Below are 56,346 nucleotides of genomic sequence, written 5' to 3' on the forward strand. Positions count from 1 at the left end.
ACCCGATGACGGTGTACTTCCCGCTGGTGGTCCATGGCGCGATGCTGGTCGAACCGACCGAGACCGAAAGCAAGCGCAGCCTTGACCAGTTCATCGGCGCGATGCGTTCGCTGGCCGAACGGGCGCGGGCAGGGGACGAGACGCTGAAGTCCGCACCGCACCTTGCGCCGCGACGGCGACTGGATGAAACGCTGGCGGCGCGCAAGCCCAAGCTGGTGTGGAAAACCTGAAACGAGAAAGCCCCCGCGCCGGTTGCGACGCGGGGGCTTTTCCCTTGGGCTGGAACCCGGACGTTACTTTCCGTTGATGGCATCCTCGGTCGACTGGCTCGCCGACTGGAGATCCTTGCCCGCACCCTTGACGGTGTTGCAGGCCGAAGCCGAAAGCACCAGACCGCCCAGCGCGGCGGCAAAAAGCATCTTGCGAACCATCGCGTTTGCTCCTTTAATCGGATAATTAACAGGCGATGGATCGGGGCGCTTGAGGGAGCGGTCCGGTCCGTCGCTGCTTGTTCCGTTGGTTAGACGGGGCAAGAACGATTGCAGCCCGCGCGGGTTCCGATGACGGGTACGGAGAGGATGAGCCGATGCGTGAAACCGCAGATTTCCTGACGTTCGACGAGCATTTCAAGCACTGGGCCAGCGACCGCCCGGATGCCGTGGCGATGGAGCAGGGCGATCGCCTGACTACTTACGCCGAACTGGAGGTCATCTCGCGCCGGATCGCTGCGTTCCTCGAATCGAAGGGCGTGAAGAAGGGCGACCGCATCGCCTGGATCGGCAAGAACGATGACCTGTACTTCCAGCTGCTGCTGAGCGCGGGCCGCATCGGCGTGGTGATGGCGCCGATCGGGTGGCGCCTCGCTCCGCTGGAAATGATCTACATCCTCAACGACACCGGCACGAAGCTGGCGGTGCTGGGCGAGGAGTTTGTTGGGCTTGCCGATCAGCTGAAGGAAAAGTGCCCGGCGCTCGAGCATGTTCTGGGCGAATCCGAAGCGCGCGCCGCGATCATGGCGACGCCGCCGGCCGACGAGATCGTGCCGGCCGGCCCCGAGGATGCGTTCCTGCAGCTTTATACCTCCGGCACGACCGGCAATCCCAAGGGCGCTGTGCTGTGCCAGCGCAACATGTTCGGGCTGCGCAAGGCGAGCCTGGAAGCAGGGCTGCCCTGGGCCGAATGGGACAAGGACGAGGCGATCCTGGTCTGCATGCCCTGCGCCCACATCGGCGGGACGGGCCTTGGCACGATGGCGTTCAGCGCCGGCGTGCGCGGCATCATCCACGCCGAATTCACGGCCGAAGGCGCGCTGACGGCAATCGGGCAGGGGATCACCCGCTTCTTCATCGTTCCCGCCGCGCTGCAGATGCTGATCCAGCACCCGCTGGCCGCTCAGACCGATTTCAGCAAGCTCAAGTACGTGATGTACGGCGCGGCTCCGATCCCGCTCGAACTGCTGCGCGAAGCGTGCCAGACGATCCCCAACGCCGGTTTCATGCAGTGCTACGGCATGACCGAGACGACCGGCACGGTGGTTTCGCTGGTGCCCGACGATCACGACCTGAACGGCAGCCCCAAGATGCGTTCGGCGGGGCGGGCCAATCCCGGCGTCGAAGTGCGCATCGTCGATCCGGATGGCAACGAAGTGCCGCGCGGGACGGTGGGCGAGATCGAAACGCGGTCGGCCAACAACATGCTCGGCTACTGGAACCTGCCCGAAGCGACCGCCAAGACGCTGTCCGAGGACGGCTGGGTGCGCACGGGCGATGCCGCCTACATGGATGAAGAAGGCTACATCTACATCCAGGACCGCATCAAGGACATGATCATCTCGGGCGGCGAGAACGTCTATCCGGCGCAGGTCGAAAGCGCGATCTATGGTCACCCGGACGTTGCGGAAGTGGCGGTGATCGGCGTTCCCGATCCCAAGTGGGGCGAAGCGGTCAAGGCCGTCTGCGCGCCGAAGCCCGGGCACACCATCGATCCTGCCAGCGTGATCGAATGGACGCGCGAGCGGCTCGCCGGGTTCAAGGTGCCCAAGTCGGTCGACATCATCGACGCGCTGCCGCGCAACCCTTCGGGCAAGATCCTGCGACGCAACCTGCGCGAGCCGTATTGGGAAGGCATGGATCGCCGCGTGAACTGATCGCCGTGCCCGCCCTGGCGCGCGCCAGCGCCGAGGGCGGGGCTCATGCGTTGAGCAGGGCGGCGCGTTCCTTGGACAGGGCATGTTCGCGCCAAGCGATGATCAGGCCCGCGGCACAGATCAGCGGCGCGCCGGTCCAGGTCGTGGCGGGGGGCAGGTTGCCGAAGAACACCGCGCCCCACAGCGTTGCCCAGCCGAATTGCGAGTAATCCATCACGATCACGCTCGACACGGCGCCTAGGCGCAGTGCGGCGGTCATCAGGATCTGCGCGAAGAGGCCGGAAACGCCAATCCCGGCGAGCATGGCCCATTGAACCGCATCGTGGTGCACGCCGGTGCGCAGCAGGAACAGCGCGAGCACCGGCGCGCTCATCGCCGAGAACCAGAACACCACGGTCAGCGGCTCCTCCGTCCGCCCCAGATCGCGCAGCTGGATCGAGACGAGCGCGACGAAGAAGGCCGCGCCGATGCCGACGGCAAGGCCGAACAGGGGCAGATGGCCGCGGTCAGGCCCGGCAATGACGATCACGCCGGTCAGCCCGAGCGCGACGGCGGTCCAGCGCCATGGGCCGACATGCTCCTTGAGCATCACAGCCGACAGGATCACGGCGAAGATTGGCGCGGTGAAGCCGAGCACGGTGGATTCGGCCAGCGGCAGGATCTGCACCACGCCCAGCGTCATGAACATGCCGGTCGTGCCGATCGCCGCGCGGCGGGCGTGAATCCAGGGGCGCTTGGTTGCCAGGCGGCCGAGCTGGCCTTTCCCGGCAAGCCAGATCGCGAGGAGCAGCGCCGGTATCGCCTGCCGCCAGAACATCGTTTCGGGCAGGGATACGCCGCGCTCCCCGGTCATCTTGACGAGAAGCAGCATCACCGAGAGCATCAGCATGGCTGCCAGGCGCAGCGCAAGCGCGAGCATCGGGCGTTGGGCAACGGGCATGGGGGCAGGCCTTAGGCCCCGCGCGACCGTGCGCAAGGCCCTAATGCAGCGGTGTCAGAGGCAGGCTTCGAGATAAGCCTGGTCGAACCCGAACTGCCGCGCCTTTTCCAGCGTATAGGGGCGCAGGCCCGACGGGCGGAATTCGCCGATGATCTTACCGTCGTCGGTTTCGTCGAGGTATTCGAACTTGAACAGTTCCTGCGTCACGATCACATCGCCTTCCATCCCGATCACCTCGGTGATGTTGGTGGTGCGGCGCGAACCGTCGCGCAGGCGCTTGACCTGCACGATCAGGTCGACCGATTCCGCGATCTGGCGGCTGATGGCTTCCTTGGGGATCTTGATGTCGCCCATCAGGATCATGTTTTCCATACGGCCCAGGCATTCACGCGGGCTGTTGGCGTGGAGCGTACACATCGAGCCATCGTGGCCGGTGTTCATTGCGGCAAGCAGGTCGAAGCACTCCGCGCCACGAATTTCGCCCAGGATGATACGGTCAGGACGCATACGCAGCGCGTTCTTCACGAGGTCGCCAATGGTGATCGCACCTTGGCCTTCAAGGTTCGGCGGGCGGGTTTCGAGCGGCAGCCAGTGCGGCTGCTGCAAGCGAAGTTCGGCGGCGTCTTCGATGGTCAGCACGCGCTCGCCCGGATCGATCATCTTCGACAGGGCGTTGAGCATCGTGGTCTTGCCCGAACCGGTACCTCCCGAGATGACGATGTTCATGCGGCACGCACCGGCGATTTTCAGCGCCGTCGCCATCTTGTCGCTCATAGAACCAAAATCACGCAGCATGTCGATCGTGATCGGCTTTTCGGAGAACTTACGAATGGAGATGGCGGTGCCGCGAAGCGAGAGCGGCGGCACGATCACGTTGACGCGGCTGCCGTCCTTGAGGCGGGCGTCGGCCAGCGGCGTGGTCTGGTCGACGCGGCGGCCGACCTGGTTGACGATGCGCTGCGCAATCTGGAACAGGTGGCTTTCGTCGCGGAAGCGGATCGGCGCGAGTTGGAGCTTGCCCTTCTTTTCGATGTAGGTCTGCTCGGGCCCGTTGACCATGATATCCGACACGTCGGGGTCGTTCAGCAGCTCTTCGAGCGGACCGAAGCCGAGCAGTTCGTCGATCAGCACCTTTTCCAGCGCGAACTGTTCGCGCCGGTTGAGGGTGACCTTCAGCTCGGCCAGCACTTCCATGATGATCGGGCGGAATTCTTCCGACAGTTCTTCCTTGGTGAGCGTGGCGGCGGCTTCGGGATCGACGCGTTCGAGCAGGCGCGGCAGCACCTGTTCCTTGATCTTGTGGACCGAGGCTTCGAAGCCTTCGGCCTGGTACTGGTTGTCGACGACCGCGTTGGCGCGATCGGCGAGGCGCGTCATCGCGTCGGCCTTGAGCGCGGCGGCGCTCATCGGCTGGTCGGCGAAATCCATCGGCGGAAGGGGCGGGAACTGATCGCCGCCGCCAAGGGGCACCTGCTGGGGCGCCGGCGTCTGCAGGCTTTGCGGCGACGAGGCCGTTTCACCACCCTTCATCGGGCGTGCGACGCCGAAGGCGGGACGCCCCGCTGCGGAGCCGCCGATGCCAGGCTTGCGACCAAATGCGCTCATCAGAACCGTTTCCCGTACCCTTTGACCGACATGCCAGCCCTTTGGTCAGCAGTCGGTATCGTGACATGGTGAATACGCTGGAAAGGTTCAGGATTCCCTAACCGGGATGGATTCGATGGCAACGAGCGAGCAAAACGGACGAGGCGCGGCGGGCGGGGCGCAGAGTTGCTGGCTTTGCACGCGACCGCTGGGCCGCACGGTGGAATGGCACCACCCGGTGCCCAAGTCCCGCGGCGGGAAGATGACCGCACCGGTTCACCCGATTTGCCATCGCACGCTGCATGCAACGTTTACCAATGCCGAACTCGCGCGGTTCGGCGATGACGCGCTGGCGCTGAGGGGAAGGGTGGAGCTCCAGCCTTTCCTGCGCTGGATCGCCTCCAAGCCCCCCGATTTTCATGCGCCGACGGCGCGGCGGAAGTGAGGTCAGGTCGCTTCGCGAATGCGCAGGGTTGCGAGTGCTGCGGCAAGCATGACCAGTGCGGCGACCAGCATTGTCCAGACCGGCTCGGTCGGGAAGAAGCTGCGGATGACTTCACCCATCACCGTCGCAACCAGCAGCTGCGGCAGCACGATGAAGAAGTTGAACACCCCGATGTAGATGCCGAACTTGCGCGGCGGCAGCACGCTGGTGAGGATGACGTAGGGCATGCCGAGGATCGAGGCCCAGGCAAGTCCCACCAACGCCATCGGTACGAGCAGCAGCGTCTTGTCGCGGATCACAAGCATCAGCGCAAAAGCTACGGCGCCTGCGGTCAGGCAGACCATGTGCGTTTTCACGTTGCCGATGCGTCGGGCCATCACTGGCAGCAGGAACGCGGCAAGCGCGGCAACGCCGTTGTAGAAGGCGAACATCACGCCAACCCAGTCCGCGCCCGCGTTGTATGCGGCGCTGGTGGTGTCGGTCGAATGGAACACATACTGCGTGACCACCGGCGTGGTGTAGATCCACAGCACGAACAGCGCGGTCCATGTGAAGAATTGCGCCAGCGCCAGCTGCTTCATCTGCGCCGGCATCTGGGCCAGGTCGCTCATGATATGGGCGACCGCCCCGGTGGAGCGACGCGCGCGGGAGATTACCTGAGCGAGGCCGAACGCGACCATCCCGCCACCCAGCACGAGCAGCTGCTTGTCGAGCCCAGCGGCGATCACCAACGCCAGCAGGGCGACGCCGGCCACCGCCCAAAGCGCACCGCGTGCCGGATAGACCAGCGGTTCGGCGGCATGGTCCGCATCGGCCGCACGGCCCTCGAAGGCGGCCATCTGGTCAGGGCTGTATTCGCGGGTGGTGAACGCTGTCCACGCCACGGCGAGCACGATCGATGCCGCGCCGAGCAGGAAGCTCGCACGGACTGACGGCGGGATCACCCCTTCAGGCGCAGTATTGGCAATGCCCATCGCGGTGAAGAGTGCTGGAGCGAGGCTGCCGATGACCGCGCCCGCCCCGATGAAACAGGTCTGGATTGCGAACCCTTTTGCGCGCTGTTCGGGCGGCGTCATGTCTCCGACAAATGCGCGAAAAGGTTCCATCGATACGTTGAGCGAGGCATCGAGAAGCCAGAGGAATGCAGCAGCCAGCAGCAGCGCTCCTGCATAGGGCAGGCCGACGAGCGCAAGCCCGGCCAGCAGCGCGCCCGCCATGAAATAGGGCCGGCGCCGTCCGAACCGGCCCCAGGTCCGGTCCGAGAAGTGGCCGATCAGCGGCTGGACCAAGAGGCCGGTGACCGGGCCCGCGATCCACAGGAACGCAAGGTCGTCAACATTGCTGCCCAGCGACTGGAAGATGCGGCTGACGTTGGCGTTCTGCAGGCCGAACGCGATCTGGATGCCGAAGAAGCCGAAGCTGATGTTCCACAGCCCCGCAAAGCTCTGGCGCGGCTTGGCGGTAGGAACGATGGCGCTGGCGGTGGTCATGGCGTCTCCCGGCCGGACATCGCGCGCAGCAAGCGCGGCGTGCCCGTTTTCTGACGCGGGGATTGCACGATCAGGACCGGGCGGCAATCGCATTGCATACGAATACCATTCCGATGCATGGCGGAAATCCGCGGATTTTGGAAAGGATTCAGCCCCCGCTGCTGGCGCGAACGACTAGGCGGGTGGGCAAGACCGCAGGCGGCGGCGGACGGTCCTCGATCTGCGCCAGGACGGTTTCGACCAGCGCTTCGCCGGCGTGGCGCATGTCCTGCATCACGGTGGTGAGCGGGGGGCTGGTGTGGCTGGCTGCGGGCAGATCGTCGAAACCAACCAGCGCGACGTCGCCCGGCACCGAAAGGCCCGCTTCGCCCAGCGCGCGCAAGGCGCCGATCGCGATCAGATCGCTCGCCGCAAAGATCGCATCGAACGGTTTTCCGCGCGCGATCAGCTTTTTGGCCGCTTCGTAGCCCAGCTCCTCGGACGAGATGACATCGACGGCCAGTTGCGGGTCCGGCTTGACCCCCGCGGTCTGCATCGCGCGCAAAAGGCCGGCGTAGCGCTGTTCGAATTCGGGATAGTGCGAATCCGCCTGGCCGAGGAAAGCGATGGCGCGGCGGCCACGCGCGAGCAGGTGTTCGCCCACCAGCCGGCCGGCCCCGAAGTTGTCGCTGCCGATGGTTGCGCCGATCGTCGCCTGGTCGACCGACCCCCAGCGTACGAAATGCGTACCGCTGCGCATCAGTTGACGCAGGCGCGCTTCGTAAAGCGTGTAGTCGCCGTAGCCGAGCAGGATCAGGCCGTCGGCGCGGTGGCTTTCCTGGTATTTCTTGTGCCAGTCGTCATCGAGTTTCTGGAACGAGATCAGCAGATCGAGCCCGCGCGCGGCGCAATGGCGGGTGATCGAGCCGAGCATCGACAGGAAGAACGGATTGATGTTCGATTCATCGGGCGTCGGGTCTTCGAAGAACAGCAACGCCAAGGTGTTCGATCGCTGCGAGCGCAACGAGGACGCGTTCTTGTCGACGGTGTAGTTGAGCTGGCGCGCGATCGCCTCGATCTTCTGGCGCGTGGCGAGGCTGACCGCCTTGCTGCCGCGCAGGGCACGGCTGACCGTGGGCTGGGAGACGCCCGCAAGGTATGCGATGTCGAAGCTTGTCGGCTTGTTAGACGGACGGCGCCCCATCTGCGTCTCTCCCCTTATGGATCAAAAGATTAGACCTCCGTTTCGGACCTTGCAACGTTGATCGGCAGCAAACCATTGCTCGATGGTATACGTATGCCATGTTCGCGGCGCGAGCCTGCAGGCGTAGTTGGCATTTCGGAGAGGATGCGAACCTGAAACGCTGCGGCACGATGGCCGCATCCCCTTCGCTATGGCGCCATGCGCCGACAGGGTTCAGGCCGGCGGAGTCCGGTTGGGGGAGTAGACCAGCACCATGAATAAGCACGCAATTACTGCAGGTCGCATCGGCGGATCGCTGCTTGCACTCAGCGTCGCGCTCGTCGCCGCGCCGGCTTTCGCGCAGGCCGCACCGCAGGCCGACGCGGCCGCACCGGCCGATGACGGCGCCATCGTCGTCACCGGCATCCGCGCCTCGCTCAACGCGGCGGCCGCGATCAAGCGCACCAGCCCCGCCATCGTCGAAGCGGTGTCCGCCGAAGACATCGGCAAGCTGCCCGACGTGTCGATCGCCGACTCGCTGGCGCGTCTGCCCGGCGTCACCTCGCAGCGTCTCGAAGGTCGCGACCAGCGCCTGTCGATCCGCGGCCTCGGTCCCGATTTCTCGACCACGCTGCTCAACGGGCGCGAACAGGTCACCGTCGGCGACAATCGCGGCGTCGAATACGACCAGTATCCGAGCGAGTTCTTCAAGAACGTCGTCGTCCACAAGGCCGCCGATCCTTCGCTGATCGCCGCTGGCATCGCCGGCACCGTCGATCTTCGCATGCTGCGCCCGTTGGCACAGCAGGACCGCATCGTCGCGCTGCAGCTGCGCGGCCAGATGAACGGCATCAAGAAGCTGAACCCCGATGGAAGCCGCTATGGCTACCGCGCCTCGGCGGCCTATGTCGACAAGTTCGCCGACGACACCTTCGGCATCGCCATCGGCGTTTCGGCGACCGACGCCCCTTCGCAGAACGAGCGCTACAACGCTTGGGGCTTCCCCAACTCGACCGCGACCGGCGGTGCGCTGCTGCTTGGCGGTGCGAAGCCTTACGTGCAGACCAACAAGCTGCAGCGCTATGGCGCGGTGGCGACGCTGGAATATCAGCCGAGCGACAACTTCCACTCGACGCTCGACGTGCTGTACTCGAAGTTCAAGGAAACGCAGCGCCTGCGCGGCATCGAATTCCCGATCGCGCCGGACTGGGGTTCGGGTGCGACCGTGCAGCCGGGCTACACCGTCGACAATGGCCTCGTCACCGACGCCACGATCACGGGCGTCCACGCGGTTCAGCGCAACGATTACAACAAGCGTGATGCCGACAACTTCTCGGTGGGCTGGAACAACGTCATCGGGATCGGTGAAAAGACCCACCTGACCGTGGATGCCAGCTACAGCCACGCCAAGCGCACCGACTTCCTGCTCGAAACCTACACCGGCACCGGCTACGGCGCGACCGGCGCTTCGGACACGCTGCACATTTCGGCGAACAAGAACGGTACGTTCGACATCGTCCCGACGCTGAACTACGCCGATTCCTCGCTGTTCGGCATCACCGATCCGCGTGGCTGGGGCTACAACGGCACCACGGCCGTGGTCCAGGCCGGCTTCCTCAACCGCCCGAGCTTCAAGGACGACCTGTTCGCCCTTCGCGCCAGCCTCGATGGCGAATTCGAAGGCAGCAGCGTGATCAGCGGCTGGGAAGTCGGCGCGAACTACAGCCGTCGCAAGAAGACCTCGGCGTTCAAGTCGTACTTCCTGTGCCCGACAGGCGCCGGCACCGACTGCACCGTTGCCAGCGGCACGACCCAGTTCGCCGCGATCCCGCAGCAGGCCATCGTCGGCTCGGTTCCGCTGGGTTACCTCGGCGTGCCGTCGATGCTCGCGCTCGATCCGCTGTACCTGTACAACAACAGCCTGCAGGGCGTTTACGATAACCGCCCGGTCTCGCTGGTTCGCGACAACTCGGTCACCGAGAAGGTCTGGACCGGCTATGCCATGATCAAGCTTGACGGTGATGTCGGCGGCAAGAAGGTGACCGGCGGCTTCGGCGTCCAGGTCGTCCACACCGACCAGAGCTCGGACGGCTCGATCTCGAACTTCTCGAATGGCGTGGTCACGGTGATCCCGGCTTCGGGCGGCGACAAGTACTGGCGCGTCCTGCCCAGCGCGAACCTGGCGGTGGAAGTGGCCGACGCCAGCTACCTCAAGCTCGCGACCTCGCTGACCATGGTGCGCCCGCGTCTCGACCAGGAGCGCGTGAATCAGGAATTCGGGATCGATCCGTCGAAGCTCGGGTCGACCGACCCGGCCAACAGCGTGTTCAGCTCGAACGGCGGCAACTCGCGCCTGCGCCCGTACAAGTCGTTCAACGTCGATGCCTCGCTCGAGCATTACTTCCCGAAGGGCGGCTACGTCTCGCTGGCAGGCTACTACAAGCGTCTGACCGACTACGTCGATCCGAGCGCCAGCTTCGTCTATGACTTCGCTGCTGCTGCTTCGTCGCTTTCGCCGGCACAGCAGGCCGCGCTCGGCACGACGCTGGGTCTGGTCAAGGCGCCGAACAACGGCGGCAAGGGCAACATCAAGGGCTTCGAAGCAACGCTGTCGCTGCCCTTCTCGCTGCTGACCCCGTCGCTGGATGGCTTCGGCTTCTTCGGTTCGGGATCGTACACCAGCAGCAAGATCACGCTTGCCAGCAACCCAGGCAACCCGATCACCCTGCCGGGTCTGTCGGACTGGGTCGCCAACGCTTCGGTCTACTACGAAAAGAACGGTTTCCAGGTCCGCGCCTCGTACCGTTACCGTTCGAAGTTCCTCGCCGAAGTCGCCGGTCTTTCGGCCAACCCGACCTACCGCACGGCAAAGGCGGAAGGCATTCTCGATGCCCAGATCGGGTATGAGTTCCAGGAAGGCTCGCCGCTCGCCGGCCTGTCGATCCTGGTGCAGGCGAAGAACCTGACCGACCGTCCGTTCATCACCTACCAGAACGACGATCCGCGCCAGGTTATCGACTACCAGCGCTATGGACGCGACTACTACATCGGCCTCAGCTACAAGTTCTGAGGATCGGGTCGCACGGCCGGGCGGGGGTGTGTCCGCACACCGCCGCCCGGCCACACCCAGCGAAGTTCCGGGGAGATTTGCCGTGGCCGAAGTTCAGCCCGTTGAAGTAGTCATCGTCGGCGGCGGGACCGCCGGATGGATGACGGCGGCGGCTTTCGGCCATTTCCTCGACGAAGGAAGCACCGGGCAAGGGTACAAGATCCGCCTTGTCGAATCCGAAACCATCGGGACGATCGGTGTCGGCGAGGCGACCATCCCGCAGATCCGGATGTTCAACCAGGCGCTCGGGATCGACGAGAACGCCTTCATCCGGGCAACGCAGGCTACCTTCAAGCTCGGCATTGAATTCGCCGGCTGGAAAAAGCCGGGTCACAGCTACATGCACGCGTTCGGCGACGTTGGCCGCGCCGTGGGCCTTTGCGCCTTTCACCACGTCTGGTCGCGCGGGGTCCGCCTGGGCCTAGCCGGGCCGACGCACGATTACTGCCTCAACGATATCGTGGCGAAGCAGGACCGGATGCACCGGGGCAGGGCGCTGACCGCGCCGACGGTGCCGGAAATGCCGCACGCCTTCCACTTCGATGCCGGCCTTTATGCCCGCTTCCTGCGCGATTTTGCCGAAGCGCGTGGCGTGCAGCGCATCGAGGGCATGATCGACGAAGTTCTGCGCGATGGCGAAAGCGGCGACGTCACGGCGTTGCGGCTCGCTTCGGGGGAAACGGTTTCGGGCGATCTGTTCATCGATTGCTCGGGCATGCGCGCGCTGCTGATCGGCCAGGCGCTCGGTTCGCCCTACGAGGACTGGAGCCACTGGCTGCCGTGCGACCGGGCGCTAGCCGTGCCCAGCGCGCGGGTAGAGCATTTCACGCCTTACACCCGTTCCACGGCGCACGATGCGGGCTGGCAATGGCGCATTCCGCTACAGCACCGCACCGGCAACGGCCGGGTCTATTGCAGCGCATTCATCAGCGACGACGCGGCGGCAGAAAGCCTGCTCGCGCACCTCGATGCGCCGGCGCTCGACGATCCGCGCCCGATCCGTTTCGTCACGGGCCGTAGGCGCGAGGTCTGGAAGAACAACGTGATTGCCGTGGGGCTGTCGAGCGGTTTCCTCGAACCGTTGGAATCGACCTCGATCCACCTGATCCAGTCGGCGATTTCGCGCATTCTCAAATTCATGCCGGGCAAGGTCACCGCCCAGGCCGAGCGCGATGAATACAATCGCCAGTTCGCTTTCGAGATGGAACGCATCCGCGACTTCATCGTGCTCCACTATACCTTGAACGAGCGCGACGAGCCGTTCTGGCGCGCCTGCCGCGAGATGGAATTGCCCGGCACGCTGGCCGATCGCATCGCGTTGTTCCGCGAAGGCGGGCACATCTTCCGCGATGCCGACGAACTGTTCAGCGAAGTCGCCTGGTTTCAGGTGATGGCGGGGCAGGGGATCGTGCCCGCGCGCAGCCACGGCATGGCCGAGGCGCTCGATGTCAATGACCTGAAGGCCTGGCTCGACACGATCAACGCGCTCTACCAGCGCGAGGCGAGCCGCTATCCAAGCCATGCCGACTATATCGCCCGCAACTGCGCGGCACCTGCCATGACGATGGCTGCGGCATGAAGCGTCTGTTTTCCCTCGCGCTCCCGGTCATCCTTGCGGCGGCTCCTCCCTCCGCTCAGGCGCAAGGCTACCGGGAGCGCACCCCGGCGGGCGAGACCGTCTACTTCGTGCTGCCAGACCGGTTCGAGAACGCCGATCCGAAGAACGATCGCGGCGGGCTGAAAGGCGACAGGCTCGTCACCGGGTTCGATCCCGCAGCGAAGGGCTTCTACCACGGGGGCGATCTTAAGGGCCTCGTCAAGCGGCTGGACTATATCCAGGGCCTTGGCGCGACGGCGCTGTGGGTGGGGCCGATCTTCAAGAACAAGCCGGTGCAGGGGCCGAAAGGCCAGGAAAGCGCAGGCTATCATGGCTACTGGATCACCGATTTTACCCGCGTGGATCCCCACTTTGGCACAAATGCCGATTTCAAGGCGTTGGTCGATGCGGCGCATGCGCGCGGCATGAAGGTCTACATGGACATCATCGCCAACCACACGGCGGACGTGATCCAGTACCGCGAAGCGACGACGGAGGGCTATCCGTACCGCTCGCGCGCGGATTATCCTTATTCGCGCCGTGGCGGACTGGCGGGTGCTGCGATCAACCCGGGTTTTGCCGGTGATGGTGATTCCACAAAGGCCAACTTCGCGAAGCTGACCGATCCGTCGTTCGCCTACACGCCCTATGTGCCCAGGGGCGAGGAACACGCCAAGGTTCCCGACTGGCTCAACAACCCGATCCACTACCACAACCGCGGCAATTCGACTTTCACCGGCGAGAGCAGCCGCTTCGGCGATTTCGTCGGGCTGGACGACCTGTTCACCGAAAGCCCGGTCGTGCGCGACGGGATGATCGCGATCTACGCGAAGTGGATCGAGGACTTCGGCGTCGATGGCTTCCGCATCGATACCGCACGCCATGTCGATCCCGGCTTCTGGCGCGCCTTTATCCCCGCAATGCAGGACGTTGCGCGCAAGCGCGGCATACCGAACTTCCACATCTTCGGGGAAGTGGCGCATGAAAGTCCGGACAACGGCTACATCGCCCAATATACCCGGCGCGATGGCTATCCGGCCGTGCTCGACTTCGCCTTTCAGGGGGCGGTTCGCGCGGTGCTCGGCCAAGGCAAGGGGACCAAGGTCCTCGCCGAAATGTTCGATGGCGATGTGCTTTACGAAGGTGGCGAGAAAGCCGCGCTGGCCATGCCGACCTTCCTTGGCAACCACGACATGGGCCGCTTTTCCACGCTGGTCCGTGCCGATCGTCCCGGCATCGCGGATAAGGAGTTGCTTGACCGCGTCGCCCTGGGGCACGTGATGCTGATGACGCTGCGTGGCTCCCCGGTGATCTACTACGGCGACGAGCAGGGCTTCGTCGGCGATGGCAACGATCAGGATGCGCGCGAGGACATGTTTGCCTCGAAGGTCGCAAGCTACAACGACAATCACCTGCTTGGCAGCACGCGCACGACGGCGCAGGAAAGCTTCGCGCCCGATCATCCGCTCTACAAGCTGATCGGTGAGCTGGGCCGGCTTCGCGCCGCGCATCCCGCGCTCGTCAGCGGCAGGCAGGAAACCCGCAGTTACAGCGAGACGCCGGGGCTGTTCGCGGTATCCCGCTTCGATCCCGTCTCGGGCGCCGAATATCTCGTCGCCTTCAACACCAGCGACCAGCCGATCCACGTGGCAACGACGATCGGAACCGCGGCAACGGGCCTCGAGAGCCTGTTTGGCCAGTGCCCGGCGCACGTCGCCGCGCCCGGATCGGTCGTGCTCGAACTCCCCGCTTTCGGCAGCGTCGTCTGCCGTGCCCATTCCGATCCCTCCCCGGACAAGCCAGGTACATGAAGCAGCCCGCATCCCAGGATTTCATCGCCGTGACCGACCAGCCGCCCGTCGAGCAGCCGTGGTGGCGCGGCGCGGCGATCTACCAGATCTATCCCCGCAGCTTCGCGGATTCCAACGGCGACGGCATCGGCGACCTTCCCGGCATCACCGCGCGCCTCGAACATGTCGCCCGGCTCGGCGCGGATGCGATCTGGATCTCGCCGTTCTTCAAGTCGCCGATGGACGATTTCGGCTATGACGTTGCGGATTACTGCGATGTCGATCCGATCTTTGGCACGTTGGCAGACTTCGATGCACTGGTCGCGCGTGCGCACGAACTGGGACTGAAGGTCACGATCGACCAAGTCTACGCGCACACGTCCGACCAGCACCCGTGGTTTGTCGAAAGCCGCCAGTCGAAGGACAATCCCAAGGCCGACTGGTATGTCTGGGCCGATCCCAAGCCCGATGGTTCGCCGCCATCGAACTGGCAGTCGGTGTTCGGCGGACCTGCCTGGCGCTGGGATGCGCGGCGGTGCCAGTATTACCTGCACAATTTCCTCGCCAGCCAGCCGCAGATGAATGCGCACAATCCCGATGTGCAGCAAGCGCTGCTCGACGTGATGAAGTTCTGGCTGGATCGCGGCGTCGATGGCTTCCGCATCGATGCGCTCAATTTCCTGATGCACGATCCGGCACTGCGCGACAATCCGCCCGCGCCCGAGGACGGCCGCCGCCGCACCCGTCCGTTCGATTACCAGCTCAAGATCTACAACCAGTCGCACCCGGGCATCGTCGGTTTCATCGAGCGTATCCGCCAGCTGTGCGACAGCTATGGCGCGGTGTTCACCGTCGCTGAAGTCGGCGGCGATCTTGCCGAAACCGAGATGAAGGCCTTCACCGCGGGTGAAACGCATCTCAACAGCGCCTACGGCTTCGACTTCCTCTATGCCGACAAGATCACGCCGCAATTCGTCAAGAACGCGCTGGCCAAGTGGCCCGACGAGCCGGGCCTTGGCTGGCCGAGCTGGGCGTTCGAGAACCACGATGCACCGCGTGCGGTCTCCCGCTGGGCGAACCACGAAACGGTCGATGCCTTTGCCCGGATGAAAGCTCTGCTGTTCGCCACGTTGCGCGGCAACATCATCGTCTACCAGGGCGAAGAACTGGGCCTCGATCAGGTCGAGATCCCGTTCGAGCTGCTGCAGGATCCCGAAGCGATCGCCAACTGGCCGCTGACCCTGTCGCGCGACGGAGCCCGCACGCCGCTGCCGTGGATGAGCCAGGACGAACATGGCGGCTTCACCACCGCCACGCCGTGGCTTCCGGTGGGCAGTGGCAACTTGTCGCGCGCGGTCGATCGGCAGGAGGCCGACCCTGCCTCGCTGCTCAATTTGACGACGCGGCTGCTGCATCTGCGGCGCGCGAACCCGGCGCTGCGCTGGGGCGATTTCACCGTGGTCCATGCAGACGACGCGGTGCTCGCGGTGCGGCGCAAATATGGCGAGCAGTCGCTTGTCGGCGTGTTCAATATGGGCGCGCAGCCCCGCGCCGTTCCTGCCGGGTTGACCGGGGGCGGAAACGAATTGGCGTCGGTCAATGGCGCAACGCTGGAGCAGTTGCCGGCATTTGCCGCGCTGCTGGTCGAAGAGAGGATCTAAAATGCGCATCACTGCTGCCCTCGCAGCGCCGCTGGCGCTGGCGATGTCCTGCGCCCTGTCGACGGGCAACGCCGCGGCGCAAGCCGAGCCGGCGAGCGCGACCGCCGCATCGCCCGATGGGTCGATCGTGCTGACCGTCACCACCGACAACGATGGACGCCCGACCTACAGCCTGACGCGCAAGAGCAAGCTGCTGGTGGGCGCTTCGAAGCTCGGCTTCATCCTGACCGATGCGACATCGCTGCAGCGCGGCTTCGCCCTGGTCGGCAGCACGCCGGGGGCAGCCAAGGAGACATGGGAGCAGCCGTGGGGCGAACGCCGGTTCGTCACCGACAATCACACCGAACTGCTCGTGCGCTTCCATCAGAGCGCCGACTGGGGCGGGCGCGACATGAACGTGCGCTTCCGCCTGTTCGATAACGGTTTCGGCTTCCGCTACGAAATGCCCGAACAGGCGGGCTTGAAGACCATGCGCATCGCTGACGAGATCACCGAGTTCGCCGTCGCGCAGAACGGTACCGCATGGTGGATCCCCGGCGGCGAATGGAACCGCTACGAGCAGGTCTACCAGAAGACGCCGATCGACGGGGTCTCTACCGCGCACACGCCGATCACCATGAAGCTCGACGATGGCACGCACCTTGCGCTGCACGAAGCGGCGCTGGTCGATTATTCGGGCATGTGGTTGAAGCGGATCACCGGCACCACCTTCCGCGCCACGCTATCGCCCTCGTCACACGGTGCGCGCGTTACCCGCGATCTGCCGTTCAACACGCCCTGGCGCACGATCCGCATCGCCGACAACGCCGCCGGGCTGGTGGAAAACGATCTCGAGCTCAATCTCAACGAGCCGAACAAGATCGGCGACGTGTCGTGGTTCAAGCCGATGAAGTACATCGGCATCTGGTGGGGCATGATCCGCGGGGACTGGACCTGGGCCGAAGGTCCAAGGCACGGCGCCACCACCGCCCGGACCAAGCAGTACATGGACTTTGCCGCGAAGCACGGCTTCGGCGGGGTGCTCGTCGAAGGCTGGGACAAGGGGTGGAATGGCAACTGGTTCGGCCACGGGCAGGACTTCAGCTTTACCGAGGCGGTCCCCGATTTCGACCTGAAGGCCGTCACCGCCTATGGCGCGAAGAAGGGTGTCCAGCTGATCGGCCACAACGAGACTGGCGGCAACATCGCCAACTACGAAGCCCAGCTCGACGATGCGATGAAGCTGTACCAGTCGCTCGGCATGCATTCGGTCAAGACCGGATACGTCGCCGATGCCGGCGGCATCATCGCACCTGGCGATGCGCCGGGCGAGACGCGCATGGAATACCACGATGGCCAGCGCCAGGTGCAACATCACCTCAAGGTCGTGGAAACGGCAGCAAGGTACCAGGTCGCCATCGATGCGCACGAACCCGTCAAGGACACGGGCCTGCGCCGCACTTATCCCAACTGGATCGACCGCGAAGGCGCGCGCGGCATGGAATACAACGCCTGGGGGCAGTTCGCGAACGGGCCGAGCCATGAGCCGACGCTCGTCTACACGCGCATGCTGTCGGGACCGATGGACTTCACCCCCGGGGTGCTCAGCCTCGAAGGCGCAAACCACGTGCCGCTTGCGTCCACGCTCGCCAAACAGCTCGGGCTGTACCTGGCGATCTATTCGCCGATCCAGATGGCGGCGGACTTCATCGAGAATCTGGCGAAGTACCCCAAGGAGCTGGATTTCATCTCCAAGGTGCCGGCCGATTGGTCGGAAAGCCACCTCATCGCCGGTGAAGTCGGTACCCACGCCATCTTCGCGCGCAAGGATCGCAACAGCGCGGACTGGTACGTCGGCGGTGTCAACGACGCGACCGCGCGCGACGTGACGCTGGCGATGGATTTCCTCGATCCGGGCAAGACCTACACCGCCACGATCTACAAGGATGGGGAAGGGGCCACCTACGAAACCGACCCCCGCCATCGCATTGCCTATGAAACGCGCACGCTGCGCAACGGCGACGTGGTCAAGCTGTGGCTCGCCCCCGGCGGCGGTGCGGCCATCCGGCTTCACCCCGGCAAGTGATCCATTCCGTGCGCGCGTTCCTCGGTATTCTCGCAACGCTCGCCGCGCTCGCGGCACCCGCGTTCACCGAGGCGCGGGCCAGTGCGGGCCGCAAGCTCGAGTATCGCGAGATCGCGGCGCAAGGCCTTCCGCCCCAGCGCCTTACGATCTGGTTGCCACCGGGCTACGATGCGCCGGCGATGCGCGGCCGCCGGTTCGGGGTGATCTACATGCAGGACGGGCACAACCTGTTCGATCTTGCCAACTCGAATTTCAACAAGATCTGGGCGGCCGACCGCGCGATGGAGCAGGTGACGCGCCAAGGCATTGCGCCCTATATCATCGTCGGCATCTGGGCACCCGGCGCCGACCGCTTCCGCGAATACTTGCCTAGGCCCGCCTACGATGCGGCTCCACCAGCGCTACGGACAAGGATGGACGCGATGGCGCGGGGGCCGGTCGTGTCGGACCGCTACCTCGGCTGGATCGTTGGCGTGCTCAAGCCTTGGGTCGATTCCCGGTTCCGCACGCTTGCCGACCGTGATCACACGGCAGCGATCGGCTCGAGCATGGGTGGACTGATGAGCTGCTATGCCATCGTCGAACATCCCGAAACCTTCGGTCGTGCGGCGTGCATGAGTTCGCACTGGCCGGCTGCAGACCCTTCGACGGTCTCCGGCCATGATCCACAGGCTGCCTCGGTCTGGACGCAGTATTTCGGCGCGCATCTCGGCGCCCCGGATGGGCGGCGGATCTGGATGGATCATGGCGATGCCACGCTTGATGCATACTACGCCCCCTACCAGCAGCGCATCGACGAAGCCTTCACCGGCGCAGGCTGGCGTCGAAACGTGGACTTTCGAAGTGAAGTCTTCCCAGGCGAGGCACACGACGAGAACGCCTGGGCGTCGCGCCTGCCCGAGGTGCTGCGCTGGCTGCTGCGCGATCCGTCCGACGCGAAAAGCGTGGAAATCGCGCCGTGAGCCGAAGTTTCGCCATGGACAAACCGCAGGAATGCGGCATGACAGCGTGGTACAATTTGCGGGGGGCCAGCCTTCGCGATCAAGGAGAGAACTGAAGCCATGGCGCTAGCCCCTGCCGCGCAGCCGAATGCCGGGAACGGCGATTCCGATCACGTCGACGCACCCGAACTGCGCCTGTTCGTGATGGCATTGTTCTTCATCTTCGGCGGCATCACCTCGCTCAATGACGTGATCATCCCGAAGCTGAAGGAGCTGTTCACGCTCAACTACACCCAGGCGATGCTGGTTCAGTTCTGCTTCTTTACCGCCTACCTCCTGATCGGCATCCCCGGGGCGGCGCTGGTCAAGCGCGTGGGATACATGCGGGGCGCAACGGTCGGGCTGCTGACGATGATGGCGGGATGTCTGCTGTTCATCCCCGCATCGCAGAGCGCGACATATCCCTTGTTCCTGTTCGCCCTGTTCGTGCTGGCCAGCGGCGTGGTGGTGGTGCAGGTTGTCACCAACCCGCTGATCACGCTGCTCGGGCCGGCGAAGACGGCCAGCAGCCGGCTTACTTTCGCGCAGGCGTTCAACTCGCTCGGCACCGTGGTCTTTCCTGCGGTCGGCGCCAGCCTGATCCTCGGCAGCCTTGCCAAGGTCAGCGCGGCGGACCTTTCCGGCCCGGCGCTCGATGCCTACCGCGTCGCCGAAACGCAGACCGTGGTGCGCACCTACATCGCGCTCGCCGTGGCGCTGGCGCTCGTTGCCGGCGTGGTGTGGATGAACCGCAATCGGCTCAAGGGGGAAAAGCATGAGGCGGGATCGCTGCTCGCCAGCTTCGATCTGCTGCGCCGTCCGCGCTTTGCCTTCGGCGCCGCGTGCATCTTCCTCTATGTCGGTGCGGAGGTCTCGATCGGCTCGTTGATCGTCAACTACTTCCAGCAGCCGCACGTCCTTGCGATCACGGCAGAGGCTGCCGGGCATTACATTCCCTATTACTGGGGCGGTGCGCTCGTGGGCCGGTTCTTCGGCTCCGCCATCCTCGCCAAGATCAATCCCGGCAAGGTGCTGGCCTTCAACGCCGTGGCCGCGATCGCCCTGATCGCGATCTCGGCTGCGAGTGGCGGCCATGTCGCGGCCTGGAGCCTGCTGCTGGTCGGCCTTGCCAATTCGATCATGTTCCCCACGATCTTCACCCTTGCCAGCGAAGGCCTTGGCCGCCGCGCCGCGGACGGATCGGGCCTGATCAACATCGCGATCTTCGGCGGCGCGGTCGTGCCGCTGCTGACCGGAACTATTGCCGACGTTTCGGGCCACCTGGCCACGGCGCTCGTGTTGCCGGCGGTCTGTTATGCCGTCATCGGCGGATTTGGCCTTTACGCCCGCCGTCCGGCTGGTGCGGAGGCCTGAGGACCGATCCATTTTCGTATGAGCAGCGTATAAATCTACCGTAAGCGTTGACTTTCGGGCGCGGGTGGCCAATTTCGTCCCATGCTTTCGCAGAAGACGCGATACACCATCCGCGCGCTGCAACACCTCGCCGACAGTTTCGGACAGGGGCCGGTGCGGCTGGACGCCATTGCCGAAGCGCAGAACATTCCGCGCAAGTTCCTGACCGTGATCCTGTCGGAGATGGCGCGCGAAGGCGTGGTTATCTCCCAGCGCGGTCGGGACGGCGGTTATGAACTGGCCTTGCCGCCGGTCGACATCCGTTACGGCGACATCATCCGCCTGACCCGGGGCAGCCTCGCGCTTGTCCCGTGCGCGAGCCGCAACGCGCACGAAACCTGCGCCAACTGCCTGCCCGAATCCGAATGCCGTCTGCGCGGGCTGATGCTGCAGCTGCGCGACGAAATGGCGGCGATGCTCGACCGCATGACGCTGGCCGACGCGATCCCTGTGGTGCCCCCGTTCGAGGACGCCGAAGCAACCGCCTGAGCGACGGCGCGCTTTTGCCGGATAGTTCGGTTAACTTCACTTGGCGTTCATCTGGCGGCTGGCTATAGCGCTGGGCCATGACCCTTGCTGCTTCGCTCCGCACGCCCGTGCGGCTCGCCCTTCTTGCGACTGCCACCGCCGCTATCGGCCTGACCGCGGGGTGCGCCGGGGGAGCCAAGGCGAAGAAGGACGTCGCCTATGTCGCGCGCGACGTCGACACGCTCTACGCCGCCGCCAAGGACCGCCTGGATCGCGGCAACCCGAAGCAGGCTGCCGCGCTGTTCGACGAAGTCGAACGCCAGCATCCCTATTCGCCCTGGGCCCGCCGCGCCCAGCTGATGAGCGCGTTCAGCTATTACGCCGGGCGTGATTATCCCAAGGCGGTGCAGTCGGCGCAGCGCTTCCTCTCGATCCATCCGGGCAACAAGGACGCGCCTTACGCCTATTACCTGATCGCGCTGTGCTATTACGAGCAGATCAGCGACGTGACGCGCGACCAGAAGATCACCAGCCAGGCGCTGACAGCGCTAAACGAAGTCGTCCGCCGTTATCCGTCCACGCAGTACGCAACCGACGCCCGCCTCAAGATCGACCTCGTCAACGATCACCTCGCGGGCAAGGAAATGGAGATCGGCCGCTTCTACGAACGCAGCGGCAAGTGGCTGGCCGGTTCGCTGCGCTTCCGCACCGTGGTCGACAAGTACCAGCCCACCAGCCACACGCCCGAGGCGCTGTATCGCCTGGTCGAAACCTACCTCGCGCTCGGCATACCGGAAGAAGCGCAGAAGGCGGCCGCCGTGCTGGCGAACAACTACCCTGGTAGCGAATGGTATGCGCGGGCGTACAAGCTGATGAACGACAAGGCGCCCGGCACGACCGCGTCCTGATCGTCTGCATGCGGCTATGGCGGCTGTCGCAGCCACTGGGCTCGAAACAAAAAGAAAGGGGCCGGGCCGCAATGGCGCGGCCCCTTTTCAGTGTGCCCGTCCCGGATCGGCTCTCGGGGGTCGGACGGGCAGGTAGAGTAGTGCAGAGCTATGCCGCGACGGGCTCGGCCAGGGTCCGCGTGGCGGCGGCGGTCAGCGCGGTCAGGAACTGGTCGGTCGCGCGATCCCAGTTGTAGCTTGCCCCATGGACCGCCGCGCCCCTGCGGTCGCAACGCAGCGCCTTGGCGATGGCGATGGCCAGATCCTCATCGAGCGCGCCGACCGTCATCGGCAGATCGCCTGCCGCGCCCCGGCCGGTAGCGCCGACGATGTCGAGCGGCCCGGCGACCGGGAAGCCGGCGACGGGCACGCCGCAGGCCAGCGCCTCGATCATCACGAGGCCGAAGGTATCCGTCCGGCTCGGGAACACGAACACGTCGGCACCGGCATAGGCCTGCGCCAGCCGTTTGCCCGACATCGAGCCGAGGAACCGCACATGCGGATAGCGCGCGCGCAGCATGGCAAGGTCGGGGCCGTCACCCACGACCACCTTCGTTCCTTCCACCGGCGCTTCGAGGAACGCTGCCAGGTTCTTCTCCACTGCCACGCGACCCACATTGAGCATGATCGGTCGCGGCAGGTCGGCGTATTCGGGCAAGGCTTCATGATCGGGGCGGAACAGATCCCCGTCGATCCCGCGCGTCCACAGTTGGGCATGGCCGATGCCGTGGGTGGCAAGCTCGGCCGCCAGCGTCGGCGTCGACACCAGCACGGCATGGCTCGCGCTGTGGAACCGGCGCATCAGCGGCCAGAAATGCGCGGCATCGATCCCGGTGCGCACGGCGGCGTAATCGGGGAAACGGGTGTGAAAGGCCGAGGTGAACGGCACCTGGTTCGCCTTGCACCAGCCGCGCGCGCTCCAGCCGATCGGGCCTTCGGTGGCGATGTGGACAATGTCGGGCGCGAAATCGCCCAGCGTCCGGCGCGTGCCGAAGCGCGGCGCCATGGCCAGGCGGATCTCGCTGTAGCCGGGCAGGGGCAGGGTGAAGAACTGGCTCGGGGTAACCAGCTCGACTTCGTGCCCGCGCCGGATCAGCCGGTCGACGGTCGTCGCCAGCGTGCGAACCACGCCGTTGACTTGCGGCGCCCACGCGTCGGTACAGATCGCGATCCTCATGCCGGCTGCCTTTCCTCCTGGTCCTGTGGAACCGTGGCGACGGCGGGCATGGCCGCGCGCGAGGCGTGGGCCTTGCGGGTTTCTTCCGCCCAATCGACGATGCTCATCGCGCCCATAAAATCTTCGACCAGCGCGGTGCAGCTTTCGACCCAGTCACCGTCGTTGTAGTAGGTCACACCGCCGATCTCGCGGATTTCGGCGCAGTGGATATGGCCGCACACCACGCCGTCGACGCCGAGATCGCGCGCGGCGTGCGCCACGGCTTCCTCGAAATCGCAGACGAACTGGACGGCGTTCTTGACGCGCTTCTTCATGTAGGCCGACAGCGACCAGTACGGCAGCTTGAACTGGCGGCGCACCGCGTTGACCCAGCGGTTCGACCGCAGCAGCACTTCGTAGGCCTTGTCGCCCAGGAACGCGAGCCAGCGGGCATAGAGCACCACGCCATCGAACCCGTCGCCGTGCGTCACCAGCAGGCGGCGGCCGTCGGCGGTTTCGTGGATGGTGTCGAGCGCCAGTTCCACACCGCCGAAGCTCATGCCGGCATAAGGGCGCAGCATTTCGTCGTGGTTGCCCGCGATCAGGACCACGCGCGTGCCGCGATGTGCCATCTTCAGCACCCGGCGAACCACTTCGTTGTGCGCATCGGGCCAGTACCAGCCCTTGGACAGGCGCCAGCCGTCGACGATGTCTCCCACCAGATAGAGCGTTTCGCACTCGATCTGGCTGAGAAAGTCGAGCAGCATCGGCGCGTTGCAGCCGCGCGTGCCCAGGTGAAGGTCGGAAATCCACACCGTGCGCAGCTTGCGCTTGGGGCGGAAGCTCACCGGTTCTGGATGATCGAGCCACGCGGGGATGGAGGTGGCGAGCTGCGCAACGGAGGGAAGGCCTTTGCGGGCGGCCTTGGCGCGAGGGGCGGCTTGGGTCGGCATGACGATGCCTTCTCCTTGGTGGTCCTGCCCGAATCCTCTGTCACAATCACGTTTCGTGTCCGTGGCACCCTGTCACGCGACTGCAACGTGTCTTTTTGCGGCCCTCCAAGGCATGCGAACAAGGCAAGAACGGATGGTGACGCGGGCAAATCCGCGCGCTAAGACCGGCTTCAGATGCTGACCGGGCTTTCCATCCGCAACGTCGTGTTGATCGAGGCGCTCGATCTCGCGTTTCCGCGTGGTCTCGGCGTGCTCACCGGCGAAACCGGAGCGGGCAAGTCGATCCTGCTGGATTCGCTCGGGCTGATTCTGGGCGATCGCGCCGATAGCGGACTGGTCCGCGCGGGCGAGGATCAGGCGAACGTTACCGCGACGTTCGAGTTTTTGGAGCTGCCCGAACCGATCCGCGCCGCGCTTGCCGAAGCGGAAGTCGATGTCGAGCCCGGCGAGCCGCTGATCGTGCGCCGCCGCGTGCGCGCCGATGGCGGCAGCAAGGCTTTCGTCAACGATCAGCCAGTGGGCGTTGCCCTGTTGCGCGAAATGGCGCGAAGCCTCGTCGAACTACACGGCCAGCACGATGATCGCGGCTTGGTCAACGCGCGCGGTCACCGCGCTCTGCTCGATCGCTACGCCCGCGCCGATACCGCCGGCGTCGCCGCCGCATGGGACAAGTGGCGCGAAGCGGAAACGGCGCTGGCTCAGGCGAAGGCGCATGTCGAACAAGCCGCAGCCGAACAGGACCTGCTGCTGGCGCACCTGGCCGAGCTGGCAACGCTGGAACCCGTGGAAGGCGAGGAAGAGGAGCTCGCGTCCACCCGCGCCGACATGCAGAAGGGCGAACGCCTCTCGGGCGACCTTGCCGAACTGCAGCACCTGTGGAGCGGCTCAGATTCCGCGCTCGCCTCCTTGCGCGGCGCCGCGCGCCGGCTCGACCGCATCGCGCACGAACATCCGCTGCTTGCCGAAGCGCTGGCCGCGATCGACCGCGCGGTGATCGAGGCGGGCGAGGCGGAGGACAAGCTGGTCGCGGCAGCTGACGCACTGGCGCACGATCCCGCCCTGCTCGACCGCATCGAAACCCGCCTGTTCGACTTGCGGGCCGCCGCGCGCAAGCACCATTGCACGGTCGACGAACTGCCCGAAAAGATGCGCCTGATGCGCGAAGCGCTCGACGCGATCGAAGGTGGCGGCGCCCAGATCGCGGCGCTGCAGCGCGCGGCGCAGGAGGCGGGGCTCGATTACCGCGCCAAGGCCGAGGCGCTTTCGGTTGCGCGGGCTGAAGCCGCCCGCCGGCTCGACCAGGCGGTTGCCGCCGAACTCGCCCCGCTCAAGCTCGACGCGGCGAAGTTCCACACCGCCGTGATCCGTCTGCCCGAAGATCGCTGGAGCGGGCAGGGCGTCGATGCGGTCGAATTCCTCATTTCCACGAACCCCGGAGCCGACTTCGCCCCGCTTGCCAAGATCGCGTCCGGCGGCGAACTTTCGCGATTTATCCTCGCGCTCAAGGTTGCACTTGCCGAAGAAGGCGGGGCGGCGACGATCATCTTCGACGAGATCGACCGCGGCGTCGGCGGCGCGGTGGCGAGTGCCATCGGTGAACGGCTCGCCCGGCTTGCGGCGGGTGGGCAGCTGCTCGCGGTCACGCACAGCCCGCAGGTCGCCGCGCGGGGCAATGCGCACTATCTGATCGCCAAGTCGTCTGAAGGCACCGTTACCCGCACCTCGGTCACCCTTCTGGATGCCGCGGGTCGCCAGGAAGAGATCGCCCGGATGCTGTCGGGTGCGGAAATCACCGCAGAAGCGCGCGCGCAGGCAGACCGGTTGCTGGAACAGGCATGACGTGGGACCATTTGCCCGAGAACCCGCTCGACCGGCCGATGTGGTATGCTCTCGGCGGTCCGCAGGCCGCGCTCGACGTGGGGCAGGGGCCCTTGCGCCGCATCGATCCCGCGTACGGCCCTTTCGCCGGATGCGCTCCGGGCCATGAACAAGCGCTTGCCACGCTCGTTGCCGATGGCGGCGAAGTTTGGCTGGTCGAACCGGACGAGGTCGCGCCGCCATCCGGCATGCGCCTTGTCCGCAGCGCGCCGCTGTTGCAGATGATCGCGGACGGCGAGCCTGAACCTTACGCGCCAGAGGCCGACATCCTGCCGCTGGGCGAAGCCGATGTCGCTGAAATGACAGAGCTGGCGCTCGCCACCGAACCGGGCCCTTGGGGCCCGTCGACGTGGCGCTATGGCCAGTTCTACGGCATCCGCATCGACGGTCGTCTTGCCGCGATGGCGGGCGAGCGGATGCGGCCTGCCCCGGGACTTGCCGAAGTCAGCGGCGTGTGCACCTGGCCGGAATTTCGCGGGCAGGGCCTTGCCGCCCGGCTGATCCGCCGCGTCATGGCCGAACAGCGCGCGCGGGGCGATGTGCCCTATCTTCACAGCTATGCCGGCAACGCCGGCGCCATCCGCCTGTACGAAAGCCTCGGGTTCCGGGCGCGTCGGACGATGGTTGCCACCATACTCGGGAAGGCCGAATGAGCGTCGAGGGAATGTCCGAAGCCGATGCCGCCAACGAACTGATGCGGCTGGCAAGGACGATAGCGAAGCACAACCGGCTCTACCACGCCGAGGACGCGCCCGAGATCCCGGACGCCGAATACGACGCGCTGGTGCGCCGCAATGCCGAACTCGAAGCCGCGTTCCCCCACCTGATCCGGCCTGATTCCCCGAGCGCGCTCGTGGGACACGAAGTCGCCGCCTCGCCGCTGAGCAAGGTGCGCCACGAGGTTCGCATGATGAGCCTCGACAACGCGTTTAGCGATGAAGAGGTAGAGGAATTCGTCGCCCGCGTCCGCCGCTTCCTCAACCTGCCGGCCGATGCGGAAGTGGCGATGACCGCCGAGGACAAGATCGACGGCCTGTCCTGCTCGCTGCGCTATGAGAACGGCAAGCTGGTGCGCGCCGCCACGCGCGGCGACGGGCAGGTGGGCGAGGATGTGACCGCCAACGTCGCGCACATTGCTGACATCCCGCAGGAGCTGAAGGGCGAAGGGCTGTTCGACGTGCCCGCCATGTTCGAGATTCGCGGCGAGGTCTACATGGCCAAGGCCGATTTCCTCAGCCTCAACGAACGGCAGGCGGAGGCGGGCGACAAGGTCTTCGCCAACCCGCGCAACGCCGCCGCTGGCTCGCTGCGGCAAAAGGATGCCAGCGTGACCGCCGCCCGCCCCTTGCGCTTCCTCGCCCACGGCTGGGGCGCGGCGAGCGAAGTGCCGGCGGCGACGCAGTTCGAGATGATGCGCAAGATTGCAGCGTGGGGCGTGCCCGTCTCGCCGCTGCTGGTGCGCTGCTCGTCCAGCGCGGACATGATCGCGCATTACCGCGCTATCCAGCAGGCGCGCGCGGACCTGCCCTACGATATCGACGGCGTCGTCTACAAGGTGGATCGGCTCGACTGGCAGGAACGCCTGGGCTTCGTCGCCAAGGCGCCGCGCTGGGGCATGGCGCACAAGTTCCCGGCCGAGCGCGCCGAGACCACGCTCGAAGCCATCGACATCCAGGTCGGCCGTACCGGCAAGCTCACCCCCGTCGGCCGATTGAAGCCGGTGCTGGTCGGCGGCGTCACTGTCACCAACGTCACGCTGCACAATCGCGACGAGATCGCCCGCCATGGGCTGCGCGTCGGCGACCGCGTCGTGCTCCAGCGCGCGGGCGACGTGATCCCGCAAGTGGTCGAGAACCTCACCCGCGACGAACCGCGTGAGGCTTACCACTTTCCCGACCACTGCCCCGAATGCCAGTCCGAAGCCGTGGCCGAAGAGGGCGAGGTCGATGTGCGCTGCACTGGCGGCCTCATCTGCCCCGCCCAGCGCGTCGAGCGCCTCAAGCACTTCGTCAGCCGCGCAGCGCTCGATATCGAAGGGCTGGGCGAGAAGACCATCGTCGAATTCTTCGGGCTCGGCTGGCTCGAAAGCCCTGCAGACATCTTCCGTCTGCGCAAGCGCCGCAGCGACATCGTCGGGCGCGAGGGCTGGAAGGACAAGTCTGTGGATAACCTGTTGGCAGCGATCGAGGCGAAGCGCACGCCCGATGCCGCGCGCCTCCTGTTCGGCCTCGGGATCCGCCACGTCGGTGCGGTCACCGCGCGCGACCTGTTGAAGCGTTTCGTCACGCTGCCTGCCTTGCGCGAAGCAGCGCAAAAGGCGCGGGAAGGGGACAGCGACGCGGTGGCCGATCTGCTTTCGATCGACGGCGTCGGCCCGGTGGTGGTCGAAGCGCTGGGCGATTTCTTCCACGAACATCACAACATCGAAGTGTGGGACGACCTGCTCTCGGAAGTAACCCCGCCCGACTACATCGTCGAAACGCGCGCGAGCGCGGTCGCCGGAAAGACGGTCGTGTTCACCGGCAAGCTCGAAACCATGAGCCGCGACGAAGCCAAGGCGCAGGCCGAATCCCTTGGCGCCCGCGCGGCAGGCTCGGTTTCACCCAAGACCGACCTGATCGTCGCAGGCCCCGGCGCGGGCTCGAAGCTCAAGAAGGCTGCCGAACTCGGCATCGAGGTGATAGACGAAGCCGCCTGGGCGGAAATCGTCCGCAGCGCCGGCTGACCGGCAGACAAGGGGGCTCGAAATGCTGACCGCACTGCTGCTGCTGGCGATGACTCCGGCGCAGGCGCGCCATGCCGTCAAGGTTGCACCGCCCCCGGTGCGCGCGCTGCTGGTGCGGCAGGCCGGCTGCAATCACTTCGCCGGCGAAGAGCCCTATGACAAGGAGCGCGCCGCCTACATCGATGCGCAGGTGCGCAAGCTGCGCTGCCGCTCGGTAGAGGCGGATGCGCGCGCGCTGAAAAGGCGCTATGCCGGGAACTCATCGGTGCGCCGCCTGCTGGCAGAGGCGGAGCACTGGGACACGCTGCCCTGACCGGGTGGCCAAGGGAAAAACGCGCATCATGGCTCTGCACACCTGGTGGCTGTTCGTCGTCACCGTCTTCTTCGTCTCGGCCTCGCCCGGACCCAACATGCTCCACGTGATGGCGCGCAGCGTCGAGCTGGGCCTTGCCCGTTCGACGCTGGCGATGGCGGGCTGCTTCGTCGCGGTGCTCAGCCTGCTGACCGCCTCGGCGCTGGGCCTGACCGCGCTGCTCGTGGCCATTCCCGGCGCGTTCCTGGTGCTGCGCCTCGTCGGCGCGGGCTACCTCATATGGCTCGGCTACAAGGCATGGGTATCGAACGATGCCCCTGTCGATATCGGCGAAGGTGAGATCGCGCCCCGGCTATCGGCCGCCAGGGTATTCCGTACCGCGTTCACCATCGGCATCTCCAACCCCAAGGCGCTGCTGTTCGCGGCCGCCTTCCTGCCGCAGTTCATCGATGCCTCGAAGCCTGAAGCCCCACAGTTCGGCATCATGGTGCTGACGTTCGGCGTGATCGAAATCTCGTGGTACTTCATCTATGCGATCGGCGGTCGCTCGATCGCCACAGCACTGACGCGTCCCGCACTGAAGAAGGCGTTCAACCGCACCACCGCTGCCGTGTTCGTCGCGTTCGGCCTTGCCATGCTCGGCTCGCGCGCCTGATAAGGCGGCAAAAGCGACAAGAGGGATGGGGATGCTGGAACAACTGGCTGCAATCGGGGCCGAGGCGGGTGCCGTGCTCAAGGCGCGGGGCGAAAAGATTGCCGTGGTCGACGGCGCCACAGGCGGCCTGATCTCGGCGGGCCTGCTCGCCATGCCGGGCGCATCGGCCTATTTCTCGGGCGCGGGCATCGTCTACACGTTGAAAGGCCGGCGCATCCTGCTGGGGCACGAGCCCGGCAGTTTGCGCCAGTATCGCTCGGCCACCGAACCTTATGCCCTGCGTCAGGCAGAGCTGATTCGCGCCCGGTTCGAAACCGACTGGGGCCTTGCCGAAACGGGGGCGGCCGGGCCGGGCAAGCATCCGCTGGGCGTCGCTTCAGGCACCAGCGCGATCGGCCTCGTGGGGCCAGGGGGCCTGACCGCGTCGATCCTGGTCGAAACCGGCAGCGAGGATCGCCTCGGCAACATGCAGGCGTTCGCCGGAGCGGCGCTCACGCTGCTCCGGGATACGCTGCAGGGGCTTTGAAGCCGCCTTACTCGGGAACGTAGTTCGGCTTGCGCTTCTCGAGGAAGGCCCGCATCCCTTCGGCGAAATTCTTGCTGCCCGCGGTCATCAGCTGGTTGCGATTTTCCAGCGCCATCACGTGTTCCAGGCTCGACCCATCGACCGAGACGTTGATGCCTTCCTTGGTCATGCGCAGCCCCATCGGGGACGCGGCGAGCAGGTCCTCGACCCAGCTTTCGCCCGCCTTTTCCAACTGGTCGTCGGGCACGACTTCCGACACCAGCCCCACCGCCAGCGCACGCTGGGCGTGGATGAAGCGGCCGGTCAGCATTAGTTCCGAAGCGATGCCTGCGCCGACTATGCGCGGCAGGAAGTAGCTCACGCCCATGTCGCAGCTCGACAGGCCGAGCTTGATGAAGGCCGCATTCATCCGCGCGCTTTCTCCCGCGATGCGAATGTCCGAAGCAAGCGCAAAGGCGAACCCGCCGCCGCAGGCCGGCCCATGGATCAGGCTGACGATTGGCTGCGGGCAACGGCGCATCTTGATGTAGACGTCGGCCAGCCAGCCCTGAAAGCCGAAGCCGCCGCCGAAGGGAATTTCGCCGCGTTCCTCGCTGCGCTCCTTGATGTCGAGCCCGGCGCAGAACCCGCGCCCGGCGCCGCGCATCACGACGACGCGGACCGAACGGTCGTGATAGAGCTTGCCGAAATAGTCGTTGAGCTCGGCCACCATCTCGGACGAGATCGAATTGAGCGCATCGGGCCGGTTGAGCGTGAGCCAGTCCGCGTCCCCGCGCTTTTCGATCGCAATCGTGTTGTAGCCCATCGCCGCCGTCCTCTTTGTTAACCGCTTGATTAAGTCAGGCGGATAAACGAGCCGGACGCGCTGCGCAAGGCGCTACCAGTGCCGCGACCACTCCGGAAGGGTGCCAACTCGCGTAGACCGCACACTGCCGGCCCGGCGCCGCCGCAACCACAGGATCGACCAATCGCCGCGCACCATGCGCGCGGCAAGGCGCAGGCCCGCCTTGCGATAGGCGGCACGCACCGCGGCCTCCTGCGTTTCGAGCAGCCCTGCGAGCAGCACGCTGCCCCCCGGCGCAACGGCGGCGGCGAATTCTGGTGCCAGTTCGACCAACGGCCCTGCCAGGATGTTGGCGATCAGCAGGTCGTAAGGGGCGGCGGCCACCAGCAGCGGGTGGTCCATGCCGGCGGAGATCACCATGGCGAGGCGGCCGGGACCATCGCCCAGCGTCACGCCGTTCGCGTCGGCATTGTCGGCCACGACCGGCCCGCACACCGCGTCGATGTCGCTGGCGACGGCGCGGGCATGCGGCCACAGGTGCATCGCGGCAAAAGCGAGCAGGCCGGTGCCCGTGCCGATGTCGGCAAGGTTGCGCACCACGACGCCTTCGCGCTTCATGTGGTCGAGCATGGCGAGGCATCCGGCGGTCGTCGCGTGCTGGCCGGTGCCGAAGGCCTGGCTGGTCGGGATCAGGAAGTTGCGGACGCCGGGCTCGTCGAGATCGGGATATTCCGGCGTGTGGACGTGGAACACGCCCTCGCGGATCGGCTCGACGCCGTGCTGGCTCAGCGTCACCCAGTCCTCGTCGGGCAGCTTTTCTATCTGGAGGTCAACTTTCGCGGCGCCGAAAAGAGCCGTGACGGCGGCCTTGTCCGCCTTGGTGGGCTTGCGGCCCATCCAGGCTTCGAGCTGCCAGTCCTCGGGCTTGTCCTCGGCGATCTCGCTGCCGGCGATGACGATGTCGGCGTCCCAGTCGAACGCGTCCTCGTGCGCCACGAGCGCCGCCTGCACCAGGTCGCGCGGGCCGAAGACGGTGATCTTCCAGCTTTCATCAGCGGACATAGCTGGCTCCATTGGCGTCGATGGTGGTGCCGGTCATGCTCGGCGGCGCGTCGAGCGCGCAGAAGGTGGCGATGGTGGCGATCTCGTCGGGTGTGGCCACCCGGCCAAGGGGGATGTCGGCAAGCAGGCCGGGCCCGCCCCGGCTCGCAAGATAATCGCCCGCCATGTCGGTATCGGTGAAGCCGGGGGTGATGGCAAAGCTCAGGATGCCTTGCGCGGCATAGCCCCGGGCGATGGTCTTGTGCATGGCGATCATCCCGCCCTTGGCGGCGGCATAGTGCCAGTGCGCCGGGGAATCGCCCCGGAAACCGGCCCGGCTCGCAACGTGGACGCAACGCCCCGCGAAACCGCGTTCCAGCCAGTGGCGCAGCGCGAAGCGCGACAGCTGCGCTGCGGAGGTGAGGTTGATGCGCAAGGTATCCTCGAATGCATCGAGCCACGCGATGTCCGAGCGGTCGATCGGGTTTGCCTCGAACAGCCCGGCGTTGTTGATCAGCACGTCGATCGTGCCGCCCGCCATGTCGAGCGCCTGCTGCCACAGCGCTTGCGGGGCCTGCGGATCGGACAGGTCCGCGCCGATCACTCCGGGCGCTGCGCGGCTGCCGTGGCGGATGACGCGGGCGCCTCGCGCTTCGAGGTGGGCGGCGATGGCCGCACCGATGCCGCGGGTCGAACCCGTGACAAGGATGGTCGGGGCTGGGGGGCTGCTGGTCATGGCGCTCTCTAGGCTATCGCTTTGCCGGGCCGCAACCGTGCTTTGGGCCTTGCACTTTTGGTGCGGTTGCACGACCGGACATTTCGACTAATACGAATCGCGTCCCGGCCACGCTTAAGGCGTGGCGCATATTCTTATCGAGGGGGTTACCATGGCGCAGGCGCGCAGCAATCGGCCGCTTTCACCGCACTTGCAAATCTGGCGGTGGGGTCCGGCCATGCTGGTATCGATCCTGCATCGCGTCACCGGCAACGGCCTGGCATTTGCGGGCATCGGCCTGCTGTTGTGGTGGGTCGGCGCGATCGCGAGCGGGCCGGAAGCATACCAGACGTTCATCGACTACGCCTGGACCGGCGCTTCGGGCGGCCTCGCCGTCGTGACCGCGCTGCTCGGCAAGGTCGTGCTGATCGGCCTGACCTGGGCCTTCTTCCAGCATGCGGCAAGCGGCGTTCGCCACCTGGTCCTCGACGTTGGTGCGGGGTACGAACTCGAAGCCAATGCCCGGTGGTCGACGCTCACCATAGTGTTCTCGGTGCTTGCCACCATCCTGTTCTGGGCCTTCGTGCTGCTGCGCTGACGCGCCGGCACGATCCGAACCTCACATAGCAGAGGGTTTCCATGGGTAACGGTACCTCCATCGGCCGCGTCCGCGGGCTCGGCTCCAGCCACCAGGGCACTCACCACTGGCTGGTGCAGCGCCTGACCGCGGTCGGCAATCTCGTCCTCATCCCCTTCCTGATGATCAGCCTCGTGCTGCTTCCATCGCATGACTATGCCACGGTCCACGCGTGGGTCGCCAAGCCGATCCCGTCGACCGCGCTGATCCTGATCATGATCAACACCATCACCCATGCCCGCCTTGGCGTGCAGGTGATGCTGGAAGACTACATCCACGAGGAAGGCGGCAAGATCACTGCCTGGCTGCTGGTCAACATCGTGCCTTTCGCCGCTGCCGCCTTCGGCATCATCTCGGTTATCCGTATCGCTCTCGGGGGCGCCTGAGCCATGACTTCGACACAGCCTGCCTACAAGATCATCGACCACACCTACGACACCGTCGTCGTTGGTGCGGGCGGTTCGGGCCTGCGCGCCACCATGGGTTCGGCCCAGGCCGGCCTGCGCACCGCGTGCATCACCAAGGTCTTCCCCACCCGCTCGCACACCGTGGCGGCGCAGGGCGGCATCGCCGCCTCGCTCGGCAACAATTCGCCCGACCACTGGACCTGGCACATGTACGACACCGTCAAGGGGTCGGACTGGCTGGGTGACCAGGACGCGATCGAATACATGGTCCGCGAAGCCCCGGCTGCGGTCTACGAACTCGAGCACGCGGGCGTGCCGTTTTCGCGCAACCCCGAAGGCACGATCTACCAGCGTCCGTTCGGTGGCCACATGCAGAACATGGGCGAAGGCCCGCCGGTGCAGCGCACCTGCGCCGCTGCCGACCGCACCGGCCACGCCATGCTGCACGCGCTGTACCAGCAGAGCCTGAAGTACGACGCCGACTTCTTCATCGAATACTTCGCGATCGATCTGATCATGGAGAACGGCGAATGCCGCGGCGTGATCGCGCTGTGCATGGACGACGGCTCGATCCACCGCTTCCGTAGCCATGCTGTCGTGCTTGCGACGGGTGGCTATGGCCGCTGCTACTTCACCGCCACCTCGGCCCATACCTGCACCGGCGACGGCGGCGGCATGGTGCTGCGCGCTGGCCTGCCGCTGCAGGACATGGAGTTCGTGCAGTTCCACCCCACCGGGATCTACGGCGCGGGCGTGCTGATCACCGAAGGCGCGCGCGGAGAGGGTGGCTACCTCACCAACTCCGAGGGCGAGCGCTTCATGGAGCGCTATGCTCCTTCGGCGAAGGACCTTGCTTCGCGCGACGTCGTTTCGCGTTCGATGGCCATGGAAATCCGCGAAGGGCGCGGTGTCGGCCCGCACAAGGACCACATCTACCTTCACCTTGACCACATCGACGCCAAGGTGCTGGCCGAGCGCCTGCCGGGCATTACCGAGAGCGGCAAGATCTTTGCCGGTGTCGACCTGACCCGCCAGCCGCTGCCGGTGGTTCCGACCGTGCACTACAACATGGGCGGCATTCCCACGAACTATCACGGCGAAGTCGTGACGATCGGCGCGGATGGCAATCCGGAAACGGTTGTCCCCGGCCTGTTCGCGGTGGGTGAAGCGGCTTGCGTTTCGGTTCACGGCGCCAACCGCCTCGGCTCTAACTCGCTGATCGACCTCGTGGTGTTCGGCCGCGCGACCGGCCTGCGCCTTAAGGAACTGATCAAGCCGGGCACCGCGCACAATTCGCTGCCCAAGGACAGCGCCGACCTGTCGCTGACCCGCCTCGACCACTTCCGCCATGCCAAGGGCGGTTCGCCAACGGCGCAGATCCGCACCGAAATGCAGCGGACGATGTCGGGCCACGCCGCCGTGTTCCGCACGGACGAACTGATGGCCGAAGGCAAGGTGAAGCTTGCCGACACCTACAAGCGGATGGAAGACGTGCACGTTTCCGACCGCTCGCTGATCTGGAACTCGGACCTCGTCGAAACGCTCGAGCTCGACAACCTGATCGCGCAGGCTTCGGTGACGATGCATTCGGCGTTCAACCGCAAGGAAAGCCGTGGCGCCCACGCCCACGAAGACTTCCCCGACCGCAACGATGGTGAATGGATGAAGCACACCGCCGCCTGGTTCGAAGGCTGGGGCGGCAAGGGCGGCGCGGTCAAGCTGGACTACCGCCCGGTGCACGAGTTCACGCTGACCGACGACGTCGAGTACATCAAGCCGAAGAAGCGCGTGTACTGACGCTGGAAAGATCGGTGCCGAGAGGCACGGGCAGGGGGCTGCAGGTCGCAAGATCTGCGGCCCCTTTTCTTTGCGAGTCGGGGGCCGGGTCGGGCCGAAACGGGCCCCAAGTTGACGAAGTTGACAGTGTTCTGAGAGAAAGTTTGGAGGCCCTGGCAGGGGCCATCGACGGCGAGCAAGATGTTGAAACAAGAGGAATTGTGGTGATCATCCGCGTGGTCTGCCGCAAATGGTCGGTTGTAGGAAAGTGACGAATACCTGACGCACGTGTCAGAAACCGTCACGCCCCGCCTTTCTTGCCGTTTGTCAGACCAGCGCGGGCCTTCGTCGATGCGCGCGGGCGCTGGCGAGGCGGGCTGGTAACCAGCGGCTGCAGGTTCGGGGGAACCTTGCCAAAAGGAGCCGGCATGGAGTTTCCGAAAAGACCCGCGTTGATCGCGATCGCAGCGGCGCTGGCCATGAGTGTGCCCGTTGTTGCCGCGAGCGCGCATGGCAGCGGCCACGATTGCCCGACCCCGCCAGTGCCACCTGCTCCACCTGCGCCGCCAGCACCGCCCGCACCGCCGGCAATGCCATCACCACCCGCCGCGCCGGAACCACCCGAAGCGCCCGAGCCGCCGGAGCCACCCGAGGCCCCCGATGCGCTTGAGTTTTCCGGTATCAAGGAGCGTGACGTGGCCAGGATCATGGCAGACAGCCAGCGCGAGGCGCTGAACGCGATCCGCGACGCGCGGCGCGAAGTGGCGCGCGAGCCGAACATGCCGCGCGAGATCCGGGCCAAGGTGCTGGCCGAACTCGACGCGGCAGTCCGGAGAGTCGAACGCGATTTTGCGCGCGACCGCGATTGATCGGCAAGGCCGGCGCTGGTCAGCGCGCCAGACGCTGATCAGCGAGGCCGGAGGGGGTCAGCGGCGCTGGGGCTTGCCGGCCCCATCGTCCTTTGCCTTGGCGGCCTTTTTCGCGGCCTCCTCAGCCGCTTCTTCCCGTGCGCGGGTTGCCTTCACCTGCGCGATGTCGCTGGCGGTGGCGGCGCGCGCCGGGTAGCGGCATCCCTTCGCCGCGCCCATGCCCTTGAGGTAAGCGCGGCGGACCGAGCCGGCGTAGAGCGCAACGGCCCACTGGCGTTCGTTTTCGTTGGCACCGCTGATTTCGCGGATGATGCCCCCGAACGGGATCAGCGAACCGACGACCGACTTTGCGATGTTGCCAACGGTGTTGCCGCGCTTTTCGCCGAGCGACTTGTCCTGCGCGATGTCGATGTCATCGCCCAGCACCGCATCGAGCCGGCGCACTTCGGCCTGGATCGCCGGGCAGGTGCGCAGGCCGGCGGTGGTGTAGGCGTTTTCCCGCGCGGCGATCAGGATCGGCGGGATGGAGTCCTTCTTGAGGTTCACGTCCGACAGCGGCTTGGTCAGGACATCGCCTGCAGTCACGTCCTTGGGTGCGACGACCGTCTGGGCCGAAGCGCCGGTCGAAAGAAGGGCGAAAGCCAGCGCAGCGCTGATGCCAGCGCGGGTCGAGAGGGTCTTGGTCATGTGGTACTCCCCGGTTTGGCTGCACTACGCTGGATTCTTGGCGCGGTTCCTGATTACGAGGCGATGTCGGCGAAAGTATCGCAGGCTTTCACGTCACCGGTGTCGAGCCCCTTCTTGAGCCACTGCATGCGCTGGGCCGAACTGCCATGGGTGAAGGCGGCTTCCACCGGACGGCGACCGGCGGCCTTCATCAGCGTGTCATCGCCAATCTGGTGCGCGGCGGTGAGCCCTTCCTGGAGATCGCCGGGTTCGATCCGGTCGCGGTTGTTCGCCGCCCACACGCCGGCGTAGCAATCGGCCTGGAGTTCGAGACGCACCGAAAGCTGGTTGGCGGCCGAAGGATTGCGGCGCTGCGCCTGCTGCACCTGTTCGGACAGGCCGGTAAGGTTCTGGATATGGTGGCCATATTCGTGCGCCATCACATAATCGCGGGCGAAATCGCCGCCGGCTCCCATCTTCTTGTCCATCTCGGTATAGAAGTCGGTGTCGATGTAGATGCCCTGGTCGGTCGGGCAATAGAACGGCCCCATCGCGCTCTGCGCGGCGCCGCAGCCCGATTGACCCGCCTGCGAATAGAACACGAGCTTTGGCGCGACAGGCTGGATCCCGGCCTGGGTCAGCAGCGGGCGCCAGGTCTTGTTGAGCGAGGACAGGGCGTTGCAGCTTTCCTTGCTGAAGGCGTTGACGCTGCAGCTTTCGGCGAGATTCGAACCGCCCTGTTGCTCGGTCGGAGCCTGAAGCGCGGATTGCCCGCCACCGCCGAGAATGTTGCCGAGGCCCCCGAACAGCGCAAAGCCGATCAGCACGACCACGACCCCGACGATGCCGAAGCGACTGCCGACCATCGCCAGAATGCCGAGCGGCAGCCCACCACCGCCACCGCCGAAGCCGCCGCCACCGCTGCCGCGCTGATCCTCCACGCGGATGGAGTCATCATAATCATCGAGACGCATGGTCGGTCCTTCCCTGTGCGCGGCCCCAGTGCGCGGCACATGCCTTGCCTGTGAAAGCCAAAATGCACGCGAGGCATATGGTTCCGCAAGCTTTGCCGCGATGTCTGGCGAAGAACACTGATGCAGCGGCACAACGCTCATAAATCGTTCATGCGCGATGCAAGATCGGGAACTTGCGGGAAACATGCGGTTTTGACAGTCAGGATCGTGCGGCAGGTCGTTTGGGGGCGTCGATGAGTCGTTGGGGATTGCGGCGGACGACAGGGCGGGGCGCGCTTCTCGCCATTGCCGCTGTGCTGTGCGTTGCCGCAGCGCCCACGCGTCGCGAAACCCCGTTGGAAGCCGCGTTGCGCCAGCATGTCGAAACACTCGCCAGCGACGATTTCGAGGGCCGCGAACCCGGTACGCCGGGCGAAACCAAGACACTGCGCTATCTGGCGCGGCAGTGGTTCGACATCGGCATGGAATCGGGCACCAACGATCCCGCGCATGGCTGGTTCGCCCCGGTGGAGCTGGTCGAGCGCGAGCCGCTTTCCTTCCGCGCGAGCTTTGCCAAGGGGCGCAAGCGCGTGATCCTGCCGCAGGATGCAGGTCTGGTGGTTACATCGGGCATCCGCAGCCTGGTCGAAGATGCACCGGTGCTGTTCGTGGGCCATGCCATTGACCGGGTTCCGCCGCGCACCGACCTTGCCGGGCGAATCGCGCTGATGCTCGACAGTGGCGGCAGTGGGGCGCAGGGCGATCCGCGCGCCGACCGGTTGCTGGATGCGGGCGCGGCCGCGGTGGTCACCGTGCTCGATGGCAAGCGTTCGATCGACGACGTGATCGCGCGGCGCAAGCGGGCAGGCTACGCCCTTTCCGGCGAGCGGCTTGGCGACGAGATCGAGGCTTTCGTCAGCCCGGCGGCGGCGCAATCGCTGCTGACCGGCCTGGGATCGACCGCGACGATGGCCGACCTGCGGCGCGAGGCGGACGGGGCAGATTTCTCGCCGCGTCTGCTGGGTATCGTCGGCACGCTGGAGGCGACCAGTCGCGAGACGCGGATCAGCACGCACAACCTTATCGGCAAGCTGGAAGGGCGCAATCCTGCGGCGGGGGCGGTGGTGTTCATGGCGCACTGGGACCATTTCGGCCGCTGCGCCGAGCCGCCGGCCGAGGACCTGATCTGCAACGGCGCGGTGGACAATGCCAGCGGCCTTGCGGTGATTACCGAGACGGCGCGCATCCTGTCGCGCGGAAGGCCGCTCGATCGCGACGTCTATTTCCTGGCGACGACGGGCGAGGAACTGGGCCTGCTGGGGGCACTGGCCTTTGCCGAGAACCCTCCGCTGCCGCTCGACAAGATCGTCGCGGTGCTGAATGTCGACGGCACCGGCCTTGCGCCCGCAGGCCAGCCATTTAGCGTGATCGGCAAGGGGGCGACGCCGCTCGATCCCGGAATTGCGCAAGTGGCGCGAGCGATGCGGCGCAAGCTGACAAGCAGTGAAAATGCCAACGCCTACATCAAGCGGCAGGACAGCTGGGTGTTCCGCCAGCACGACGTGCCCGCGGTGATGGTCAGCACGAGCTATTCGGACGAAGCGCGGCTCGAGAAGTTCATGGACGAGGATTACCACCGCCCATCGGACGAGGCGCGCAAGGTGCAGTACGGCGGCATGGCCGACGACGTGTTGATGCAGGTGGAACTGGCGCGCTATTTCGCCGATGCAAGGCGCTATTCCAGCCCGGTGCGGGGCGGGGTCCGTACCCCCTAGCGCAATGCGCCCGGCTTGATTACATGGGCCGCCACGAATCTCCCCGGACAGGAAGTGGCGACCAGCATGGATATCCCTCTCGGCCTTACATTCGACGACGTGCTGCTGCGTCCTGCCGAGTCCGACATCCTGCCTTCGATGGCCGACACCCGCACGCGCCTGACCAAGAGCATCGCGCTGAACATCCCGGTCATTTCTTCGGCCATGGACACCGTGACCGAAGCAGACATGGCGATCGTGATGGCGCAGCTGGGCGGGATCGGCGTGCTCCACCGCAACCTGACGGTCGAGGAACAGTGCGCCGCGGTGCGCGCGGTGAAGCGCTTCGAAAGCGGCATGGTGGTCAACCCGATCACCATCGCGCCCGACGCGACGCTGGGCGAAGCGCAGGCGATCATGCTCGCCAACAAGATCAGCGGCATCCCGGTGGTCGAGGCCGGCGGCACGCTGGTGGGCATCCTGACCAACCGCGACGTGCGCTTTGCCGACAATCCGGCGCAGCCCGTGCGCGAGCTGATGACGCACCAGAACCTTGCCACGGTGAAGGTGGGCGTGAACCAGGAAGATGCACGTCGCCTGCTGCACCAGCGCCGGATCGAGAAGCTGCTGGTGGTGGACGATGCCTATCGCTGCGTCGGCCTGATCACGGTGAAGGACATCGAAAAGGCCGTCACCTATCCCTCTGCGACCAAGGACGAGGCCGGGCGCCTGCGCGTTGCCGCCGCCACGACGGTGGGCGACAAGGGCTTCGAGCGCACCGAGGCGCTGCTCGCCGCAGAATGCGACGTCATCGTGATCGATACCGCGCACGGCCACAACCGCGACGTCAGCCGCGCGGTCGAACGGGTGAAGAAGCTGTCCAATTCGGCGCAGGTGATCGCCGGCAACGTGGCAACGGCGGAAGCGGCGCGCGCGCTGTGCGATGCGGGCGCGGATGGCGTGAAGGTGGGCATCGGGCCGGGCTCGATCTGCACCACGCGCATCGTGGCGGGCGTTGGCGTGCCTCAGCTGACCGCGATCATGGAAGCGGCCGAAGCGGCCGACAAGATGGGCGTTCCGGTGATCGGCGACGGCGGCCTGCGCACGTCGGGCGATGCGGCCAAGGCGCTGGCCGCCGGGGCTTCGGTGGTGATGATCGGTTCGATGCTGGCCGGCACCGAGGAAGCGCCGGGCGAAACGTTCCTGTACCAGGGCCGCGCCTACAAGTCGTATCGCGGCATGGGCTCGGTGGGTGCGATGGCGCGGGGCAGCGCCGACCGCTACTTCCAGCAGGACATCAAGGACCAGATGAAGCTGGTGCCCGAAGGCATCGAGGGCCAGGTACCCTACAAGGGCCCCGCCAAGGACGTGATCCACCAGCTTGTCGGCGGAATCAAGGCGGCGATGGGCTACACCGGCTCGGCAACGATCGACGACCTGCGGCACAAGGCGCAGTTCGTGCGTATCACCAACGCCGGTCTGCGCGAAAGCCACGTGCACGACGTGACAATCACCCGCGAGGCGCCGAACTACAAGGTCGGTTGAGCGGGGGCGGTCGATCAAGCTCGGCTCAGCAGGACAATGACGCCGGCCGCGCGCGTCCAGTCGGCGATCGACCTGCTCGATGCCGTGATCGCCGCAGCGCGTGCCGGCGGGGCTTCGGCCGACCGCGTGGCAAGCGAATGGCTGCGCGCGCGGCGCTTCATCGGATCGAAGGACCGACGCGCGATCCGCGACCTGGTCTGGGCGGCTATCCGCGCGTGCGGAGAGGTGCCGGACACGGGCCGCGCGGCGATGCTGCGGTTGGCGCAGGGCGATGCCGCGCTTGCCGCACTGTTCGATGGTTCACGCTATGGCCCGGCCGAGATCGCGCCGGGCGAGCCGGTGGCGGATGGCGGCGTCGCGCCGGGCTGGCTGGTCGAGGCGCTCGACGCATCGGGCATCGACGAGGCGGAGCGCAAGGCGCTGCTGAGCCGCGCGCCGCTGGATATCCGCGCCAACACACTCAAGACATCGCGCGACGCGCTGCGGCTGCGCCTGCCGGCGCCTTCGAGCGAGGTGGTGGCGCCGCACGGGCTGCGGCTCGACACCGGGGCCGCGGCGGAAACCTGGCCCGAATATGCCGAGGGCCTGTTCGAGGTGCAGGATGCCGGAAGCCAGCTGACCTGCGAAGCCTTTGCCGCGAAGCCGGGCGAGACGATCGTCGACCTGTGCGCCGGGGCGGGGGGCAAGACGCTGGCGCTGGGCGCGGCGATGGCCAACAGCGGACGGCTGATCGCCTGCGACATCGACCGGGCGCGGCTTTCGCGCCTGCCCGAGCGCGCGACGCGGGCCGGGGTGCGCGCCGAGACGCGGCTGCTCGATCCGGGCAAGGAGCGCGTCGGCCTGTCCGACCTGATCAGCGCATGCGACGGCGTGCTGGTGGACGCGCCGTGTTCGGGCACGGGCACCTGGCGGCGCAATCCGGAGGCGCGCTGGCGGCTTAGTCCCAAGGCCATTGCGCGCTATGCGCAGATGCAGGACGGCGTGCTGGACGTTGCGGCAGACCTGGTGCGGCCGGGCGGGCGCATGCTGTTCATCGTTTGCTCACTACTTGACGCCGAAGGTGCGGAACGGATCGATGCGTTCCTCGGACGGCATCGTGACTGGCGAGCGGAAGGGCCTTCTTGTCCCATCGGGAAACCGCGCGGAATGGGCTGGCGCCTGACCCCCGGGGCAGACCGTACGGACGGGTTTTTCTTCGCAAGCCTGCGGCGTCTGTGATAGGCCATGCGGATGGCCGGGGGCATGATCGTTCGGGGGTCTCGCAAGCCGGATAACCGGCTGAAGGAGTTGTTGATGCGCTACACGCCTGCTGCTGCTGCACTTTCCCTGCTGGTCCTGGTCACCGGAAGCATGGGCGCGGCAAAGGTGAGCGAGACGATTGATCCGCGGGCGCAGATCCTGCTCGAGGATGGGCGCGCGCAGCTGTCCAAGGGCATGGTCGATGCCGCGACCGACAGCTTCGAGGCCGCCTTGGCGGTCGATCCGGGCTATACCGGCACCTACATCGCGCTGGGCGAAGCGGCGCGCAAGGCGGGCTTGCAGGGCAAGGCGATCCATTATTACCGCGAGGCGCTGGAGCGTGACCCCAACAACCTGTCGGCCATCTCCGGCGAGGGCGGTGCGCTGGCCGAAAAGGGTGCGCTGGAAAAGGCGCGCACCAACCTGTCGCGGCTCGAAGGGCTGTGCGGCAAGGGCTGCGCCGAAACGCAGGCGCTGAGCGCGGCGATTGCCAAGGGTGCAACGCCCAAGGTGGTGACGGCCGAAGCGGTCAAGCCCGAGCCGACCGTGGAGCGCAACTAGGACCAGCGCAAATTATAGGCGAGCGTAACGGAGCCGGGCAGCGCACGCCGGCCGGCACCGTCTCGGTCAGATCAGCGCGCGGAATTCGTCGAGAACCTGGCGGTAGACGCGCCGCTTGAACGGCACGATCAGGTCGGGCAGCAGTTCGGGCTCGACCCATTTCCACGCCAGGAATTCGGCGGGGTGATGCGCTTCGAGATCGATCTGCGCATCTTCGCCGTTGAAGCGCAGCAGGAGCCACTTCTGGCGCTGGCCGCGGTACTTTCCGCCCCACAGCTTGCCCAGAAGGTCGCCGGGAAGATCGTAGAAGAATTCTTCCCGGCTTTCCGCAATGACGGTGACGAGGTCCGGCGTGACACCGGTTTCCTCGTGCAATTCGCGCATCGCCGCGGCATGGAGTTCCTCGCCATCGTCGATCCCGCCTTGCGGCATCTGCCAGGCATCGCCTTCCTTGCTGTCGATGCGCTGGCCCACGAACACGCGGCCCTGTGCATTGACGAGCATCACGCCCACGCAGGGACGATAAGGCAGCCCGGCAAAATCACCCGTCATTGTGTCTTCATTCCTTTTCGAATCAGGCGCCAGCGCGCGCCAGTTTCAGCCTTACCTCGCCGAGGATTGCCGAAAGGTCATCGTTGGCCGAAGGCAGCGCCTTACGGGTCTGCGCGAAGCCGTGGATCGTGCCTTTCAACTCAAGATAGCTGACGTCAACTCCCGCCTGGATCAGCGCGGCGCCATAGGCGCGTCCGCCGTCGCGTAGCGGATCGAGGCCGGCGGTGACCAGCACCGTTGGCGGGGTCTTCGACAGATCGCCCTTGATCGGGGCCGAGCGGGGATGACCGGCTTCGGGCGCGTAGCATTCGCCGAACCAGATCATCGTTTCGCGCGTCAGGAGGAAGCCTTCGGCGAAGGCATGGTAGGACCAGTCATCGAGATTGTCGTCGGCCACGGGGTAGAGCGGCGCCTGGACCAGCACCGGCACGGCCGCAGGATCGGCCGCGAGCGCCTGGCTGACCACGATGGTGAGGTTGCCGCCGGCGGAATCGCCCGTGGTGACAAGGCCGGTGACGGTGCGGCCGAGCTCTGCCGGGCTGCCGGCGATCCAGCGGGTGGCTGCCTCGCAATCGTCGGGCGCGGCGGGGAAGGGGTGTTCGGGCGCGAGGCGATAGTCGACCGCGACGACCGGCAGGTCGAGCTCGTCGGCAATCGCGGTGCACAGGCTGTGGTGCGTTTCGAGATCGCCGATGACGAAGCCGCCCCCGTGATAGAACACGACGACAGGGCTGGCGTCGCGCGTTTCGCGCTTGTCGTAGAGGCGCAGGGCGATGTCGCCGGCGGGGCCGGGGCACGAAAGATCGCGGATGACGGCAAGCGGGCGCGGATCGGCTTCGGCCATCTGACCCATGGCGACGTACCCTGCACGGGCCATTTCGGGGCCGACCGCGCTCATCGGCGGGGCCTCGACCGCGTTCATCATTGCCAGGAAGGCCTGCACGTCCGGGCGGACGTAGTGCTGCGGCTTTTCGATCGTATCGCTTTCGGACATCGGCTTTCCTCTCGTTTCGCAGGCCCGCCCTTGATGGGTAGCTGGCCCGCAGGACCATATTGAGTCTGCTTTTTGCAACTTGACTAGTCCCGGCTAACAGAATCAAGTCTGCTTCACGTTTTGAGGCATGGCAGATTTTCTTCTTTGCCCCGGAGCGCTTGGGGGAATAGGCGCGACACGAGCATCGGCGGAGGGCGACTCTCCGGCGCGCAGCAGAGGATAGTATGGCTACACTTGCAGATGGACCGGACGCCCTGACAGGCGGCAAGGAAATCCCCGCCGCTCCCGAGGCGGTCGTGGTGCGATTTGCCGGCGATTCGGGTGACGGGATGCAGCTGACCGGTGGTCAGTTCACGCTTTCGACCGCCCTTGCCGGCAATGACCTGGCGACGTTCCCCGACTTTCCGGCGGAAATCCGCGCGCCGCAGGGTACGCTGTTCGGCGTTTCGGCCTTCCAGATCAATTTCGGATCGACCGACATCGAGACGGCGGGCGACCAGCCCGATGTGCTGGTGGCGATGAACCCGGCGGCGCTGAAGACCAATGTCGGCGCGCTGAAGGCCGGCGGCCTGATCATCGCCGACACCGGCGAGTTCAACAAGCGCAACCTCGAAAAGGCCAAGTACGAGGTCAATCCGCTGGAAGACGGCAGCCTCGAAAAGTGGCAGCTGCTGGCGTTCGACATCTCGGCGCTGACGCTCGAGGCGGTCAAGCCCTTCGGCCTTGGCAACAAGGAAGCGCTGCGCTGCAAGAACATGTGGACGCTCGGCCTTGCGCTGTGGATGTTCGACCGCGACCGGCAGCCGCTGATCGACTGGCTCAACGCCAAGTTCAAGAAGAGCCCGGTGCTGGCCGAGGCCAACATCGCGGCGCTGAATGCAGGCCACGCCTATGGCGAGACCGCCGAACTGGCCGGGCCGCTGAAGCAGTATCACATCGCTCCGGTGGAGAGCGAACCGGGCCTCTATCGCACTGTGACGGGCGCCGAAGCGGTGAGCCTCGGCCTGGTGGCGGGCGCGCAGCTGGCCGACCTGCCGATGTTCTTCGGCGGGTATCCGATCACGCCGGCTTCGGCGATCCTGCACAACCTTGCCAAGCTGAAGGAATACGGCGTCACCACCTTCCAGGCGGAAGACGAGATCGCCGCGATCGCCTCGGCCATTGGGGCGAGCTATGCGGGCCAGCTTGGCGTAACCTCCTCGTCGGGGCCGGGCATCGCATTGAAGGGCGAGGCGATGGGCCTAGCCATCATGACCGAGCTGCCGCTGGTGATCGTCAATTCGCAGCGCGGCGGCCCTTCGACGGGCCTGCCCACCAAGACCGAGCAGTCGGACCTGTATCAGGCGATCTATGGCCGCAACGGCGATGCGCCGATGCCGGTGATCGCCGCGCGCAGCCCGGCCGACTGCTTTGAAGTGGCCATCGAAGCCTGCCGCATCGCGGTGGAGTACATGACCCCGGTGATGCTGCTGACCGATGGCTACATCGCCAATGCGGCCGAACCGTGGAAGGTGCCGGATCCGGAGAGCTTCAAGCCGTTCCCGGCCAAGTTCCTGACCGAAAAGAACGGGCCCAATGGCGAGTTGCTGCCGTTCTCGCGCGATGAAAAGGGCGCGCGTCCGTGGATCAAGCCGGGCACGCCTGGTCTGATGCACCGCATCGGCGGCATCGAGAAGAACCCCGGCACCGGCAACATCGACTATAGCCCGGCAAGCCACCAGGCGATGACCGACGCCCGCAAGGACAAGGTCGACGGCGTGGCCAAGGGTATCCCTGCGCAGGACATCACGCTGGGCGAGGAAGGTGATACGCTGGCCGTGGTCGGCTGGGGCAGCACTTATGGCCCGATCCACCAGGCCGTGCGCCGTGCGCGCCGCAAGGGTCTGAAGGTCAGCCACATCCACGTGCGCCACGTGTGGCCGCTGCCGCTGAACCTGGGCGAGCTGCTCAAGGGTTACGACAAGATCCTCGTGCCCGAAATGAACACCGGCCAGTTCAAGACCGTGCTGCGCGACCAGTTCCTGGTCGATGCCAAGCCGCTCAACAAGACCAGCGGCCAGCCCTTCACCATCGCGGAAATCGAAGCCGCGATCACGGACGCGCTCGGTGGCGATATCGGTGGCGAAGTGGACGCCGACGGTACCCAGCTGCCCAGCATCAAGAGTGTCAATCCATGAACGACATGACCCCGATCACCAAGTTCGAGACGACGATCAAGGACTGGGAAACCGACCAGGAAGTGCGCTGGTGCCCGGGTTGCGGCGACTACGCGATCCTGAAGGCGGTGCAGCGCACGCTGCCCGAAATCGGCGCGGACCCTTCGAAGACCGTGTTCGTATCGGGCATCGGCTGTTCGAGCCGGTTCCCCTATTACGTCGAAAGCTATGGCTTCCACACGATCCACGGTCGTGCCCCGGCCTTTGCGACCGGCATCAAGCTGGCCAATCCGGAACTCGACGTGTGGCTGGTGACCGGCGACGGCGACGGCATGTCGATCGGCGGCAACCACACGATGCACATCCTGCGGCGCAACGTGAACACGCAGATCCTGTTGTTCAACAACGAGATCTACGGCCTCACCAAGGGCCAGTATTCGCCGACCAGCCGCGAAGGCACCAATTCGCCGACGTCGCCGCTGGGCTCGGTCGATCGGCCGGCACTGCCGTGTGCGTTCGCGCTGGGCGCCGGGGCGCGCTTCATCGCGCGGGCCTATGACGTGTCGAAGGATCTGGGCGGCGTGCTCAAGGCGGCGCACGCGCACCAGGGCGCGGCGTTCGTGGAGATCTTCCAGAACTGCATCGTCTACAACAAGGACCGCTTCGACGACTTCACCGCCAAGGGTGTGGCCGACCAGAACCAGCTGTGGGTGAAGGATGGCGAGCCGATGCTGTTCGGCAGCGTCAAGTCGGGCGGCGTGAAGGGCATCGCGCTCGATCTCGAGACGCTGAGCCTGAAGGTCGTCGACGTGGTCGATGGCGACTGGCAGTCGGCGGGCGTGATCGTCCACAACGTGAAGAACCGCGCGATCGCGCACATGCTGGTGGAGATGCCGTTCGGCCCGTTCCCGATGGCGCTGGGCGTGATCTACGACGATCCGCGCCCGACCTACGAGGCGACCGCGCTGGCTCAGGACGAACAGGCCCGCGCGGGCAAGGACGCCAATCTCGCCAAGCTGCTGGGCAAGGGGCAGACCTGGACCGTTTCGGGAACGGCGGCGGACCCGGTCTGACACCGGACCAGACGAAGGACTGTGGGTAGGGGGCCCGGTTGGACAACCTGACCCACAGTCTGTTCGGCTGGGCGCTGGCGGAAACCGGGCTCAAGCACCGGACCCGCAAGGGTCTTGCCGCCTGCGTGCTGGCGGCCAATCTTCCGGACATCGACGTTTTCTTCGGGTGGGCGCCTTGGCCTCCGCTCGCCATGCATCGCGGGTTCACGCATGGACTGGTGGGTGGCGTGCTGCTGCTACCGCCGGTGCTCGCGGGGCTGCTGTGGCTGCTCGATCGCTGGCAGGTGGCGCGCGGGCGGATCGCGGCGGATGCGCCGCCGTTGCGCCTGGGCTGGCTGCTGGCGCTGTGCTGGCTGGCGGCGCTGACGCATCCGCTGCTCGATCTGCAGAACGTCTATGCCATCCAGCTTCTCTCCCCGGCCAGCCAGCGGTGGTTCCACAGCGATGGGCTGTTCATCGTGTCGCCCTGGCTGCTGGCCATGCTCGGTGTCGGGATCTGGCGCAGTCGCAAGGCTCGCACGGGCGGCGCGGCCGTGGCGGCGCTGGTGGCATCGGTAGCGTTCATTGTCGCCAACGTCGCCATTTCTGCCTTCGCGTGGCAGGCGCCGCCGGGCCGTCCGGACCGCGTGTTCGCGTCGCCCGAGCCGCTGGCGTTCTGGCGGCGCGAGGTGGTCTGGCGTCAGGATGGCGCGATTGGACGCGGCAGCTACGATCCGCTTGTGTCATTGCGCAAGCTCACGACTTCGACCGCCCCAGTGCCCGACAACATGGCGCTTCCGTTGGTGCGGCAGGCGGTGGGCGCATCGGCTGATGTGCAGCGCTTCCTGGACTGGTCGCAGATGCCGATGGCCAGGGTCGAGCGGTCGGGCTGCACGGCCACGGTGACCTTCGCCGATGCGCGCTTCGCATCGACGCCGATCAAGGGTTCGTTCACGCGCTCGGTCGATCTGGAGATGTGTCGCCCGCAGGGGTGAGCGCATCGAGCGTGGTTTCGGCCTTTTCGGCCACGGCCTTGGCGGGGCGGTGGAGCAGGGCCGACGCGAGGAAGGCCCAGCCTGCGCCACCGAGCCAGCCCGCCGCAACGTCGCTGGGGAAATGAACGCCCAGCCAGACGCGGGTGAAGGCGATGGCCAGACTCAGGATCACGGCGGTGACGATCAGCGTCCAGCGCACAGAGCGGCGCGGGCTCATCGCGGCGAAGGCCAAGGCGATGGCGATGTAGACCACGGCCGAGTTGAAGCTGTGCCCGCTGGGAAAGCTCTGCCCGCCTGCTTCGGTCAGGTGCGGCACGATCAGCGGGCGCGGTCGGCCGACAGCCGCCTTGACCAGCGAGTTGACGATCCAGCCGCCGGCGACGGTTCCTGCAAGGAGCACCGCTTCGCGGCGCAGGCGCAGGAACAGCAGCGCGGCGAGCACGCCCACGAGCACCAGGTTGCGCAGGAGCACACCGCCGAGCGACGTCAGATCGCGCACCGCCTCAAGCAGCCAGGTCGGCCCGGCAGGCACAAGTTCCGTGCCGCGCCGCCAGAACAGCAAGCCGGCATCATCGATCGGGCCGCTGCGTCCCGTCGCGACCGCCCACGCAACGAAGGCAAACCCTGCCCAGCACAGGGCGGATGCGGCCAGCGCATGGCGCGGCGCTATGCGCCAGCTGTACGTCCTTTGGGGCAATCGGCCTTGGGAGGTTCGTTCGCTCATGGCAGGTCGGAACACAGAAGTATCGCGGGGTGTTCCCGCCCAATTGCCTTCGGCGCAACAGGAAAGAGCAATCGTGACATCTTCGGGGACCGCCCCCACCATCGTCTGGCTGCGGCGTGATTTGCGCCTGGCCGATCAACCTGCCTTCGCCGCCGCTGGAGAAAGCGGCGCGCCCGTCATTCCGGTCTACGTCCTCGATGACGATGTCGCCAAAAAATATGCGATGGGCGGCGCTTCGCGCTGGTGGTTGCACCACAGCCTTGCCAGCCTCGACGCAGACCTGCGCAAGCTCGGATCACGCTTGATCCTGCGCCGGGGCAAGGTGCACGAGGAACTGGCGAAGATCCGCCGCGATACCGGTGCGCGTACGGTCCATGCGGTCCGTCATTACGAGCCGTGGTGGCGCAATGCCGAGAGGGCGGTGGCAAAGGTGCTGTCGCTCGAATGCCACGACGGCAACTATCTTGCACCACCCGGATCGGTAACCACGGGCAGCGGGGGCATGTACAAGATCTACACCCCATTCTGGCGCGCGCTGTCCGAACGGATGCCGCCGCACGATCCGCTGGCAAAGCCGCATAAGCTGGAAGCGCCAGCGCACTGGCCGGCGAGCGACGACCTGGCCGACTGGGACCTGCTGCCGAGCAAGCCCGATTGGGCGGGCGGCATGCGCGAGGAATGGAAGCCGGGCGAAGCGGGTGCGCGTAAGCGGCTGAATGCCTTCGTCGAAAAGGCGCGCAAGTACGAGGAGAGCCGAAACCTGCCCTCGATCGAGGGGACTTCGCGGCTTTCACCCCACCTCCACTTCGGCGAGATATCGCCCGCGACGGTGTGGCATGAAGTGGCCGATGCGGGCGGTTCGGTGCGCACGTTCCTGGGTGAGCTTGGCTGGCGCGACTATGCGCAGAACGTGATCTTGCAGTATCCTGAATACGGCTCGCGCAACGCGCGCGATGCGTTCGATGCGATCAAGTGGCGGCACGCGACAACCGAACTGAAGGCGTGGCAGCGGGGGCAGACCGGCTATCCGATCGTCGATGCCGGGATGCGCGAGTTGTGGCACACGGGATGGATGCACAACCGCGTGCGGATGATCGCCGCGAGCTTTCTGGTGAAGCACCTGCTGATCGACTGGCGCGAAGGCGAGCGCTGGTTCTGGGACACGCTGGTCGATGCGGATTATGGCTCGAATGCAGTCAACTGGCAGTGGATCGCGGGAACGGGCATCGATTCCAACATGTTCGTGCGGATCATGGCGCCGCTGACCCAATCGCCCAAGTTCGATGCGGCGGGCTACATCCGGCAATGGGTGCCCGAACTTAAGCACCTTTCGGACGAGGACATTCACGATCCGAAGCGAGCGCCGAAGGGGTATCCGGCAAAGATCATCGGCCATGCCGAGGCGCGGGCGAGGGCGCTGGCGGCGCATGCGGCGATGAAGGAAGAAGCTTAGCGGCGGCCACGTTCCACTGAGGCGTAAAGCGGAGCCCGCATAGTCAACTATTGTGGTTGCCTTCTATCCACGGGTCTGTTCAGCATTTCTTCCCGGAACCTCGACGCTGCAAAGAGCCATCGTTAAGCCTCGCCTTCCGGAGAAGGAATGGCGATGAAGAGTGGGTGGCTGCGGCGAGATCTGTTGAAGGCGGCACCCGCTTTGGCTCTTGGCGCAGTGCCGTTTGCATTGCGCGCCGGTGTTCCAGGCGATCCAATCGCCGCTCGGCTCGATGCGTTCCTGAATGATGCCAAGGCTGATGGCATTTCGATTGCTATCGTGCGCGATGGATTGACGCGATACCATGATGCTGGGTTCGCGGTGCGTGGCGGTGCCCGCGCAAGCAAGGGTACAGTCTACGAGATTGGCTCGATCACCAAGACTTTCACGGGGCTGATCCTCGCGCACGCGATCAGGGAAAGGCGCGTCGCGCTGACCGACGACGTACGGCGCTATCTGCCCGCCGGTTTCGACAATCTGTCTAAGGATGGGCGTGCCGTCACCCTTGCAGATATCATCACTACATCGTCGGCCTTGCCGGACAACGTTCCCGATTGGAAGGCAGGGCTCGGCAATCCCAGCCCCGCTGAATTACCGCAGCGCGTCGTGGAGTTTTACAAGGACTATACGCAGGGGGACTTTCTTCGCGATCTTGCCAAAGCCAGCCTGACAGACACACCGGGCAGGGAGCCGCGCCATTCCAACACCGCGTCGCAATTGCTCGGTATCGTGCTTTCGCGGATCTATGGACAGCCGTACGCGGCACTGGTCGCGCGCTTTATCGAAAAGCCCCTGCGCATGCGCGAAGGAACGGGCGATATCCCGATTGAGCGCTTGGCAATCGGCTATGACGAAAAAGCGATGCCGCCGCTCGCAGTGCCCCTGATAATGCCCGCTGGCGGTTTGCGGTATGGCACGGCGGACATGGCCCGCTACATCAATGCGCAGATTGCAGCAGACGATCCGGCAATCCTTCAGACTCAGCAGCCGTTGTGGGGAACGCCAGACCATCAAGCCATCGGTTTTCACTGGATCATCGCCAAGGCAGCCGACAGCCGCCTGTATTATCGGCACAGCGGCGGCAGCTTTGGCTGCTCAAGCTACTGCGAATTCTATCCTTCGCAGCGTTACGGGATCGTCTTGCTGACCAATCGCGGCAATGGAGACGTGCAGTATCAGCTGGAGCAGCTTGCAGGCGAGATCCACGATATCGTGTGCGGTGCCCCAGTGGGCCTGGCGCAACTGCGACGTGCGCTCGAAGCCACCGACTATGCCGATGTGCCAGCCAGCATTGCCGGGGTGCGGCATCAGCACCCCGAATTGCATTTGAACGAGGATCGGTTGAACGAGTGGGGCTATCGCCTGTTGTTCGGCAAGCGCGCCCGAGCCGCCGTTGCGATCTTTGCCTACAATGTCGCCGCCAATCCGCTCAGTGCAAACGCGCATGACAGCTACGCCGATGCCTTGTCTGCTATAGGGGACAAAGCCGGTGCCATGGCGGCGTACGGGAGAGCCCTGGAGCTGAACCCGAACAACGATCACAGCGCCGAGATGTTGGCGGAGCTGCGCAAAGGGACTTAAGGTCCTCCCTTCGCTCGACCTTGCCGTAGCTCCTAAAGCGGCGGTTGCAGCGGCGTCGCCCCGTAGCGCGCCAACAGATCGTCGAGCACGACGACGCTGAGCAGGTTGGCGAAGGCGCAGCCGACCATGCCGTCCTGCCACCAGACGACTTCGGCCTGCATCGATTCCAGCCCCGGAAGCGTCAGCCAGCACATCGTGCCCACGTGCATTCGGTGCAGCGCCACGGCCGAGAAGCCGCCGAGAGAGAGGTCCTGAACCGTGGTCGGGAAGCTCTTGGCGGCAGATGCGCGCAAGGTCGACGGGATGGCCACGCGGTTGCGCGGGGCGCAGCGGTCCTCTTGCGCCGAGTATTCGTAGCTGCCCGGTCCGAACCGGGAATCACGCCATGTCGTGCTCATCGACCCAATCCGCATTCCCGTAACGGTCGGCAGGATGGGCTGAGTGTGACGTGACGACGTTAACGCGGGCTTACGCGGGAGGGTTAACGCGCTCCCGGTGCGGGCTGGCGAAGAATTCGCCCAGCATCGCGACGATACGGTCGGCCACGACTTCGGGCTCCTTGACCGTCAGCGGATCTTCGCCGGGGTAGGCCTTGGCGCGCATGGCGGTGCGGGTGGCGCCTGGATCGACAACGGCAACGCGGATCTTCGAAGTGCCCCGCGTTTCCAGCGCATAGCTTTCGAGCAGGTTGTCGAACGCGGCCTTGGAAGAGCCATAGGCGCCCCAGTAGGCGCGGGGCGAGGCGCCGACGCTGCTGGTGACGCCGACAACGCGCGGGTCGGCGCTTTTCTTGAGCATGCGGTCGAAGCCCATGATCAGCGCTTGCGTGGCAAGGATGTTGAGCGTCAGCGCGCGCATGAAGTCGCGCTGTTCGATCTGCCACACGGGCGTCAGCACCGGCAGCACGGCGGCGTTGATGACGAGAATGTCGAGCGCATCCCAGCGCGTGCCGATGGCGGTCGCCAGGCGGGCGATGCCTTCGGGCTCGGCGAGATCGACAGGGGCGATCGTGGCGGTGCCGCCGGCGGCGAAGATCGCTTCCTCGATCGCCTCGAGATCCTTGGCGGTGCGCGCGACGAGGATGACGTGCGCGCCGGCCGCGGCGAGCGCCTTGGCCGTGGCCGCGCCGATGCCCCGGCTGGCACCGGTGACGAGGGCAACCTGCCCTTCGAACGGCCGTGATTCAGCGCTCATCAGGCGACCTTGCCCACCGGCAGCGCGAGCTGGCCCTGATCCTCGCGCTCAGCCATGTCGGTAAGGCGCGTGGGGTATTCGCCCGAGAAACAGGCGTCGCAGTACTGCGGGCAGGCCTTGTTGCGCTGCGCCTCGCCTACGGCGCGGTAGAGCCCTTCGATCGAGACGAAGGCGAGGCTGTCGGCCTGGATGAACTTGGCCATCGCCTCCACATCCATGCGCGCGGCGAGCAGCTTGGAGCGTTCGGGCGTGTCGACGCCATAGAAGCAGGAATGCTCGGTCGGCGGACTGGCGATGCGCATGTGCACTTCGCTGGCGCCGGCATCGCGCATCATCTGCACGATCTTGAGGCTGGTGGTGCCGCGCACGATCGAATCGTCGATCAGCACGATGCGCTTGCCTTCGACAAGGGCGCGGTTGGCGTTGTGCTTGCGCTTGACGTCCAGATTGCGCGCGCCGTCCGACGGCTGGATGAAGGTGCGACCGACGTAGTGCGAGCGGATGATGCCGAGTTCGAACGGCAGGCCCGACTGCTGGGCATAGCCGAGCGCTGCGGGCACGCCGCTATCGGGCACCGGGATGACGAGATCGGCATCGGCCGGGGCTTCCACGGCGAGTTCGGCGCCGATCGCCTTGCGCGCCTGGTAAACCGAACGTCCGCCCATGATGGAGTCCGGGCGGCTGAAATAGACGTGTTCGAAAATGCAGGGACGCCCAGCCTGATCGCCGAACGGGCGGTGGCTGCTGATCTCGCCATCGAGGCTGACCTGGATCAGTTCGCCCGGTTCGACTTCGCGCAGCAGTTCGGCACCGACGACATCGAGCGCGACGGTTTCGCTGGCAAAGACCACCGCATCGCCGAGCTTGCCCATCACCAGCGGACGGATGCCGAGCGGATCGCGGCAGGCGATCATGCCTTCGGGCGTCATGCAGATCAGCGAATAGGCGCCTTCGACCAGGCGCAGCGCATCGACGAAGCGGTCGAGCAGCGTGGGGTAGCGGCTCGTCGCCACGAGATGAATGATGACTTCGGTGTCGGACGTCGACTGGAAGATCGCGCCCTTCTGGACGAGGTCGCGCTTGAGGAACATCGCGTTCGAGATGTTGCCGTTGTGCGCGATGGCAAAGCCGCCCGAAGCGAGATCCGCAAACAGCGGCTGCACGTTGCGCAGGCCCGATCCACCGGTCGTGGAATAGCGGACGTGGCCGGCGGCCATCATCCCCGGCAGCTCGGCAATCGCCTGGCCCGAAGAGAAGTTGGCGGCGACATGGCCGATGCCACGGCGTGAATAGAACTCGCGCCCATCAAAGCTGGTGATGCCCACGGCTTCCTGGCCGCGATGCTGCAGCGCGTGCAGCCCGAGAGCGGCCATGGCGGCGGCATCGCGCGCGCCGAGCACGCCGAAAATGCCGCATTCCTCGCGCAGCTTGTCGCCGTCGCGGTCGTGAAAGGGATCGGTGATATTCATGGTTTTGGTGGACTCACGCGCTGGACTTACTGGGGCGCGCTGGGCCGCCGGCCAGGGTCGGCGCCCATGTGGCGACCTTTGTCACAGAACGCAAGGGGATTGCTGCAGGTGCGCTGTCCCGCCCGGAACCGGGGGCGCTATCCAATCGTATCGATGTCAGATTTTTCAAGGAGCTGAAGAGCAATGTCGACCGATCTCATCCGCAACGCGATCATTGTCGTCGTTGCGCTGTTCGTCGGGCTGCTCACGCTGTCCTACGCAACGCACGTGGTGCTTTGAGCCGCCGAGCAGGCTCATGCCGGGGTTAGGTCCGCCTTAATCATTGGCCGTCATGTAACGGGCGATGCAACGCGCCCGCGAATCCCGTTCGTGCACGGTCACCGTCATCGTCTATGCGATGGCGGTCAGCTATTCGATCCTGGTCAGCCGCTTCGAAGGCGGCATCGCGATGATCTGGGTCGGTGGGCCGGTATTGGCTGCGCGGCTGGTCGAAACGCCCCGCCCGCTGTGGCTGCGGACCCTGCTGTGGTGCATGCTGGTCAATGTCGTCATCACCGGTTGCATCGGGCTCGGCTGGGGGCCGGCGGTTCCCCTCGCGGTGGTCAACGTGGCCGAGGCGACGGGTGCGGCCCTGATATTGCGTGTCCTGCTCCGATCGTGCTGGCCCGAAGATGCGCTGGAGCTGGTGGCGGGGTATTACCTCGGCATCGGCCTGCTCGTGCCGCTTGGCGGCGCGGCTCTGGGCACGCTGGTATTGCCGCTGATCGTGCCGTTCCATGGCGCGCACAGTTTCTTTCACTGGTTCATCGGCCACGCGGTCGGCCTGATCATGGCTATCCCGGTCTCGCTGACGCTATCGCGCCTGGCGGGAGGGCGCGAGCGGTTCGAGCACGAGGAGGTCGTTTCGAGTGTGCTGCAACTCGCGGTGATGGCGCTGCTGACCTACGCGGTGTTTACCCAGACCATGCCGATCGCCCTGCTGCTGCCGATGGCACTGGCCGTCTGTGTCGCCTGGTTTGGCAACGCTTTGATTGCAACCTCGCTGCCGGTCGTGCTCGCCATGATCGGTGGCCGGTTGACGCGCGCGGGATACGGCCCGTTCCAGCTTCTCGATCTGCCGCTGGGCGACAGGATGCAGCTCTTTGCACTCTATGCCGCTGCCGCGACGCTGTGCGTGCTGCCGCTGG

At 65.8% G+C, this 56,346-nt stretch carries 50 protein-coding genes (2 of these 50 running past the window's edge); 32 read left to right on the forward strand and 18 right to left on the reverse strand.

Going from position 1 to position 56,346, the window contains the following annotated elements; translation table 11 throughout:
- Positions 1 to 230 carry the 3' end of an aminomethyl-transferring glycine dehydrogenase subunit GcvPB gene (gcvPB, locus tag AACH40_RS07030; RefSeq protein ID WP_338645095.1) on the forward strand. Its footprint begins 1,333 nt before the window's first position, so only the last 230 of its 1,563 coding nucleotides appear in the window; its start codon lies off the left edge, out of view; its stop codon occupies positions 228 to 230.
- Between the two features lie 63 nt (positions 231 to 293).
- Here gcvPB and AACH40_RS07035 read toward each other — a convergent pair whose 3' ends face one another.
- Complete coding sequence (locus AACH40_RS07035; RefSeq protein WP_169494100.1) at positions 294 to 431, reverse strand: Entericidin EcnA/B family protein; 138 nt, start codon at positions 429 to 431, stop codon at positions 294 to 296.
- A gap of 155 nt (positions 432 to 586) precedes the next feature.
- Between AACH40_RS07035 and AACH40_RS07040 the strand changes: the two genes are divergently transcribed.
- Entirely contained in the window at positions 587 to 2,146 is a 1,560-nt protein-coding gene (locus AACH40_RS07040) for a fatty acid--CoA ligase (protein ID WP_338645097.1), read from the forward strand.
- Between the two features lie 43 nt (positions 2,147 to 2,189).
- On the opposite strand, the gene AACH40_RS07045 is transcribed toward AACH40_RS07040, so the two are convergent.
- Positions 2,190 to 3,086 (reverse strand): DMT family transporter, encoded by an 897-nt coding sequence (locus AACH40_RS07045; RefSeq protein ID WP_338645099.1) that lies wholly within the window; start codon positions 3,084 to 3,086, stop codon positions 2,190 to 2,192.
- Positions 3,087 to 3,140: 54 nt separating this feature from the next.
- Positions 3,141 to 4,691, reverse strand: a complete 1,551-nt coding sequence (locus AACH40_RS07050; RefSeq protein ID WP_169494102.1) for a CpaF family protein — start codon at positions 4,689 to 4,691, stop codon at positions 3,141 to 3,143.
- A 115-nt stretch (positions 4,692 to 4,806) separates the two neighbouring features.
- Here AACH40_RS07050 and AACH40_RS07055 point away from each other — a divergent pair, with 115 nt between their 5' ends.
- Positions 4,807 to 5,115 (forward strand): HNH endonuclease, encoded by a 309-nt coding sequence (locus AACH40_RS07055; protein ID WP_338645101.1) that lies wholly within the window; start codon positions 4,807 to 4,809, stop codon positions 5,113 to 5,115.
- A 2-nt stretch (positions 5,116 to 5,117) separates the two neighbouring features.
- Here the strand turns inward: AACH40_RS07055 and AACH40_RS07060 are convergent, their stop codons facing one another.
- Positions 5,118 to 6,605, reverse strand: coding sequence for an MFS transporter (locus AACH40_RS07060; protein WP_338645103.1), 1,488 nt, complete (start codon positions 6,603 to 6,605; stop codon positions 5,118 to 5,120).
- Between the two features lie 148 nt (positions 6,606 to 6,753).
- Positions 6,754 to 7,788 (reverse strand): LacI family DNA-binding transcriptional regulator, encoded by a 1,035-nt coding sequence (locus tag AACH40_RS07065; RefSeq protein ID WP_169494105.1) that lies wholly within the window; start codon positions 7,786 to 7,788, stop codon positions 6,754 to 6,756.
- Positions 7,789 to 8,041: 253 nt separating this feature from the next.
- Here AACH40_RS07065 and AACH40_RS07070 point away from each other — a divergent pair, with 253 nt between their 5' ends.
- The 9 genes from AACH40_RS07070 (at position 8,042) to AACH40_RS07110 (ending at position 21,758) form a co-directional block, all read left to right on the forward strand.
- The gene (locus tag AACH40_RS07070; protein ID WP_169494106.1) at positions 8,042 to 10,837 is read left to right on the forward strand and encodes a TonB-dependent receptor; all 2,796 of its coding nucleotides are present in this window, start codon (positions 8,042 to 8,044) and stop codon (positions 10,835 to 10,837) included.
- Between the two features lie 139 nt (positions 10,838 to 10,976).
- On the forward strand, positions 10,977 to 12,455 hold the full coding sequence (locus AACH40_RS07075) for a tryptophan halogenase family protein (protein ID WP_338645955.1): 1,479 nt from the start codon (positions 10,977 to 10,979) through the stop codon (positions 12,453 to 12,455).
- Entirely contained in the window at positions 12,452 to 14,284 is a 1,833-nt protein-coding gene (locus AACH40_RS07080; protein ID WP_338645106.1) for an alpha-amylase family glycosyl hydrolase, read from the forward strand. The genes AACH40_RS07075 and AACH40_RS07080 overlap by 4 nt, the downstream gene beginning before the upstream one ends.
- Positions 14,281 to 15,924, forward strand: coding sequence for an alpha-amylase family glycosyl hydrolase (locus AACH40_RS07085; RefSeq protein WP_338645108.1), 1,644 nt, complete (start codon positions 14,281 to 14,283; stop codon positions 15,922 to 15,924). Before AACH40_RS07080 ends, AACH40_RS07085 begins: the two co-directional genes overlap by 4 nt.
- Position 15,925: 1 nt before the next feature.
- Complete coding sequence (locus AACH40_RS07090) at positions 15,926 to 17,989, forward strand: glycoside hydrolase family 97 protein (protein ID WP_422394888.1); 2,064 nt, start codon at positions 15,926 to 15,928, stop codon at positions 17,987 to 17,989.
- Positions 17,990 to 17,997: 8 nt separating this feature from the next.
- Positions 17,998 to 18,951, forward strand: a complete 954-nt coding sequence (locus AACH40_RS07095; protein ID WP_338114911.1) for an alpha/beta hydrolase — start codon at positions 17,998 to 18,000, stop codon at positions 18,949 to 18,951.
- Positions 18,952 to 19,050: 99 nt separating this feature from the next.
- Positions 19,051 to 20,343: a sugar MFS transporter gene (locus tag AACH40_RS07100; RefSeq protein ID WP_338645110.1), complete on the forward strand. Its 1,293-nt coding sequence runs from the start codon at positions 19,051 to 19,053 to the stop codon at positions 20,341 to 20,343.
- 81 nt (positions 20,344 to 20,424) lie between these two features.
- Positions 20,425 to 20,871: an RrF2 family transcriptional regulator gene (locus tag AACH40_RS07105; protein WP_169494110.1), complete on the forward strand. Its 447-nt coding sequence runs from the start codon at positions 20,425 to 20,427 to the stop codon at positions 20,869 to 20,871.
- Positions 20,872 to 20,948: 77 nt separating this feature from the next.
- The gene (locus tag AACH40_RS07110) at positions 20,949 to 21,758 is read left to right on the forward strand and encodes an outer membrane protein assembly factor BamD (RefSeq protein ID WP_169494111.1); all 810 of its coding nucleotides are present in this window, start codon (positions 20,949 to 20,951) and stop codon (positions 21,756 to 21,758) included.
- Between the two features lie 148 nt (positions 21,759 to 21,906).
- On the opposite strand, the gene AACH40_RS07115 is transcribed toward AACH40_RS07110, so the two are convergent.
- The gene (locus AACH40_RS07115) at positions 21,907 to 22,974 is read right to left on the reverse strand and encodes a glycosyltransferase family 1 protein (protein WP_338645114.1); all 1,068 of its coding nucleotides are present in this window, start codon (positions 22,972 to 22,974) and stop codon (positions 21,907 to 21,909) included.
- Complete coding sequence (locus AACH40_RS07120) at positions 22,971 to 23,906, reverse strand: UDP-2,3-diacylglucosamine diphosphatase (protein ID WP_338645116.1); 936 nt, start codon at positions 23,904 to 23,906, stop codon at positions 22,971 to 22,973. The genes AACH40_RS07115 and AACH40_RS07120 overlap by 4 nt, the downstream gene beginning before the upstream one ends.
- A gap of 174 nt (positions 23,907 to 24,080) precedes the next feature.
- Here AACH40_RS07120 and recN point away from each other — a divergent pair, with 174 nt between their 5' ends.
- Genes recN through AACH40_RS07150 form a run of 6 tightly spaced genes read left to right on the forward strand, consistent with a single transcriptional unit; the run spans position 24,081 to position 30,003 of the window.
- Positions 24,081 to 25,745, forward strand: coding sequence for a DNA repair protein RecN (gene recN / locus AACH40_RS07125; RefSeq protein WP_338645118.1), 1,665 nt, complete (start codon positions 24,081 to 24,083; stop codon positions 25,743 to 25,745).
- Entirely contained in the window at positions 25,742 to 26,437 is a 696-nt protein-coding gene (locus tag AACH40_RS07130) for a GNAT family N-acetyltransferase (protein ID WP_338645120.1), read from the forward strand. The genes recN and AACH40_RS07130 overlap by 4 nt, the downstream gene beginning before the upstream one ends.
- Positions 26,434 to 28,509, forward strand: coding sequence for an NAD-dependent DNA ligase LigA (ligA, locus tag AACH40_RS07135; RefSeq protein ID WP_338645122.1), 2,076 nt, complete (start codon positions 26,434 to 26,436; stop codon positions 28,507 to 28,509). Before AACH40_RS07130 ends, ligA begins: the two co-directional genes overlap by 4 nt.
- A 22-nt stretch (positions 28,510 to 28,531) precedes the next feature.
- Complete coding sequence (locus AACH40_RS07140) at positions 28,532 to 28,822, forward strand: hypothetical protein (RefSeq protein WP_169494117.1); 291 nt, start codon at positions 28,532 to 28,534, stop codon at positions 28,820 to 28,822.
- A gap of 28 nt (positions 28,823 to 28,850) precedes the next feature.
- Entirely contained in the window at positions 28,851 to 29,477 is a 627-nt protein-coding gene (locus AACH40_RS07145; protein WP_169494118.1) for a LysE family translocator, read from the forward strand.
- A gap of 31 nt (positions 29,478 to 29,508) precedes the next feature.
- Complete coding sequence (locus tag AACH40_RS07150; RefSeq protein ID WP_338645125.1) at positions 29,509 to 30,003, forward strand: CinA family protein; 495 nt, start codon at positions 29,509 to 29,511, stop codon at positions 30,001 to 30,003.
- A 7-nt stretch (positions 30,004 to 30,010) separates the two neighbouring features.
- Here AACH40_RS07150 and AACH40_RS07155 read toward each other — a convergent pair whose 3' ends face one another.
- The 3 genes from AACH40_RS07155 to AACH40_RS07165 form a co-directional block, all read right to left on the reverse strand.
- On the reverse strand, positions 30,011 to 30,808 hold the full coding sequence (locus AACH40_RS07155) for an enoyl-CoA hydratase/isomerase family protein (RefSeq protein WP_169494120.1): 798 nt from the start codon (positions 30,806 to 30,808) through the stop codon (positions 30,011 to 30,013).
- 72 nt (positions 30,809 to 30,880) lie between these two features.
- Positions 30,881 to 31,849 (reverse strand): 50S ribosomal protein L11 methyltransferase, encoded by a 969-nt coding sequence (locus tag AACH40_RS07160; RefSeq protein WP_338645127.1) that lies wholly within the window; start codon positions 31,847 to 31,849, stop codon positions 30,881 to 30,883.
- Positions 31,839 to 32,564 (reverse strand): SDR family NAD(P)-dependent oxidoreductase, encoded by a 726-nt coding sequence (locus tag AACH40_RS07165; RefSeq protein WP_169494122.1) that lies wholly within the window; start codon positions 32,562 to 32,564, stop codon positions 31,839 to 31,841. Before AACH40_RS07165 ends, AACH40_RS07160 begins: the two co-directional genes overlap by 11 nt.
- A 151-nt stretch (positions 32,565 to 32,715) precedes the next feature.
- On the opposite strand from AACH40_RS07165, the gene sdhC reads away from it, so the two are divergent.
- From sdhC to AACH40_RS07185, 4 genes are all read left to right on the forward strand, one after another.
- Entirely contained in the window at positions 32,716 to 33,141 is a 426-nt protein-coding gene (sdhC, locus tag AACH40_RS07170; protein WP_169494123.1) for a succinate dehydrogenase, cytochrome b556 subunit, read from the forward strand.
- Positions 33,142 to 33,182: 41 nt separating this feature from the next.
- A complete protein-coding gene (sdhD, locus tag AACH40_RS07175) occupies positions 33,183 to 33,566 on the forward strand; it encodes a succinate dehydrogenase, hydrophobic membrane anchor protein (protein WP_169494124.1) in 384 nt (127 codons plus the stop codon).
- 3 nt (positions 33,567 to 33,569) lie between these two features.
- Positions 33,570 to 35,384: a succinate dehydrogenase flavoprotein subunit gene (gene sdhA / locus AACH40_RS07180; RefSeq protein WP_169494125.1), complete on the forward strand. Its 1,815-nt coding sequence runs from the start codon at positions 33,570 to 33,572 to the stop codon at positions 35,382 to 35,384.
- Between the two features lie 431 nt (positions 35,385 to 35,815).
- A complete protein-coding gene (locus tag AACH40_RS07185) occupies positions 35,816 to 36,232 on the forward strand; it encodes a hypothetical protein (protein ID WP_338645131.1) in 417 nt (138 codons plus the stop codon).
- Between the two features lie 57 nt (positions 36,233 to 36,289).
- On the opposite strand, the gene AACH40_RS07190 is transcribed toward AACH40_RS07185, so the two are convergent.
- On the reverse strand, positions 36,290 to 36,919 hold the full coding sequence (locus AACH40_RS07190; protein ID WP_338645133.1) for a hypothetical protein: 630 nt from the start codon (positions 36,917 to 36,919) through the stop codon (positions 36,290 to 36,292).
- A 53-nt stretch (positions 36,920 to 36,972) separates the two neighbouring features.
- On the reverse strand, positions 36,973 to 37,872 hold the full coding sequence (locus AACH40_RS07195) for a KPN_02809 family neutral zinc metallopeptidase (RefSeq protein WP_338645135.1): 900 nt from the start codon (positions 37,870 to 37,872) through the stop codon (positions 36,973 to 36,975).
- A gap of 233 nt (positions 37,873 to 38,105) precedes the next feature.
- On the opposite strand from AACH40_RS07195, the gene AACH40_RS07200 reads away from it, so the two are divergent.
- The 4 genes from AACH40_RS07200 to AACH40_RS07215 all read left to right on the forward strand — a co-directional run bounded on the left by AACH40_RS07200 (position 38,106) and on the right by AACH40_RS07215 (position 42,950).
- A complete protein-coding gene (locus AACH40_RS07200; RefSeq protein ID WP_338645137.1) occupies positions 38,106 to 39,626 on the forward strand; it encodes a M28 family metallopeptidase in 1,521 nt (506 codons plus the stop codon).
- Positions 39,627 to 39,692: 66 nt separating this feature from the next.
- Complete coding sequence (gene guaB / locus AACH40_RS07205; protein WP_169494129.1) at positions 39,693 to 41,150, forward strand: IMP dehydrogenase; 1,458 nt, start codon at positions 39,693 to 39,695, stop codon at positions 41,148 to 41,150.
- A gap of 36 nt (positions 41,151 to 41,186) precedes the next feature.
- Positions 41,187 to 42,368, forward strand: coding sequence for an RsmB/NOP family class I SAM-dependent RNA methyltransferase (locus tag AACH40_RS07210; RefSeq protein WP_338645141.1), 1,182 nt, complete (start codon positions 41,187 to 41,189; stop codon positions 42,366 to 42,368).
- A gap of 75 nt (positions 42,369 to 42,443) precedes the next feature.
- Complete coding sequence (locus tag AACH40_RS07215; protein WP_169494131.1) at positions 42,444 to 42,950, forward strand: tetratricopeptide repeat protein; 507 nt, start codon at positions 42,444 to 42,446, stop codon at positions 42,948 to 42,950.
- A gap of 66 nt (positions 42,951 to 43,016) precedes the next feature.
- On the opposite strand, the gene AACH40_RS07220 is transcribed toward AACH40_RS07215, so the two are convergent.
- Both AACH40_RS07220 and AACH40_RS07225 read right to left on the reverse strand, forming a co-directional pair.
- Positions 43,017 to 43,502 (reverse strand): RNA pyrophosphohydrolase, encoded by a 486-nt coding sequence (locus AACH40_RS07220; RefSeq protein ID WP_169494132.1) that lies wholly within the window; start codon positions 43,500 to 43,502, stop codon positions 43,017 to 43,019.
- Positions 43,503 to 43,524: 22 nt separating this feature from the next.
- A complete protein-coding gene (locus AACH40_RS07225) occupies positions 43,525 to 44,496 on the reverse strand; it encodes an alpha/beta hydrolase (protein WP_338645145.1) in 972 nt (323 codons plus the stop codon).
- 224 nt (positions 44,497 to 44,720) lie between these two features.
- Here AACH40_RS07225 and AACH40_RS07230 point away from each other — a divergent pair, with 224 nt between their 5' ends.
- From AACH40_RS07230 to AACH40_RS07240, 3 genes are read left to right on the forward strand one after another with little or no spacing between them, the layout of a single operon-like run.
- Positions 44,721 to 46,673, forward strand: a complete 1,953-nt coding sequence (locus AACH40_RS07230) for a 2-oxoacid:acceptor oxidoreductase subunit alpha (protein WP_338645147.1) — start codon at positions 44,721 to 44,723, stop codon at positions 46,671 to 46,673.
- A complete protein-coding gene (locus AACH40_RS07235; protein ID WP_169494135.1) occupies positions 46,670 to 47,725 on the forward strand; it encodes a 2-oxoacid:ferredoxin oxidoreductase subunit beta in 1,056 nt (351 codons plus the stop codon). Before AACH40_RS07230 ends, AACH40_RS07235 begins: the two co-directional genes overlap by 4 nt.
- Before the next feature lie 38 nt (positions 47,726 to 47,763).
- Complete coding sequence (locus tag AACH40_RS07240) at positions 47,764 to 48,699, forward strand: metal-dependent hydrolase (protein ID WP_338645149.1); 936 nt, start codon at positions 47,764 to 47,766, stop codon at positions 48,697 to 48,699.
- Here the strand turns inward: AACH40_RS07240 and AACH40_RS07245 are convergent.
- On the reverse strand, positions 48,656 to 49,423 hold the full coding sequence (locus tag AACH40_RS07245; protein ID WP_338645151.1) for a phosphatase PAP2 family protein: 768 nt from the start codon (positions 49,421 to 49,423) through the stop codon (positions 48,656 to 48,658). The two genes, AACH40_RS07240 and AACH40_RS07245, sit on opposite strands and share 44 nt — an antisense overlap.
- 73 nt (positions 49,424 to 49,496) lie before the next feature.
- Here AACH40_RS07245 and AACH40_RS07250 point away from each other — a divergent pair, with 73 nt between their 5' ends.
- Together AACH40_RS07250 and AACH40_RS07255 are read left to right on the forward strand one after the other, a co-directional pair.
- On the forward strand, positions 49,497 to 50,876 hold the full coding sequence (locus AACH40_RS07250; protein ID WP_338645153.1) for a deoxyribodipyrimidine photo-lyase: 1,380 nt from the start codon (positions 49,497 to 49,499) through the stop codon (positions 50,874 to 50,876).
- Positions 50,877 to 51,023: 147 nt separating this feature from the next.
- Positions 51,024 to 52,496: a serine hydrolase domain-containing protein gene (locus tag AACH40_RS07255; RefSeq protein WP_338645155.1), complete on the forward strand. Its 1,473-nt coding sequence runs from the start codon at positions 51,024 to 51,026 to the stop codon at positions 52,494 to 52,496.
- A 32-nt stretch (positions 52,497 to 52,528) separates the two neighbouring features.
- On the opposite strand, the gene AACH40_RS07260 is transcribed toward AACH40_RS07255, so the two are convergent.
- From AACH40_RS07260 to purF, 3 genes are all read right to left on the reverse strand, one after another.
- Positions 52,529 to 52,894 (reverse strand): PilZ domain-containing protein, encoded by a 366-nt coding sequence (locus AACH40_RS07260; protein WP_169494139.1) that lies wholly within the window; start codon positions 52,892 to 52,894, stop codon positions 52,529 to 52,531.
- 70 nt (positions 52,895 to 52,964) lie between these two features.
- Positions 52,965 to 53,690 carry an SDR family NAD(P)-dependent oxidoreductase gene (locus AACH40_RS07265; protein WP_338645156.1) on the reverse strand — a complete coding sequence of 242 codons (726 nt, stop codon included), beginning with the start codon at positions 53,688 to 53,690 and terminating at the stop codon, positions 52,965 to 52,967.
- Positions 53,690 to 55,159 (reverse strand): amidophosphoribosyltransferase, encoded by a 1,470-nt coding sequence (gene purF, locus AACH40_RS07270; RefSeq protein WP_338645157.1) that lies wholly within the window; start codon positions 55,157 to 55,159, stop codon positions 53,690 to 53,692. The genes AACH40_RS07265 and purF overlap by 1 nt, the downstream gene beginning before the upstream one ends.
- 343 nt (positions 55,160 to 55,502) lie before the next feature.
- Between purF and AACH40_RS07275 the strand changes: the two genes are divergently transcribed.
- Positions 55,503 to 56,346, forward strand: the 5' portion of a protein-coding gene (locus AACH40_RS07275; protein WP_338645159.1) for a hypothetical protein. It continues 59 nt past the right edge of the window; only the first 844 of its 903 coding nucleotides appear in the window; the start codon lies at positions 55,503 to 55,505; its stop codon lies off the right edge, out of view.

The organism is Novosphingobium olei, from assembly GCF_037076535.1.
Taxonomy (GTDB): domain Bacteria; phylum Pseudomonadota; class Alphaproteobacteria; order Sphingomonadales; family Sphingomonadaceae; genus Novosphingobium; species Novosphingobium olei.

Excerpts from the sequence above, each read along its gene's own strand:
- AACH40_RS07130 (WP_338645120.1), top strand. The coding sequence starts at position 25,742 with ATGACGTGGGACCATTTGCCCGAGAACCCGCTCGACCGGCCGATGTGG.
- AACH40_RS07100 (WP_338645110.1), top strand. The coding sequence starts at position 19,051 with ATGGCGCTAGCCCCTGCCGCGCAGCCGAATGCCGGGAACGGCGATTCC.
- AACH40_RS07140 (WP_169494117.1), top strand. The coding sequence starts at position 28,532 with ATGCTGACCGCACTGCTGCTGCTGGCGATGACTCCGGCGCAGGCGCGC.
- ligA (WP_338645122.1), top strand. The coding sequence starts at position 26,434 with ATGAGCGTCGAGGGAATGTCCGAAGCCGATGCCGCCAACGAACTGATG.
- AACH40_RS07065 (WP_169494105.1), bottom strand. The coding sequence starts at position 7,788 with ATGGGGCGCCGTCCGTCTAACAAGCCGACAAGCTTCGACATCGCATAC.
- AACH40_RS07090 (WP_422394888.1), top strand. The coding sequence starts at position 15,926 with ATGCGCATCACTGCTGCCCTCGCAGCGCCGCTGGCGCTGGCGATGTCC.
- AACH40_RS07215 (WP_169494131.1), top strand. The coding sequence starts at position 42,444 with ATGCGCTACACGCCTGCTGCTGCTGCACTTTCCCTGCTGGTCCTGGTC.
- sdhD (WP_169494124.1), top strand. The coding sequence starts at position 33,183 with ATGGGTAACGGTACCTCCATCGGCCGCGTCCGCGGGCTCGGCTCCAGC.
- AACH40_RS07260 (WP_169494139.1), bottom strand. The coding sequence starts at position 52,894 with ATGAGCACGACATGGCGTGATTCCCGGTTCGGACCGGGCAGCTACGAA.
- AACH40_RS07115 (WP_338645114.1), bottom strand. The coding sequence starts at position 22,974 with ATGAGGATCGCGATCTGTACCGACGCGTGGGCGCCGCAAGTCAACGGC.
- sdhC (WP_169494123.1), top strand. The coding sequence starts at position 32,716 with ATGGCGCAGGCGCGCAGCAATCGGCCGCTTTCACCGCACTTGCAAATC.
- AACH40_RS07120 (WP_338645116.1), bottom strand. The coding sequence starts at position 23,906 with ATGCCGACCCAAGCCGCCCCTCGCGCCAAGGCCGCCCGCAAAGGCCTT.
- AACH40_RS07070 (WP_169494106.1), top strand. The coding sequence starts at position 8,042 with ATGAATAAGCACGCAATTACTGCAGGTCGCATCGGCGGATCGCTGCTT.
- recN (WP_338645118.1), top strand. The coding sequence starts at position 24,081 with ATGCTGACCGGGCTTTCCATCCGCAACGTCGTGTTGATCGAGGCGCTC.
- AACH40_RS07235 (WP_169494135.1), top strand. The coding sequence starts at position 46,670 with ATGAACGACATGACCCCGATCACCAAGTTCGAGACGACGATCAAGGAC.
- AACH40_RS07210 (WP_338645141.1), top strand. The coding sequence starts at position 41,187 with ATGACGCCGGCCGCGCGCGTCCAGTCGGCGATCGACCTGCTCGATGCC.
- AACH40_RS07255 (WP_338645155.1), top strand. The coding sequence starts at position 51,024 with ATGGCGATGAAGAGTGGGTGGCTGCGGCGAGATCTGTTGAAGGCGGCA.
- AACH40_RS07195 (WP_338645135.1), bottom strand. The coding sequence starts at position 37,872 with ATGCGTCTCGATGATTATGATGACTCCATCCGCGTGGAGGATCAGCGC.
- AACH40_RS07040 (WP_338645097.1), top strand. The coding sequence starts at position 587 with ATGCGTGAAACCGCAGATTTCCTGACGTTCGACGAGCATTTCAAGCAC.
- AACH40_RS07110 (WP_169494111.1), top strand. The coding sequence starts at position 20,949 with ATGACCCTTGCTGCTTCGCTCCGCACGCCCGTGCGGCTCGCCCTTCTT.
- AACH40_RS07045 (WP_338645099.1), bottom strand. The coding sequence starts at position 3,086 with ATGCCCGTTGCCCAACGCCCGATGCTCGCGCTTGCGCTGCGCCTGGCA.
- AACH40_RS07165 (WP_169494122.1), bottom strand. The coding sequence starts at position 32,564 with ATGACCAGCAGCCCCCCAGCCCCGACCATCCTTGTCACGGGTTCGACC.
- guaB (WP_169494129.1), top strand. The coding sequence starts at position 39,693 with ATGGATATCCCTCTCGGCCTTACATTCGACGACGTGCTGCTGCGTCCT.
- AACH40_RS07245 (WP_338645151.1), bottom strand. The coding sequence starts at position 49,423 with ATGAGCGAACGAACCTCCCAAGGCCGATTGCCCCAAAGGACGTACAGC.
- AACH40_RS07105 (WP_169494110.1), top strand. The coding sequence starts at position 20,425 with ATGCTTTCGCAGAAGACGCGATACACCATCCGCGCGCTGCAACACCTC.
- AACH40_RS07055 (WP_338645101.1), top strand. The coding sequence starts at position 4,807 with ATGGCAACGAGCGAGCAAAACGGACGAGGCGCGGCGGGCGGGGCGCAG.
- AACH40_RS07200 (WP_338645137.1), top strand. The coding sequence starts at position 38,106 with ATGAGTCGTTGGGGATTGCGGCGGACGACAGGGCGGGGCGCGCTTCTC.
- AACH40_RS07155 (WP_169494120.1), bottom strand. The coding sequence starts at position 30,808 with ATGGGCTACAACACGATTGCGATCGAAAAGCGCGGGGACGCGGACTGG.
- AACH40_RS07265 (WP_338645156.1), bottom strand. The coding sequence starts at position 53,690 with ATGAGCGCTGAATCACGGCCGTTCGAAGGGCAGGTTGCCCTCGTCACC.
- AACH40_RS07050 (WP_169494102.1), bottom strand. The coding sequence starts at position 4,691 with ATGAGCGCATTTGGTCGCAAGCCTGGCATCGGCGGCTCCGCAGCGGGG.
- AACH40_RS07035 (WP_169494100.1), bottom strand. The coding sequence starts at position 431 with ATGGTTCGCAAGATGCTTTTTGCCGCCGCGCTGGGCGGTCTGGTGCTT.
- AACH40_RS07150 (WP_338645125.1), top strand. The coding sequence starts at position 29,509 with ATGCTGGAACAACTGGCTGCAATCGGGGCCGAGGCGGGTGCCGTGCTC.
- AACH40_RS07080 (WP_338645106.1), top strand. The coding sequence starts at position 12,452 with ATGAAGCGTCTGTTTTCCCTCGCGCTCCCGGTCATCCTTGCGGCGGCT.
- AACH40_RS07190 (WP_338645133.1), bottom strand. The coding sequence starts at position 36,919 with ATGACCAAGACCCTCTCGACCCGCGCTGGCATCAGCGCTGCGCTGGCT.
- AACH40_RS07220 (WP_169494132.1), bottom strand. The coding sequence starts at position 43,502 with ATGACGGGTGATTTTGCCGGGCTGCCTTATCGTCCCTGCGTGGGCGTG.
- AACH40_RS07145 (WP_169494118.1), top strand. The coding sequence starts at position 28,851 with ATGGCTCTGCACACCTGGTGGCTGTTCGTCGTCACCGTCTTCTTCGTC.
- AACH40_RS07085 (WP_338645108.1), top strand. The coding sequence starts at position 14,281 with ATGAAGCAGCCCGCATCCCAGGATTTCATCGCCGTGACCGACCAGCCG.
- AACH40_RS07075 (WP_338645955.1), top strand. The coding sequence starts at position 10,977 with ATGACGGCGGCGGCTTTCGGCCATTTCCTCGACGAAGGAAGCACCGGG.
- AACH40_RS07225 (WP_338645145.1), bottom strand. The coding sequence starts at position 44,496 with ATGTCCGAAAGCGATACGATCGAAAAGCCGCAGCACTACGTCCGCCCG.
- AACH40_RS07230 (WP_338645147.1), top strand. The coding sequence starts at position 44,721 with ATGGCTACACTTGCAGATGGACCGGACGCCCTGACAGGCGGCAAGGAA.
- AACH40_RS07160 (WP_338645127.1), bottom strand. The coding sequence starts at position 31,849 with ATGTCCGCTGATGAAAGCTGGAAGATCACCGTCTTCGGCCCGCGCGAC.
- sdhA (WP_169494125.1), top strand. The coding sequence starts at position 33,570 with ATGACTTCGACACAGCCTGCCTACAAGATCATCGACCACACCTACGAC.
- AACH40_RS07060 (WP_338645103.1), bottom strand. The coding sequence starts at position 6,605 with ATGACCACCGCCAGCGCCATCGTTCCTACCGCCAAGCCGCGCCAGAGC.
- purF (WP_338645157.1), bottom strand. The coding sequence starts at position 55,159 with ATGAATATCACCGATCCCTTTCACGACCGCGACGGCGACAAGCTGCGC.